Here is a 56,484-nt window from a genome sequence, read left to right as displayed (position 1 = left end):
ACGGCCTCGGAGATCTGCTTGCCGTGCACCTCGATGGGCTTGGCGAGCTTCGACTTGGTGACGTCGATCTTCCAGCCGTTGATCGGCTCGGGCATCGCCGAGGTCAGCGGGTGGTCGGCCGGGAAGGCGACCTCGAGCTTGGTGGTCGAGGCGTTGTCCCGCTCGTTGGGGACCTTGAAGTCGACGACCGCGTAACCGCCCTTGGCGGCACTGCCCTCGGCGGCGACGCTGACGTGCGCGAAGGCGGGTCCGGACAGGACGAGGACGGCGCAACCGGCGACGGCTGCGGCGGCGGTGACGCGGGTGGCGATACGAGAGGCCTTCATGACAGCGAGCACTCCACTCTGAGTGAATCTGCGGGTGAGGAAGGCGTGGGCACGGACGGTGCGCACGCGCGCGTGCCGCACGACGGCGGCCGCCCCCCCCGGGTGGTGGAGTGCTGGTCGTGTCGCGTCAGGCAGCGAGGACGAGAGCGGGCGCGTCCGGCGGGCCGCGTCTGGTCACCGAGTGCCGCAGCGCGGTGGTGCGGGGCGGGCGGACCGTCCGCGGGGCGGTGGGCGCGAGGCGCGGTCCCGCGCCGGGCGCGGTGGGCAGCCCCGCGAGCAGGACGCGCACCAGCGCGAGCGCCCCGCGCAGGGAGCGGACGAGCGCTGCCTCCGCGACGCCGTGCGCCGACAGGGCGAGCAGCCGCAGCAGGGCCGTGTCGCCGCGCCGCAGCAGCCAGCCGGCGGCGACGGCGGCGAGTACGTGACCGAGCAGCATGGGCAGCGAGGGCAGGAGCGCCATCGACGGGCCGGCGCCGGTCAGGGCGTCCGCGCGATGGTGGGCGGCACCCATGCCGGCCATGCCGCTCATGTCCGTGCCGTCACCGGTGGCGCCGCCCGGGTAGAGCCGCGCGTCGATGAGGATCTGCTGGGCCCGGGCGGGACTGATCGCCGCCGCCGTGGCCCCGCACACCAGCCGGGCCGCCCGTTCGACGAGCGTGGCGTCGGACAGCGCCGACGACGCGGCGGAGGCGGAGCCGGCCGCGGAGGCGGAGACCGAGGTGGTGTGCTGACCGAGTCCGAACAGCGTGTGCAGCGCGGTCTGTCCGGTCGCGAGCAGGACCGCGATGCCCGGCAGCGACCGCTCCCGGCCGGCGAGCGGCGCCACGACCGTGAGGACCCCCAGGAAGCCCGCGCCCAGGGTCCACAGCGGGACCGCGGCGCAGGAGGCCATGGTGTGCCCGGCGGCGGCCAGCACGACACAGACCGCGGCGAACACCGAGGCCCGCAGCAGCCGTAGATCGCGACCAGAGCGCTCGCAGTGGGGGGCAGTCATGGCGGGCCCATCATCGCACTGGCTTCACCGCGGCCGTACGGCAGGTCCACAAGGTTTGCGTACGATGCGGAAGATCACCTTCTGTGATGACTGGTGCGGCTGGTGACCCCTGAGTCCTGCATACACCGATTTCGGAGCCGCGGGCATCCCCCATATGGGCGGCATCACGCGGAATTCGCGCTTACAAGGGGCCTCCAGGGGCAATACGTATCGGTATGTCGAGCCGCGGCCTGGAGGCTGGAGCATGAGCATCTGGTGGTCACTCCATCTGCGTCGCGACGCCGCGAGCGTGCCGCTCGCCCGCCGTCTGCTGCTCGGCACCATGGAGACGGCGGGCGTCGATCCCGACGTGAGCTACGACCTCTCCGTGGCCCTGAGTGAGGCCTGTGCCAACGCCGTTGAGCACGGCGGGGACATCACGCACGGCGGCTGTTCGGAGGCGTACCGCGTCACCGCCTACCTCGACGGCGAGACGTGCCGCATCGAGGTGGCCGACTCGGGACCGGGGTTCACGGGCGGGCGCACCGTCCGCTCCGACCGCTCCGTCCACTCCGACACCTACGCGGAGCAGGGACGTGGCCTCTACCTCATCCAGGAGCTCGCCGACCACGTCCACATCGGCAACAAGCCGGGGCGCAGCGGCGCGGTGGTGAGCTTCGACAAGATCCTGAAGTGGCGCAAGGACGCTCCCCTGATGGCGGTCTGAGCATCCGAGGGACCGGGCCGGGCGCGGGAGTTCGGCTTTCTCAGCACTCACAGGCTCCTCCCAGGGTCCGCCCATGCCGCTGACGGCCGGCGTTCCTACGTTCATGTCCATGACGGGAAACCACAAAGACACCACGCTCACCCGGCGCCGCGCCCTCGCGGTGACGGGCGGCACGGTCGCGGCCGGCGGTCTGGCCGTCGCCGGCTACCAGTCGGCCTTCGCCGACACCACCGCGGCCGACGGGGCGAGCGCGTCGGCGTCCGCGGCCTCCACCGCGACGAGCGGCGGCTGCATGACGCTGATGACGAGCGTCACGGAGGGGCCCTACTACCTCGACGGCGCTCTGGTGCGCAAGGACATCACCGAGGGCAAGAAGGGCGTGCCGCTGACCCTGCGCCTCACGGTCGTGGACGCCACCGACGGCTGCACACCGGTCTCCGGCGCCGCCGTCGAGATCTGGCACTGTGACGCCTGGGGCTACTACTCCGGCTACACCACGGCCAACCCCGGGGGTTCCGCCCCGGCGGAGAGCGAGGACGGCTCCACCGCCGACGACAGCACCTATCTGCGCGGCTACCAGATCGCCAACGCCAACGGGGTCGTCAAGTTCGAGACGATCTTCCCGGGCTGGTACACCCCGCGCACCTGCCACATCCACCTCAAGGTGCACACCGGCGGCCAGAAGGAGGACGGCACCTACGAGGGCGGCAAGGTCAACTACACCGGCCAGCTCTTCTTCCCCGACGACATCGCCGAGGAGATCTTCACCCTGGAGCCGTACTCCCGGCACTCGGGCAGCTACACCGCTCTCGACGACGACATGGTCTACGACGGCGGCGGCACCGCCAGTGGCCTGCTGACCCTGAAGGCCGTCCACAAGGCCGACCCCTCCAAGGGCTACAAGGGGTCCATCACTCTGGGTGTGGACCCCGACGCCGAGAACACGGGCGCCGGAGGCGGGGGCGGCGGCACGCCCCCGAGCGGCGCCCCGGGCGACGCCCCGACGGGCACTCCGCCCGGTGACGCCCCGTCGGCCTCCGCGTCCTCGTAAGGTCGGTACATGACAAGTCGCGAGGACGAGGCGCTCGCGCAGGCCGCGGTGGCCGCGCTGACCGGGCAGCTGGCCCTGGCTCCCAAGCCGGGCCTGCCCGACCCACGTGACCTGGCGGCCCGCGTCACCCGCAGGGACCACCGCGGGCTGCGCTGGTCGGCCAAGGCCCTCGCCCCGGGCCTCGCGGCGATGGCCGCGGCCGCCCGCCGCACCGGCGAACCCACGCCCCGCCTGCGCGCGGAGCTGGGCGCGATCGGGAGGTGCACCGAGCACTCGGTGGGCCTCGCCGGCGGCGGGCACCGGGGGGCGCTGTGGACGCTCGGCCTGCTGGTCGCGGCGGCCGCCCTCGACACCCGCGCACGGGGCGTCGAGGTCGCCGCGACCGCCAAGCGGATCGCCGCCCACCCCGACCGGGCCGCCCCACGACGGCCCTCACGGGGCGCGACGGTCTCGGCGAAGTACGGCGCGGCCGGCGCCCGCGGTGAGGCACGCGCCGGATTCCCGCACGTACGACGGGCCCTGGACGCGCTCGCCACGGCCCGCTCCGCCGGTGCGGCCGAGGCCGAAGCCCGGCTCGACGCCCTGCTCACCGTCATGTCCACCCTCCAGGACACCGAACTCCTGCACACCGCGGGCCCGCTGGGCCTGCGCCATGTGCAGGCCGGTGCCCGCGGTGTCCTGGAGGCGGGCGGCACGGCGACCGCTGCGGGCCGCGCGGCCCTGACCGACCTCGACACCGACCTCCACACGCGCGCGTGGAGCCCACGGGGCAGCGCCGGCCTGCTCGCGGGCGCGCTCTTCGTGGACGCCCTGCCCGTCCCCGCCCTCGTCCGGGCCGCCTGACGGCACGCCGTCCCGGCGGCCGCCGTCACCCGGCCCGCGGCGGCAGCGCCGCGGGGTGCGCCCCGCGGGCGGCGGCACGCCGGGCGGCCGGGCCCATCGCGTACGAGGCCCCGACCATCGCCGCCCCGAGAAGCAGCCAGCCCGGTGTGCCCCACTCGACCAGCAGCCAGGTCAGGACCAGCGGACCCAGGGTGCGGGCCACCGTGACGCCGGTGCCGAACAGGCCCTGGTACTCGCCCACCCGGTCGGCCGGGGCCAGGTCGAAGGAGAGCTGCCAGGAGCCCGCGGACTGCCCCATCTCCGCCGCCACCTGGAGCACCGACCCCAGCACCAGCACGCCGGCCGCCACCCACGGCGAGGCGCCCGCGGACAGGGCGAACACCGCGCACGCGGCGCACATCACCCAGCCCGCACGGCGCACCGCGCGCGTGGCGCTCGCGAGCCCCGTCACCCCCCGCGCCGCCCGGACCTGGAAGAGCGTCACCGCGGCGGTGTTCAGCACGAACAGCGCGGACACCAGCCACGCGGGCGCCCCGGTCCGTTCGGTGATCCACAGCGGCAGCACGAGACTCAGCAGCGGCATCCGCAGCAACAGCACGGTGTTCAGCGACGCCACCAGGGCGTACGGCCGGTCCCGCAGCACGCCCGCACCGCTCCCGCGCGGCCGAGCCGGGCCGGGAGCCACCCGGGGCAGCCCCGCGAGCAGCAGCGCGCACACCAGGAAGCTCACCGCGTCGACCGCGAACACCCCGACGTACGCCGCCCGCGTCCCGGAGTGCAGCGCGAGCCCGCCGAGCCCGGCGCCCACCGCGAGGCCGGCGTTGAGCGTGGCCTGGAGCCGAGCGAGCAGCCCCGTGCGCTCCCCGGCGGGCACCAGACCGGCCAGCAGGCCCTGCCGTGCCGCCGCGAGTCCCGACTGCGCGGCGGCGTACCCGCACGCCACCAGGACGAACGGCACGAACCCGTGCACGAGGGTGAAGGACGCCACCGCGAGCCCCGTCGCGAGGGCCAGCAGCACCGCCGTCCCGCGCGCACCGTGCCGGTCGGCCAGCCGCCCCAGCGGTACCCCGGCCAGCGAGCCCACCGCCCACCCGAGGGTGAGGCCGAGTCCCACGCGCGCGGGGGCGAGACCGATCACCTGCGTGAAGTACAGGGCCGACGTCGTGTAGTAGGCGCCGTCGCCGACCGAGTTGGCCAGCTGGGCGAGCGCGAGCAGGCGCCGCGACGACGTCCGCCGCGCGCGACCCCCTGCGGGAGGCGCCCAGCTCGTCGGGGTCGGGTCCGCGGGCGTCCGGTCCGGGGGAGTCCTCGTCGTCATGCCGACGACGCTAGAGACGGGGTGGGCCGCTCGACAGCACCACTTGGACGGCTTTTCGATGGCCCAATCCGGGCGCCCCTCGACAGCGCCGGACCGGATGCCGGCACCCGGGCTGCGGCCCCGGGTTACGGCCCCGGGTTACGGCCCCGGGTTACGGCCCCGCGGGGGCTGCGGCACCCGGGCGGGCAGGGGTCAGCCGCCGTCCAGCACCTTCACCAGGACGTCCAGCGCCTCCGGGTACATCCGCTCCCGAGGAGTCCCGTACCCCACGACCAGTCCCTGCGGCCGTCCAGGGACGCCGGCGCCGCCGCTCCCGCCGGGTTCGTGCCAGTGCTCGCCGAGCCGGCCCACCGCCAGCCCCTCCTCCTCCGCGCGCGCCATCACCTCGTCCTCGTCCGCGACCTCCACCAGCGCATGCAGTCCGGCGGCGATCCCGCGCACGCCCCGGCTCGCGCCCACCCGCTCCAGGAGCAGGTCCCTGCGGCGGCGGTAGCGCAGCCGGCACGCGCGCACGTGACGGTCGTAGGCGTGGGTGCCGATCAGCTCGGCGAGCGCGAGCTGCCCGATGGACTCGGTGTGGTGGTCGCTGTGCAGCTTGGCGTCGGCGACGGCGTCCACCAGCCGCGGCGGCAGCACCATCCAGCCGAGCCGCAGCGCGGGCCCCAGCGTCTTGGACGCGGTGCCGAGGTAGACGACCTGCTCCGGCGCCATCCCCTGGAGCGCGCCGACGGGCTGCCGGTCGTAGCGGAACTCCCCGTCGTAGTCGTCCTCGACGATCAGCGCGCCCCGCGCGCGTGCCCACTCCGTCAGCGCCCGTCGACGCCCCGGGTGCAGCGTCACACCGGTCGGGTACTGGTGGGCGGCCGTGACGACCACGGCCTCGGCCGCACCCAGCTCCCCCACGCGCACCCCGCGCCCGTCGACCGCGACCGGCGTCACGGTCCCGCCGTTGCGCCGTACGACCTCGCGGTGGAAGGGGAGACCGGGGTCCTCCATCGCGATCGCGGCGCCGCCCAGCACCCGCGTGAGGAGCGCGAGACCCTGCACGTACCCGGAGGTGATCACGATCCGCTCCGGCGGCGCGATGACCCCCCGGGCCCGGCCCAGGTACCCCGACAGCGCGGTGCGCAGTTCGACGCGGCCGCGCGGGTCGCCGTAGTCGTACGCGGGCGAGGGCGCCGTCGCCACGGCCCGGCGCAGCGCGCGCAGCCAGGCCGCGGCCGGGAACGCCCCCACGTTGGGGCTGCCGGGCCGCAGGTCGAAACGCGGCTCACGCGCGCGTGCGGTGGTGTCCGGCGGCCGGGCGGCGGGGGACGGCAGCGCCGCGACCCGGGTGCCCGAGCCCTGGCGTGCCGTCAGATAGCCCTCGGCGACCAGCTGGTCGTAGGCGGCCTTCACCGTGTTGCGCGAGATGCCGGTCTCGGCGGCGAGCCGCCGGGTGGCGGGCAGCCGGCTCCCGGGCGTCAGCCGGCCCTCCCGCACGGCGTCCCGCAGCGCCCGTTCCAGCCCGGCCCGCCGCCCTTCGGCGGCGTCCGGCTCCAGGTGCAGGTCGACGCCGGCACCCGACCAGAAGTCGTCCACGCGGTCCCCCACAGACATGAGCGTGCCCGGACAGGTGAACGGCCGGGCACCCACGGGTACCCGGCCGTCGATCGGCGATGTCAGCCCGTCAGCGAGGCCATCCACGCCTCGACCTCGTCGGAGCGGCGCGGCAGGCCGTCCGACAGGTTCCGGTTGCCGTCGGCCGTGACGAGGATGTCGTCCTCGATCCGCACGCCGATGCCCCGGTACTCCTCGGGCACCGTCAGGTCGTCGGCCTGGAAGTACAGTCCGGGCTCGACCGTCAGCACCATGCCGGGCTCCAGCGTGCCGTCGACGTACGACTCCACGCGCGCGGCGGCGCAGTCGTGGACGTCCATGCCGAGCATGTGACCGGTGCCGTGCAGCGTCCAGCGGCGCTGGAGACCGAGCTCCAGGACCCGCTCGACGGGACCCTCGACCAGGCCCCACTCGACGAGCCTGGTGGCCAGCACGTGCTGGGCGGCGTCGTGGAAGTCGCGGTACTTGCCGCCCGGCCGGACGGCCTCGATACCGGCCTCCTGGGCCTCGTACACGGCGTCGTAGATCTTCTTCTGGATCTCGCTGAAGCGGCCGCCGACCGGCAGCGTGCGCGTGACGTCGGCGGTGTAGTACGTGTGGGTCTCGACGCCGGCGTCGAGCAGCAGCAGGTCGCCGGAGCGGACCGGGCCGTCGTTGCGCACCCAGTGCAGGGTGCAGGCGTGCGGGCCGGCGGCCGCGATGGTGCCGTAGCCGACGTCGTTGCCCTCGACGCGCGCGCGGAGGAAGAACGTGCCCTCGATGTAGCGCTCGCTCGTCGCCTCGGCCCGGTCGAGGACCTTCACGACGTCCTCGAAGCCGCGCACCGTGGAGTCGACGGCCTTCTGGAGCTCGCCGATCTCGAAGTCGTCCTTGACGAGGCGGGCCTCGGAGAGGAAGACGCGCAGCTCGGCGTCGCGCTCGGCGGTGACCTTGTCGGTCAGGGCCGCCTCGATGCCCGCGTCGTGGCCGCGGACGACCCGCACCGGTCCGGTGGCCTCGCGCAGCGTCTCGGGCAGCTCGCGCACGTCGGCGGCCGGGATGCCGTACAGCTTCTCGGCCTCGGTGAGCGAGTGCCGGCGCCCGACCCACAGCTCGCCCTGGCCGGACAGCCAGAACTCGCCGTTCTCGCGGTCGGAGCGCGGCAGCAGGTAGATCGTGGACCGGTGGCCGTCGGCGACGGGCTCCAGGACGAGGACGCCGTCCTCCGTCTGGTTGCCGGTCAGGTACGCGTACTCCACGGAGGCGCGGAAGGCGTACTCCGTGTCGTTGGAGCGGGTCTTGAGGTTGCCCGCGGGGACCACCAGGCGCTCGCCGGGGAAGCGCGCGGAGAGCGCGGCGCGGCGGGCGGCGGTCTCGGCGGCCTGGGCGATCGGCTCCAGGTCCCGCAGCTCCGTGTCGGCCCAGCCGGACTTCATGTTCTCGGCGAGCTCGTCGGAGACACCCGGGTACAGGCCGTTCTTCCGCTGCTTGATGGGCTCCTCGGGCTCCGTCTCCGGGCCCGCTGCGGTGGCAGCGTCATCCGGCACAGCCGGGGTGAGCTCGTCGGCCACGGTCATCCTCCTCGATACGGCACTGGACCCCCTCCATCGTACGGTCGTACGTAAGGGGGTCCAGGGCCCACGGTCCTGTTGCCGGGCCGGTCACGGGGCGTCACCGCGGAGCTACTCGAAGCGGGCCGCCAGGAGCACGACGTCCTCGTCGCTGTCCTGCCCGGCGGCTCCGTCCGGCAGGAGCGTGCGCAGCACGTGGTCGGCGATCGCGCCCGGGTCGTGCCGCAGGGACTTCGGGACCCCCGCGGCGGCCGCGTGCAGCCGGGAGAAGGCCCGGTCGGTGGGCTCGCCGGTGCGGTGCAGCAGGCCGTCGGTGTAGAGCAGGACCGTCTCTCCGGCCTCGGCCTCCAGTTCCACGCTCGGCGCCTCCCAGCAGGCCAGCATGCCCAGCGGGGCGGACACGGAGGTCTCGACGAACTCGGTGCGCCGCTCGCCGAGCAGCAGCGGCGGGCAGTGTCCGGCGCCCGCCAGGGTGATCTTGCGCAGGGCCGGTTCGCAGTAGGCGAAGAGGGCGGTGGCGGACCGCGCGGGTTCGGTCAGCCGCAGCAGCAGCTCCAGGTCGGACAGGACCGCGACGGGGTCCTCGCCCTCCATCACGGCGTACGCCCGCAAGGAGGCGCGCAGCCGGCCCATCGCGGCGACCGCGCTCGGCCCGGACCCGGTGACCGAGCCGACGGCCAGACCCAGCGCGGCGTCCGGCAGCGGCAGCGCGTCGTACCAGTCGCCGCCGCCGCGCGGGCCGGTGCGGTGCCGGGCGGCGAGCTGGACGCCGGGCACCCGCGGCAGGCGTGAGGGCAGCAGCTCCTCGGTCATCGTCCGCATGCACGCGCGTGTGCGTTCGACCTCCAGCAGCCGCGCCAGGTGCTCGGCGGCGTACCGGACGTACAGGCCGATCAGATGGCGCTGGCGCTCACCCGGCTCGGCCGGCTCGTCGTAGAGCCATACGGCGGCGCCGAGCCGGCCACCGCCGCCGTCGGCCTCCAGGGGCATCGCGTAGCTGGCGGCGTAGCCGAGCCGGGCGGCCACCTCCCGGTGCCGGGGGTCGAGGCCGTCCTCGGCGAACAGGTCGGGCTCGGCGATCTCCCCCTCGCCGCCGGGCAGGCCTTCGAGGATGCGGCCGTAGGACAGGGCGCTGCGCGGCACGGTCTCGATGTGCCCGAGGTCGGCACGGCCGAGGCCCAGTCCGATCATGGTGTCCGGTCCGAGCCGGTCGGCGGGCTCCAGGACGACGAGACCGCGCCGGGCGCCCACGAGGGCGGCGCCGGCACGCAGCAGTTCCTGGAGGGCGTCGGCCAGGGTGTCGGTGCGGGCCAGGCGCTCGGTGAGTTCGTGCAGGGTGGTGAGGTCGGAGACCCAGCCCGCGAGCCGGTCGGTCAGCAGGGCTCCGGGACCCGAGGAACCGGAAGGGGCCGCGGGGACCGCCGGGGGGCCCGTGGTCACGGGCGCGGGCGCGACAGTGTGTGCGGGCGAGGGAACCGTTGAATCGATTCCGGCCACTTTCGGAGGGTGAGGGGCGTTCATGGTGTCCGGCTCTCGGACCGGAGCGTATTGCTCAAAAGCATCGCAAACCCCCATGTCATTCTGCGCCGCTAGCGGTGTCTCCACATGTACACGCACTCGTGAGGGGATGTCCAGCATTGTCCTGCTGGGCTTGCTGGTGTCCGTGGGCTCTTTGGGAGAATCGGGCACAGTTCTTCCGGCTCCCTTGCGGAATTGTAAACTTGGCTTAAAACTGCCTCGGGTAACGGGTGTTTGCGGTCGACTGGGCTTGCTCCACGGAGCGTCACAGCGGTCGTGATGGGTACGTACTCGGTAAGGGCCAGGGGTCGTCGGGAGCTCGCAGGGAGCCTCCCGGAACCTGGTGACCGGTCCGGGCGTCATAGTCATCGACGACCGTGCCCCATCCTCCCGTGGTGGAGGCGAAGAGAAATACGCGCGACGCCAAACGCCAGACTTCGCCACCCCGCGCCACGCCCAGGCATTAGATGGACGCAAGTCGGTCGGAGTGGCCGCGGAAGCAGCCACCGCCCGACCCTGAGGGGTCCCCCTTGTCTCATGCAGGGGTGTGATGCGCCAACAGGTACGCACAGTGAAGTGATCGACACATGATGTGATGTGGCCCACGGTGTTGCCAGCGGTGCAACGGAAAGGAACGAGCGCTCATGCGCGAGATCCTCGGAAAGCGACGCAGGCTCCTGTCCCGCTCCGGCGACGGAGGACCTGAGTTGATCGACTCGGCCCTGGCCTTCGCGACGGAATGGCAGTGGCCCGTCCTCCCGGGCGTGACGCCGGACCCGCAGGGGCGTTCCCGCTGCGGCTGCCCCGACCCGGAGTGCACGGTCCCCGGTGCCCACCCCTTCGACCCCGGCCTCCTCGCGGCCACCACCGAGGCGCGCATGGTGCGCTGGTGGTGGACCAACCGGCCGACCGCACCGATCATCCTGGCCACCGGGGGCACGGCACCCTGCGCGGTCAGCCTCCCCGCCCTCGCCGCTTCGCGGGCGCTCGTGGCCCTCGACCGGCAGGGCATCCGTCTCGGTCCCGTCGTCGCCTCGCCCACCCGCTGGGCGGTACTGGTCCGGCCTTACACGATGGAGCAGCTGGGTGAGCTGCTCTACGCCAAGGACTTCGTTCCCGGCTCCCTCCGCTTCCACGGCGAGGGCGGCTACATCGCCCTGCCCCCGTCCGAGACGGGCCGCGGCGACATCCGGTGGGAGCGCGCACCGCTGCCCGGTTCGGCCTCCCCCTGGGTGCCCGACGTCGAGGCCGTGGTGGACGCCGTCGTCGACGCCCTCACTCGTACGGGTGTGAGCGCGCCCGAGTTGTAGGGGTGTCGGGCGCGCGCCGGACGGGACACCGGTGTCCGCCCTCTATCTTCCGCTACATGAACCTTCGTCTCCTCGCCCTCGGGGGCGCCGTGGCAGGCGCGATCGCCCTGCCGCTGGCCATGGCGTCCGCGGGGCCCGTCGGCGACGAGGAACTCGCGGCCGGCCCGACCGGCCCGCGCCCCGCCGCCGCACCGGCCGCCTCGCGCGCGGTCGAGGACGTGTCCGACGGGCGCGCACCGGCCGGCGCGGCCGCCGGGCGCACCACCGTCGGCACGGATCCCGAGGCGCCCCGCGCCGACGGCACGCGGTCGCCGCTGCTGCTCGGCGTGGGACTGGCCACCGCCGCCCGCTGCGGTCCCGAACTGACCACGCCCGACGGTGTGGAGGCGCAGACCTGTGTGCTGTCCCAGGGGGACGAGACCTGGGGGCGCACCTACTACCGCAACGCCACCGGGCGCGCCCTGGAAGCCTTCCTGAGCCTCATGGGGCCCGAGGGGCGCAGCGTGCGCACACGGTGCCCGGTGGGGGCCGAGGACGAGCCGGCATCCTGCGAGACACCCCGTGAGCGGACCCTGGGCGAACCGGCGGCCTACACGGCGGTCACGGAATTCGCCGGGGCGGCCGAGGACGGGCCGCTGCTGCTGCGTTCCGGAAGCAACTGACCTGTCTGCACGGGCAGTTGATGAACGACCGCAGCGTGTGAAGGTGGCCGGACGCGGAAAAACCCGGTTGCTGGCGACGGGGGATGCACCAGCAACCGGGCAACTCGAACGGTAACAAGAGATCGGTCCCAAGCAAATTCGATCTCTTGTTTCCGTCAGTATTCCGGACACCGCGGAATCCGCGCTTCTGGCGCCGACTCGCCTTGTGCGGACGGAAGTTGTGAGCGGAGTCACGCCGCACGCCCGGAGCGGGCGGGCCCAACTGCACTGACTGATCAGTCAGTTCGGCAGGACTCCGACCCTGTGCGTCAGCTGAGCGTCACCTGGCGGTTGGTCAGGCCGCCGCGCGCACGGCGCTCGTCGGGGGTGAGCGGCGCGTCCGAGGCGAGGGCGGCGGCGAGCCGCTCGGCGAACTCGGCGGCCGGCTTCTCCACGTCGTCCGCGGTGACCGCGCTCGGCAGGTCCCAGACCGGCACCGTCAGGCCGTGCGCCCGGAAGGAGCCCACCAGACGCGTGCCCTCCCCGAGGCTCGACCGGCCCGCCGCGTGCAGTCGCGCGAGGGCGTCCAGAAGCTCCTCCTCCGGGTGGGGCATGACCCAGCGGAGGTGGTTCTTGTCCGGCGTCTCGCACCAGTACGCGGCGTCCACACCGGTCAGCTTCACGGTCGGGATGGCCGCGGCGTTGGCCCGCTCCAGGGAGGCGGCCACCTCCGGCGCGGCGTTCTCCGGGTCCGGCACCCAGAACTCGAAGCCGCTGTGCACAACTGGCTCGAACGCGCCTTCGGCGTCGAGCAGATCCTGCATCCGCGGACCGTCGGCCGGCGCGCGGCGCGCCTGCACCGGCGTGCCGGGGTCCGCCTCCAGCGCGCGCTTCAGGGTGTCGGCCAGGTCGCGGCTGATGTCACCCGACGGCGTGTCGTTCTGGAGGCCGAGCAGCACCGAGCCGTCGTCGCGGCGCAGGGCGGGCCAGGCCATCGGCAGCACCGTGGCGAGCGTGACCGACGGGACGCCCTCGGGCAGTCCGCCCGCCAGCGCCAGCTCGACCGTGGCCGCCGGCACCAGCTCGCGCAGCGCCACCCAGTCACCCTCGCCGGCCAGGCCCTCGAAGGGCCGCTGCACCAGCTCGGTCACGGCGTGCGCGGCGGCCCGGCCGTGACAGGCCTTGTAGCGGCGGCCGCTGCCGCACGGGCAGGGCTCCCGCGCGCCGACGACCGGGATCTCCGCGTCGTTGGGCTGCGGCCGCTTGGCCTTCGTCTGGGGTCGCTTCTTGGCCACTGGGTGTCTCCCGGGTACGGCTCGTCTGGTACGGCGGGAGCCTAGCCGTTCGTACGCTCCGTCACGGGAACCTGTGGACAACGCGGGGGTCGTGGACGAAGGAGCGGCGCGGGCGGCGGCCGACGACGGGTCCTCGCCGGCCCGCCCCCGTGCTAGTCCAGGTCGTCGAAGACGTCCGCGAAGCCCAGGCCGGGGATGGACGCCACCGGCGGGGCCGCGACCCGGGACGCGAAGTCGTCCCGCCGGCACCCGGCGTCGGGGTCGTGGACGTCCGTGTGGACGACGACCCACACCGTGACCTCGCCGCGGGCGTCGTCGCGTACGCCCCAGTCGTCGGCCAGGGCCGTGATGATGTTGAGCCCGCGGCCGCCGTGCGCGGTGACGGAAGGGGTGGCCGGGGCCGGGCGGGTCGGGCCGCCGCCGTCGGTCACCTCGACCATCAGTCGGCCGGCCGGGTCGACACGCCACGCGGCCCGGACGTCGCCGTCACCGGCCAGGGCGTCGCCCAGCGGCCTGCCGTGCTTGCACGCGTTGCTCAGAAGCTCGGAAAGGATCAGTACGGCGTCGTCGATGACCGACTCCGACACTCCGCCACTGCGCAGCTGATCGCGCATGCGATGTCTCGCGTTCCCCACGCCCGCAGGGCCATGGGGTACGGCCATGCTCGACGACGCGGGCACCTCCTGTGCCACCACCAACGCCACCCCCGAGACCTCCTTCGCCCCACGCCACGGTGTGGATGCCCCATTGGCCTGTACCGGAAACCGGCCAATGCGGCCCCGGCGACGCATTCGCCCGACCGGACACGGAGCGAACGCGCCGGAGCACTCCCTGTGAGGGGCCTGTCAGTGAGTGGCTGAATCTGCACGGTATGGCTGAGAACGGAGGATGCTGTAGCGGAGCTGTGGGGTCAAGAGGTGTGGATGGGGCTTCTGGGACTTCTGTGACTTCCTCCAGCCGGGGTTCAGCGCCCCAGTCGCCGCAGCACCTCCCGCGGGCGGTTGGTGATGATGGCGTCGACGCCCAGTTCGACGCAGAGGTCGACGTCCTCGGACTCGTTCACGGTCCACACGTGCACCTGGCGGCCGGCCGCCTTCAGCCGCTCGATGTACGTCGGGTGGTTGCGCACGATCCGGATGGACGGGCCCGCGATCCCGACCCCCGCGGGCAGCCGTCCGTCCCGCAGCCGGGGCGAGACGAACTGCATCAGGTACACCGTCGGCACGGTGGGCGCCGCGGCACGCACGCGATGGAGCGAACGGGCCGAGAAGCTCATGATCCGCACCGGGGACCCGGCCGCCGAGGCGGGCGCGTCCAGGCCGAACCGCTTGAGCAGGACCAGCAGCCGCTCCTCCACCTGTCCGGCCCAGCGGGTCGGATGCTTCGTCTCGATGGCGAGTTCCACCCGGCGCCCCGCGTCGGAGACCAGCTCCAGCAAGCGCTCCAGGGTCAGTACGGAGGTCTCCGCGCGGTCCTCGGGCCGGACCTCCCAGTCCGGGTCCTCCTCGCGCGCGTGCCAGGCCTCGCGGGCCTCCCGCGTCTTCCAGGAGCCGAAGTCCAGCGCCGCGAGATCGGCCAGTTCCAGGGCGGAGACCGCCCCGCGGCCGTTGGACGTACGGTTGACGCGACGGTCGTGGACGCAGACGAGATGACCGTCCGCCGTCAGTCGTACGTCGCACTCGAGGGCGTCCGCACCGTCCTCGATCGCCTTCTTGTACGCGGCCAGGGTGTGCTCGGGGGCCTCCTCGGAAGCCCCGCGATGGGCGACGACTTGAATGTGGTGCTGCCGTGCGTGGGTCACCGCGTCATGGTGCCACCGGCGCCCGGTCGTCTGAGAACCCTCTGAGATGTTTCGATGATGCGCACTTATTGTTCGTAATGACCCATATAAGGAATGGCCAAGGACCCACAGCCACCGCTTATGGTGCTCTGACGGCCCGTGGGAAAAGCTGAGACGTACAAAAGGACACGCACAGCCGCGGCACGCCGGAACGACGACGAGGCGGGCCGCACAGCGCGGCAGGCGTGGCCGAGCGCGGACGAGCGTGACCCAGTGCGACCGACGACAACAGCCGTGGATCGAGGAGAAGAGCTGTGAGCACCGAGAACGAGGGCAAGAGCGAGGGCACCCAGGTACCCCCGGCCCCGTCCGCACCCCCCGTGCCGGTGGAATCTCCCTCGGCCTCCCCGCAGGCCGCCGCGCCCGGCGCCGGCGAGCCCACGACCCCGCTGCCGGCGGCGCCCGCGCAGGCACCGGACGCGGGCGCGCCCGAGGGCCACTGGCCGCCGCCCACCGTTCCCCAGGGCGCACCGGCCGCGAGCGAGGGCCACTGGCCGCCCCCGACCGCTCCCCGGGCGCCCCAGGGTGCCCGCCCGGTCCCCGGCGAGGACTGGCCCACCCCGGTTCCCGCCACCCCGCTCTACGCCGACGCGGGTGCGGGCACGCACGCGTACGGCTCGGGCGCCCCGGCCGCCGGTGACACCTCCGGCGCCGGCGCTCCTGGAGGAGCCGGCGGCTTCGGCGGACCCGGTGCTCCCGCGGGAACCGCCTGGGGCGCCTCCTACCAGCAGCCGGCGCCCAAGTCGGGCCGCGGCCGCGGCGGACTCGTCGCCGCGGTCCTCGTCGCCGCGCTGGTCGCGGGCGGCCTGGGCGGCGGACTCGGCTACACGCTGGCCAAGAACGACGACGACACCGGCTCGACCACCGTCTCCGCCTCCACCGACGGCGGCAACGTCAAGCGCGACCCGGGCACGGTCGCCGGGGTCGCGGCCAGGGCCCTGCCCAGCACGGTCACCATCGAGGCCGAGTCCAGCAGCGGCGAGGGCGGCACCGGCACGGGCTTCGTCTTCGACACCCAGGGCCACATCGTCACCAACAACCACGTCGTCGCGGACGCGGTCGACGGCGGCAAGGTGACGGCCACCTTCCCCAACGGCAAGAAGTACGACGCCGAGGTCGTCGGGCACGCGCAGGGCTACGACGTGGCCGTCATCAAGCTCAAGAACGCCCCCTCGGACCTGAAGCCGCTCACCCTCGGCGACTCCGACAAGGTGGCGGTCGGCGACTCGACGATCGCGATCGGCGCCCCCTTCGGCCTGTCCAACACCGTCACCACCGGCATCATCAGCGCGAAGAACCGCCCCGTGGCCTCCAGCGACGGCAGCAGCAGCGCCGCCTCCTACATGAGCGCCCTCCAGACCGACGCCTCGATCAACCCGGGCAACTCCGGCGGCCCGCTGCTCGACGCGTCGGGCAACGTCATCGGCATCAACTCCGCGATCCAGTCCACCGGCAGCGGCGGCCTCGGCGGCACCACCCAGTCCGGCTCGATCGGCCTCGGCTTCGCCATCCCGATCAACCAGGCCAAGTACGTGGCCCAGCAGCTGATCAAGACCGGCGAGCCGGTGTACGCGAAGATCGGCGCGTCCGTCTCCCTGGCGGACTCCACGAACGGCGCGAAGATCAGCGAGACGGCCGAGGGCGGCTCCTCCGCGGTCGAGTCCGGCGGCCCGGCGGCCCAGGCGGGCCTCAAGCCCGGCGACGTCATCACCAAGCTCGACGACATGGTGATCGACAGCGGTCCGACCCTCATCGGCGAGATCTGGACCCACCAGCCCGGCGACAAGGTCACGATCACCTACGAGCGCGACGGCAAGACCCACACCGTCGACCTCACGCTCGGCTCCCGCAAGGGCGACAGCTGACATCGGGGGCCGGCCGGCCCCTCCTCCGCCCGGTCCACGCACGCGTACCTCCCCGGCCCGGCTCCGGCTGAGCCACGCGCGCGCGTACCCGAAGGGGCGCTCCTCACCGAGGCGCGCCCCTTCCGGCTTTCCCGCACGTCGTGGGGGACAGCCCGTCAGCCTGTCAGCAGTGGCAGCGGACCCGGACGACGATCGTGTCGCCGGGGAGCTCCGCGAGATACGCCTCGCTGCCGGGCCAGACGGCGGGCAGCGCGGGGTCGTGCGGGCACAGTTCCGGCTCGCAGAACGCGTGCACGGCCTCCACGCCGTTCCCGTACGCCTCCAGCCACCAGCCGTCCACCGTGAGCACGTCCGTGTTCGGCGTCCGGGTCCAGGTGTGTTCCCGGATGTACTCGGCGCGGGTTCCCCCGTACCCGATGACGGGATGCTCGACTGGATCGTCGGCGCCCACGAAGCCGAGGTAGCCCATGCCCAGGCTGAAGGGGTGGTCGAGGTACGCCCCGATCAGGGGCTGGCCCCGGTAGGCGGCGAACATGTCGTCGGCGTACCGGTCACCGGGGAACGCGGTGGGGTCGTTGCGCCAGCGGTCGACGAAGTCCGCGAGCGGGACGGCCGCGGGGTGCACGGCGGACAGGCTGTGCCACAGGTCCCACGACGCGGCGACGGCCCGCTCGGCGGCGAGGTACGGCCGGGAGAAGTCAAGCAGCGCGCGCGGTCCGCCCGCGCAGACGCCGGGGACGCTCGGCTGGGGCGTGCCGTCGTACACGGGCTCGTCATGGACCAGCCGGGGGTCGTCCTCGTGCCCGGCGACGACGGCGAAACCGTGCCCGTCGCTGCCGCCCTCGACACGGCGGGAGTCCCACATGCCACGACCGACCGGATTGCCGTCGGCGTCGAACGGCGCGAGAGCCTTCGCCAGCGCCCCTCCGACATCGCCCACGGCCTCGGCCGGCAGACACACAGTGACGGTGACGTGCGCCATCACCCCTCCTCGACGCGTCCCAGGAACCACATACCCCCGGGGCACGACCGACCCCGGCGCCCCCATGGTCCACCACGCCCCCACGGCGCCCCCCGCGCCCGGTAGTCTGTACCCGCTCCGCCCCAGGTGGGCAGGGGCGCAGGTGGGTTGCCCGAGCGGCCTAAGGGAACGGTCTTGAAAACCGTCGTGGCAGCGATGTCACCGTGGGTTCAAATCCCACACCCACCGCAGGTCAGAAGGGGTGTCACTCTCCGGAGGGGCATCCCTTCGGCGTGACCCTGACTTCCCGGTGCTCCGCGTCTGATCAGCGTACGCGGCAGACCGGCGGCCAGGAGTCACGGTGTCTCTGGGGCATCACCGGCGGTGTCGGGGAGGCCGTCGCCGTGGGTGTCGGCCACGAGTTCGGCGAGGACGAAGTGGGCCTCGTTGCTGGACATCCCTTTTTCGACGCGCACGAAGTAGCTGCGTTCGGAGACGCGGTAGACCCGTCTCCTCTGGCGCCGACGCCCTCTTGCGGTGCCGGCTGCCCCGAAGGTGTCGATGATGCGCAGCATCTCGGCCCGAGCTTCCGCTTCGGTTCCCTCTAGTTCATGCCAGACGGTGTGATGGGAAAGTTCCGACAGACCGAGGGCTCGCATGACGGCCCATCGTCATGGTGTCGGGCGGGTCATGCGGGCTGCCGAGGTGATGGTCGAGCGGGCCTCGTGCTCAGGGAGGCCGGTGTGGACGGCGGCCTCGGTGAGGGCGTCGGCCAGCTGGTCGCCGATGCCGTCCTCGTAGGCGCGGCACGCCGCCCAGAAGAGGCGGGTGTTGCGCTGTCCCTCGTGGGCGGCCTGGACGAACTGGACCAGGCCCAGGCCGTGGGCGCCGCCCGGCGTGGCACGGTGCCGGCGGCGCGGCGGGAGCAGCAGGCGCAGGAGCGAGTGCGGGCACGGCGCGGGGGCGAGATGCGCGGTGCCGGGGCTGACGGCGTAGACGCCGTGGTCGGTGCGGGAGCCGGGACCGACCAGGTAGCCGCCGGCGCCGCGGATGTCGATACCGGCGGCGAGCCGGCCGGCCGAGTTCGGGACGACCACCTCCGGCGGGCCGGTCAGCCACAGGTGCCGGCCTCCGGACGGGGTCCGGACGACGACCGTGGGCGGGATGGTGAACAGGTGGCGCAGCGCCAGTTCGCGCAGGGCGCCCGTGGCGTCGGTGCCCGACTTCGTGTCCAGGTCGACGCCGATGAGGTGGTGCGGGGGCAGGCCGCAGGCGATGCCGTAACCGGTGGCCCAGGGCGCGGCGGCGAACAGTTCGCGGACCCGGGCGGGGTCGGTCGAGGCGTCGTACACGCCGTGGCCGGGGCGGCCGCATTCGCCGTGGCAGGGCGGGGCGGTGGGGTCGTCGCGGTGGGGGGAGCGCAGGGCGGGGAGCTTCGTCCGGGACAGGGGGATCACGGCCAGGCCGCGTTCGGCTGCCGACAGGGCGTGGGCGAGGGCCAGCGTGGTGGCCTGCCGGGGATACCGGTCGTTGGTGGCCATGACTCTATTTTCGTGCAGGTGTTCGAAAAAGGGAAGGGGGCGCGCGGCGACTCGCCGGAGCGCGGGCCGATCGGCCGGAAAGTGCCGGAACGCTTCAGCGCTTGCGGGGCCCGGAAGGCGGCTGTCCGACTTGCCAGGGATTGTGGGGTGAAGGGACATAAAAGTAGCGTTGGGGGTTTATCGACATGTCATCACGCTTCAGTGCTAATCAGGCCTTTCAGGCTGGTTCGCCGGTGATCCGGTGGGCAATTCTGATCTCGCGACGTCGTCAGCAGGTCCACCGGGCGGTCGGCCAACCGCCCGGGCGGGAAACGCAGTTCAGTCACCACGCAGTTCGTGTACCCACGTACGTCCGTTCTGGAGGAACACCATGGCAAGCATCCGTACCGCCCGTGTCATCGCCGCCGTCTCGGCCCTTCCGCTGGCGGCCGCCCTCTTCACGGGAGTCGCGGTGGCGGGCGACGGATCGAACGCGGGTGTGGCGAGCGTCGTCGGCAGCGGAGTCGGTCACGACAACAGGGGCAACTCGTCCACCACACAGCAGAACGCCGTCGGATCGGGGGCTTCGAACCAGAGCAATACCGCGCAGGTCAACGGGGCCGCCTTCACGGCGCTCAACCAGGGCAACAGCAACGTGGCGGTCACCTTCGCCCCGCTGTGGAGGTGACCTGAGGGCGACGCGGGCGCGAGGGGCGGGGCAGGGGCGGGACGCCGGCCCGAGGGGCAGGGGCCGGGGGGGAAGTGGGGAACGGGAAGTTGGGGAACGGGGAGTTGGGGAGTGCTGGGTCGAGGCCGTGGGGCCGGGTCACAGGGAGGGGGCGGGTTTCGGCGGAGGCTCGGAGGGGAGGGCTGCGGCCCCGAGTGTGCGCCACGGCATCGACCAGCGTCTGCGCGGCGGTACTTCGGTACCGCCGCGCAGGCGTTCCCGTGTACGGAGGCGATGAGGCGCCGAGATGCCGAGCAGTCGCCGTGTCCCCGTGCTCGCCGACCTTGACACCGGACCGTATCTGACGGACAGTCAGAAACCGTTCGGTCCTGGAAGGAGTACGGCCGTGGACGACGAGCTCCACGCACGGCTCAAGGCCTACGAGGGCCGTCCGGCGGCGGTCGCCGGCGTCGGCCGGGATCCCGTCAACGCGCCCATGATCAGGCACTGGTGCGAGGCGATGGGCGACCGCAACCCCGCGTACACCGGCCCTGACGCGATCGCCCCGCCCACCATGCTCCAGGCGTGGATCATGGGTGGCCTCGGAGGTCACGGACGACGGGCGCACGCCTACAACGACCTGCTCTCGCTCCTCGACGAGGTCGGCTGCACCTCGATCGTCGCCACCGACTGCGAGCAGGAGTACGCGCGTGCGCTGCGGCCGGGGGACGAGGTCGCCTTCGACACGGTGATCGAGTCCGTGTCGCCGCGGAAGACGACGAAACTGGGCACCGGCTACTTCGTCACGACCCGGACCGACGTGCGCGTCGGCGAGACCGTGGTCGGCACCCACCGCTTCCGCGTCCTCAAGTACGCGCCGAGCGGGCGGGGGCCCGAACCGCGGCGGGCGGGGGGCTCCGAGGAGAAGCGGGACGGGAAGGCGGCGGAAGCGCGGGACGGGAAGGCGTCCCGGGCGCGGCCGCGGCCCGTCGTCAACCGCGACAACGCCGGCTTCTGGGAAGGGGTGCGCCGGGGCCGCCTCCTCGTGCAGCGCTGCACCGCCTGCGACACCCTCCGCTTCCCCTGGCTGCCGGGCTGCAACGCCTGCGGATCGGAGCAGTGGGACACCGTACGGGCGACGGGTGACGGCACGGTCTTCTCGTACGTCGTGATGCACCACCCGTCCTTCCCCGCCTTCGACCCGCCCTACGCGGTCGTCCTGGTCGAGCTGGCCGAGGGCGTCCGCATGGTGAGCAACGTGGTCGACGTGCCGTACGACAAGGTGCGGATCGGTATGCCGGTGGAGCTGGAGTTCCGGACCTACGGCGGCGGGGGCGAGGCGGGTGAAGGGGGCGAGGAGCTGGTGCTGCCCGTGTTCCGGCCCCGGGCGGCGGAGGCGGCCCCGTGAAGGCCGGTGACGAGCTGCCGCCGCTGGAGATCGCCGTCACCCGCACCCTGATCGTCGCCGGCGCCCTGGCCTCGCGCGACTACCAGGACGTCCACCACGACCCCGAACTCGCCCGGAGCAAAGGGTCTCCCGACATCTTCATGAACATCCTCACCACCAACGGCCTGGTCGGGCGCTACCTCACCGATCACTTCGGTCCGGCCGCCGTGCTCCGCAAGGTCGCCATCCGGCTGGGGGCGCCCAACTACCCCGGCGACACGATGGTGTTGCGGGGGCGGGTCGAGGAGGTCGTGGGGGACACCGCCGTGGTGCGGGTCACCGGGGACAACGGGATCGGCAGACACGTCTCGGGCACGGTGACCCTCACCGTCCCGACGGCAGCCGCCGATGGCAACGGAGCCGTCCCTCCGGGAGGTGCCGGATGAGCGTGCGGACGCGGGACTCGCTGGGCGGCCGGGCCGCGATCGCCGGTGTCGGGGCCACGGAGTTCTCCAAGGACTCGGGCCGCAGCGAACTGCGGCTGGCGACGGAGGCGGTGCGGGCGGCCCTCGCCGACGCGGGCCTCACGGCCGCCGACGTGGACGGACTGGTGACCTTCACGATGGACACCAGCCCGGAGATCACCGTGGCGCAGGCGTGCGGCATGGGCGAGCTGTCCTTCTTCTCCCGGGTGCACTACGGCGGCGGGGCGGCCTGCGCGACCGTGCAGCAGGCGGCGCTCGCCGTCGCGGCCGGCGTGGCCGAGGTCGTCGTCTGCTACCGCGCCTTCAACGAGCGCTCCGGGCGCCGCTTCGGCTCGGGAGTGCGGCACCGGGAGCCGTCCGCCGAGGGGACGGCGCTCGGCTGGACGCTGCCGTTCGGGCTCCTCACCCCCGCCTCCTGGGTGGCGATGGCGGCGCAGCGCTACCTGTACGCGTACGGGCTGAGCGCGGAGGAGGCCTTCGGGCCGGTCGCCGTCACCGCGCGCCGGCACGCGGCGGCCAATCCGGCCGCCTACTTCCACGGGCGCCCCATCACCCTCGCCGACCACGCGGCCTCCCGCTGGATCGCCGAGCCGCTCCGGCTGCTGGACTGCTGCCAGGAGACCGACGGCGGGCAGGCGCTGGTCGTCACCTCGGTCGAGCGGGCCCGTGACCTGCCGCGGCCGCCCGCGGTGATCGCCGCGGCGGCCCAGGGCGCGGGCCGGGCCCAGGAACAGATGACCAGCTTCTACCGCGACGACCTGACGGGCCTGCCGGAGATGTCGGTGGTCGCCCGCCAGCTGTGGCGCACCTCCGGGCTGGCGCCGGCCGACATCGACGTGGGGATCCTGTACGACCACTTCACCCCGTTCGTGCTGATGCAGCTGGAGGAGTTCGGCTTCTGCGCCCCCGGTGAGGCCGCGGCCTTCGTCGCGGCGGACCGGCTGCCGCTCAACACCCACGGCGGCCAGCTCGGGGAGGCCTACCTGCACGGGATGAACGGGATCGCCGAGGCCGTACGGCAGCTGCGCGGCACGTCCGTCAACCAGGTCCCCGGGGCCGCCCGCGCGTTGGTGACGGCGGGCACCGGCGTGCCGACGTCCGGGCTGGTCCTCGCCGCGGACGGGTGAGCCGCCGGGAGGAGCCCCCAGGGGTCGTCCCGGAGTAGTCCCCGTCTCCTCGTCCACCTACAGGAGGTGGGGCGGGCACCACCCCTACAACCTGAGAGGGACGCGTCTTCGGGACCTGCGGCCGATCCGCCCGGCCGGGCCGCGAACCTAGCGTGGAGCCATGACCACACCCGTCTGCACCAGTGCCTCGAACGCGATGACGCGGCCTTCCCGGTGTCCGGCGTACCCGTCCTTCGCCTCGTACGTCAGTGCCCGCCAGCCGGCGCTGCTGCGCACCGCACGGTCGCTGACGGCGAACCCCAGTGACGCGGAGGACCTGCTCCAGACCGCGCTCACCAAGACCTATGTCGCGTGGGAGCGGATCGAGGACCACCGGGCACTGGACGGCTACGTCCGCCGGGCCCTGCTGAACACCCGCACGTCGCAGTGGCGCAAGCGCAAGGTCGACGAGTTCGTGTGCGACGAGCCGCCGGAGCCGGAGCCGGTCGGCGCCGCGGACGACCCGGCGGAGCGGCAGGCGCTGCACGACGCCATGTGGCGGGCGATCCTGAAGCTGCCCGCGCGGCAGCGGGCGATGGTCGTCCTCAGGTATTACGAGGACCTCAGCGAGGTCCAGACGGCCGAGGTCCTCGGTGTCTCGGTGGGCACGGTGAAGTCGGCGGTGTCGCGTGCGCTCGGCAAGCTGCGCGAGGACCCCGAGCTGGTGCTGGTGCGCTGACGCCGTACGACGGCCCCGATCGGGGCCGAGAGGGTGCCGGGGAGGCGTCGGGGAGGTGCCAGGGGGGCGCCGGGGTCGCGTCGTGACCTGATCGATCGCCGTTCCCTAGTGACATACCGCGCGGTATGTGCGCAGAATCAGCACAACCGTTACCACCGCGTAGGCAATGTCGCCGCCCAGGAGGACGCCGTGCTGAGCACCATGCAGGACGTACCGCTGACCGTCACCCGCATCCTCGAGCACGGTGTGCTGGTGCACGGGCGGTCCAGGATCACCACCTGGACGGGCGAGGGCGAGCCGCAGCGGCGCAGCTTCGCCGAGGCGGGCGCCCGGGCCGTGCAGCTGGCGAACGCCCTGCGCGACGACCTCGGCGTCCGCGGCGACGACCGTGTGGCCACGCTGATGTGGAACAACGCCGAGCACGTCGAGGCCTACTTCGCGATCCCCTCCATGGGAGCGGTGCTGCACACCCTCAACCTGCGTCTCCCGGCCGAGCAGCTGGTGTGGATCGTCAACCACGCCGCCGACAAGGTCGTCATAGTCAACGGATCGCTGCTCCCGCTGCTCGCGCCCCTGCTGGACAAGCTGCCCACGGTCGAGCACGTCGTGATCTCGGGTCCCGGTGACCGCTCGCTCCTCGACGGCGCGCACGCGCGCGTGCACGAGTACGAGGAGCTGATCGCGGACAAGCCGAAGACCTACGACTGGCCCGAGCTGGACGAACGCCAGGCCGCCGCCATGTGCTACACCTCCGGGACCACCGGCGACCCCAAGGGCGTGGTCTACAGCCACCGGTCGATCTACCTGCACTCCATGCAGGTCAACATGGCCGAGTCGATGGGCCTGACCGACCAGGACACCACGCTCGTCGTCGTCCCGCAGTTCCACGTGAACGCCTGGGGCCTGCCCCACGCCACCTTCATGACCGGCATCAACATGCTGATGCCGGACCGCTTCCTCCAGCCCGCGCCCCTCGCCGAGATGATCGAGAGCGAGCGGCCGACGCACGCGGCCGCCGTCCCGACCATCTGGCAGGGGCTGCTCGCCGAGCTCACCGCCAAGCCGCGTGACGTCTCCTCCCTCACCCAGGTCACCATCGGCGGGTCGGCCTGTCCGCCGTCGCTGATGACCGCGTTCGACGAGCTGGGCATGCGGGTCTGCCACGCGTGGGGCATGACGGAGACCTCGCCGCTCGGCACCATCGCCCGGCCGCCGGCCCACGCCGTCGGCACCGACGAGGAACTCGGCTACCGCCTCACCCAGGGCCGCTTCCCGGCCGGGGTCGAGGGCCGCCTCACCGGGCCCGGCGGCGAACGCCTCCCCTGGGACGGCGAGTCCGCGGGCGAGCTGGAGGTGCGGGGCGGGTGGATCGCCGGCGCCTACTACAACGGTCCCGACGGCGAACCGCTGCGCCCCGCCGACAAGTTCAGCGAGGACGGCTGGCTGAAGACGGGTGACGTCGGCACCATCTCCCCCGACGGCTTCCTCACCCTCACCGACCGGGCCAAGGACGTCATCAAGTCCGGCGGCGAGTGGATCTCCTCGGTGGACCTGGAGAACGCGCTGATGTCGCACCCCGACGTCGCCGAGGCCGCCGTCGTCGCCGTGCCCGACGAGAAGTGGGGGGAGCGGCCGCTGGCCACGGTCGTCCTCAAGGAGGGCGCCACCACCGACTTCGCGTCCCTGCGCGACTTCCTCGCCGCCGAGGGCCGGATCGCCAAGTGGCAGCTCCCGGAGCGCTGGACGGTCATCGCGTCGGTCCCGAAGACCAGCGTGGGCAAGTTCGACAAGAAGGTGCTGCGCAGGCAGTACGCGGAGGGCGAGCTGGACGTCACCCGGCTCTGACCCATCCGGCTCCGAGCGCCGGCACGGCGCGGCTGTCCCCACGCGTCTCCGCCGGGCAGGGCACCTCGCGGCCCCTGCCCGGCGGACCCGCGCGCGGGCCCACCGGCCGCCCGGCCGCGGACGCGGTGCACGTCGCGGTACGCCCTCGCCGGGCCGCGGGGCCGCCAAGGGGCGGGGCGGGACCGGGGCGGGGGCTGCGGCGTCCGTCGTCGGCCCAGCACGCCGCGGCCGCCGCCCACCCCGTCGTGGGCGTCGGAAGTCGTGGCCCGCCGGACCGGACGGATGCGTCGGCGGGGCGGACCGGGCGAACCCGCGGCCGACCGACCGGACGGTCCCTGCGGACCGGGCGAACCCGCGGTCGACCGACCGGACGGTCCCTGCGGACCCGGCGCGCCATGCGGCCGGGTGGACCGGCCGCGCTGGGTGGAGGCGGACCCGGCAGAACCGGCGCGTGGGTGGACCCGGCTGCCGGCCGGACCCGGTGGTCCTGGTGGTCCCGGCGGACCGGGTGGTGCCGGCCCAGGCCCGTGGACGCCGGTGTCGGCGCCGGTGTGAGGGTCGGCGGCGGCGTCAGCTTCGGCGCCGGTGTCCGCGTCAGCGCCGGTGTCAGCTCAGCGGCGTGCGGTCGTGGTCGTCCAGCCCAGGGCGAGCCAGGTGCCCGCCACCGCGACGACCCCTCCCCAGCCGAAGTGGCTGAAGGCGAGGCCGGCCAGGGCCGAGGCGGTGGCGCCGCCGGCGAAGCCCGCGACGACGTAGGCGCTGTTGGCCGTGGCCGGGGCTGACGTGGTCGTCAGGGCCAGGGTCTGGTTGGCGACATGGGAGGCGACCAGGGCCACGTGGATCACGATCGCGGCCACGAAGAGCGCCACGAGGACCCGCCCGCCCAGCCAGAACAGCGGGACCGAGACGGCGGCGAGGAGATACGCGTTGCGGACGACCTTCGCGGCGCCGAAACGGTCGACCAGACCGCCCGCCAGCGGCGCGACGACCCCGGCGGCCAGTCCGAAGAGGCCGAAGAGACCGGCGGTCGCGGTCGACATGCCGTAGGCGCCGCCGGTCAGCAGCAGCGCGAGCGAGGTCCACAGCGCGCTCCAGGCGCCGTACATCCCGGCCTGCCGTACGCAGGCCCGCCACAGGTCGGGCGAGCGCCGGACCAGACCCGGCATCGCGGTGAGCCCGGCGAAGAGACGGCCCTCGCGGGGTCGGCGGCGTTCGGCGGGGAGCGCGGCCGCCGTCAGCAGGCCCAGGGCCGTGGTCAGGACCGCCGCGCCCACGAACACCGCCCGCCAGCCGAAGGCCTGCCCGGCGAGCCCGCCCAGGACGCGGGCCGCGACGATGCCCGTGAAGAGCCCGGCGATCACCGCGGCGACGTGCCGGGCGCGCCGGTCGGCGGGGGCGCGCTCGGCGACCAGCGGCACGAGGAGCTGCGGGACGACGGTCGCGGCCGAGGCGACGAACACCGTGGCGGCCAGGGCGGCGGTCCCGGCGGCGCCGGCGCCCGCGAGCAGGGCCGCCGTGGTGACGAGGGAGAGGACGGCGACGAGCCGGCGCCGGTTCACCCGGTCGCCCAGCGGGGCGAAGAGCAGCAGACCGGCCGCGTAGCCGAACTGCGCGACCGAGGCGATCCAGGCCACGGCCGAGGGCGTCGAGCCGAAGTCGCGGGCGATGAGGGGGAGGAGCGGGGCCGCGAGGTAGATGTTGGCGGCCGTGACGGCGGTGCACAGGGCGATGAGGACCAGGAGGAGGTTCCCGCGGGGCACGGGCGCGTCCACCGGGCGGCTCGCGGCCTCACGGCCCCCGGGGACCTGCGCGCGGGCTTCCCGGGCGGGGCGCGCTCCCCGGGCCTCCCCGGTCTCGCGCGCTGTCCGGGCTGCCCGGGTGGCGTGGGCTTCACTCGTTTCGACGGCTCCGCCGGGGGCGGCGACTTCGGACGGCATGGCGGTGGTGCTCCTTCGACCGGCTCTGACGGCAGCCGGCTATCCGGTAACCAACCAGTTGGTTGGGATGGAAGGGGAACAGTGTGCGGTGAGCGGGAATTCCCTGTCAACCAACTGGTTGGTTACCCGCTCGCTACGATGTCCCCATGGCAACCACCAGGGATCCCGAGGCCACCCGGGCCCGGATCTTCGACGCGGCCGTGACGGAGTTCGCCCGCCACGGCATCGCGGGCGCCCGCATCGACCGCATCGCCGCCGAGGCCAAGGCGAACAAGCAGCTCATCTACGCCTACTTCGGCAACAAGGCCGAGCTGTTCTCCCAGGTCCTCGGCCGCAGCATGGTGGACCTCGCCGCCGCCGTCCCGGTCGACCCGGACGACATCGACGGCTGGCTCGACCGGCTGATGGACTATCACGCGGCCCATCCCGAACTGCTGCGCCTCCTGCACTGGGAGGGCATCGAGTACGGCCTCGGCGAACTGCCCGACGAGGCGCGACGCCAGGAGCACTACGCGGTCAAGGTCGCCGCGATGCAGGACGGCCAGGACCGAGGGGTGATCTCCGACGCCATCCCGGCCCGCGACCTGTTCTTCCTGCTGATCGCGATGGCCAACTGGGCCGCTTTCGTCCCCCAGATGAGCCGCATCCTGGCCGGCTCCGAGGACACCGACCGCGACCGCCTGCGGGCCTCCATCAAGGAAGCGGCACGACGCCTGGTCACCCCGTGACCCCAACGGGTCCCGGGACCTGCCCGACCTCGGCCCTGCCCGACCTCCACCCGGCCCGGCCTCGGCCCCGGCCCGGCCTCGGCTGACGGGTCGGCTCTGGCTCGGCTTGGGCCAGGGACCGTGCCGCGGCCCGGAGGGCCTAGTTGGTGCCGATGCGGGCGAGCAGGTCCACGATCCGGCTCTGCACCTCGGGACTCGTCGAACGCTCGGCGAGGAAGAGCACCGTCTCCCCCGACGCCAGCCGCGGCAGGTCGGCCTGGTCCACGGCGGCCGTGTAGACGACCAGGGGCGTGCGGTTGAGCTGGCCGTTCGCGCGCAGCCAGTCCAGGATCCCGGACTGATGGCGGTGCACCTGCATCAGGTCCATCACGACCAGGTTCGGCCGCAGCTGACCCGCGAGGGTGACCGCGTCGGCGTCGCTGGCCGCCCGCGCCACCTGCATCCCGCGCCGCTCCAGCGTCGAGGTCAGGGCGAGGGCGATCTCGGCGTGCTCCTCGACGAGCAGCACCCGGGGCGGATGCTGCTCGCTGTCGCGCGGCGCGAGCGCCTTCAGCAGGACGGCGGGGTCCGCGCCGTAGGCCGCCTCGCGCGTCGCCTGCCCGAGACCGGCCGTGACCAGCACCGGGACCTCGGCGGCCACCGCGGCCGTACGCAGCGACTGCAACGCCGTACGGGTGATCGGCCCGGTCAGCGGGTCCACGAACAGCGCGGCCGGGAAGGCGGCGATCTGGGCGTCGACCTCCTCGCGCGAGTGCACGATCACCGGCCGGTAGCCGCGGTCGCTGAGCGCCTGCTGCGTGTGGACGTCCGGAGCCGGCCAGACCAGCAGCCGGCGCGGGTTGTCCAGCGGCTCCGGGGGCAGCTCGTCGTCCAGAGGCTGCGGACGCGGCAGGTCGGCCACCTCGACGGCCCCACCGGGACCGTCGAGCGGCTCGGGTCCCTCGGCGGCGTTCTCGTCGGGGGCCCCTATGGCGTACGAGCGCCCGGCCCCCTCCGTCCCGGGCCCACCGGGCACGAGCCGCGACTGACCCGCGAGGGAGGGATGCGGCACGGGCGCCGCCGCGGGCGCGGGCATCGGCGCGGGTGCCGCACCGACCGGCGGTACCGGGGCCGCGACGGGCTGTGCGGCCGCCGGGACCTGCGCCGCCGCGGGCTGCTCCCCCGACGGGTGCGGACGCGCCGTCTGCTCCGGGCGGGTCGCCGGATCGGGCGGGGTGCCCAGCTTGCGGCGCCGCCCGGAACCGCCGGGGGCGTGCGGGGCGGGAGTGGCCGAGGACTGCGCCACCGGAAGCCCCGGCTGCGCCGGACGCGCCCCCTGCGCCTGCTGGACCTGCGCGGCCTGGCGGGTGAACGGCACACCCTGGCCCAGGGTGCGGACGCTGATCGCCCGTCCCTGCGTCGAATGCGGGTCCACCGGCTGGCCCGCCGCGGACTCGGCGGGCAGCGGCTGGGCCACCCGCGGTTGTCCGGCGGACGCCTCGGGCGGCAGCGGCGTGCCCGCGCCGGGAGTCGGCGTCGGCGCCACGGGCCGCGGGGCGGCCCCGGGCGCCGGAGCCGCTTCGGCCGGGAGCGGCTGACCCTGCCCGGACGCGTGCGGTACGGCGGCCGCGCCCGGGTGGGCACCGGAAGCCGCCGCGACCTGCGCGGGCAGACCGGGCGCCGCCTGGGCGGGGACGGGCTGTCCCACGGCCGGCTGTCCCGGCACCGGCTGCCCGGGCACGGGAGCACCGCCCTGCACCGGAACCGCCGGGCCGCCACCGGGCCCCTGCGGCTGCGCCGGCTGTAGTGCCTGCGGTGCTTGCGGTGCCTGCGGGTGGAGTTGGGGCGGGACCTGGGCCGGAACGGCGGCTTCCGCGGGCTGGGCGACAGCACGGCGTCGGCGGCCCGTGGGCGCGGTCGTGGGGTGCGGCTGGGGCGGAGTGTGGTCGTCGCCCTGGTCGTGCGGTACGGCGTCGTGCCGTCCATGGTCGATCGCCGCGTCCTCGGCGGAACCCTGGCCGGCGGCCTGGACCGGCGGCTGACCCTGCGCGGGCACCTGCTCCTGCGCGGGGACCTGTCCCTGTACGGGCACCTGCCCCTGCGCGAGGATCGGCGCCTGCGCCGGGATCGGAGCCTGACCAGGCACCTGAACCGCTCCCGGAGCAACAGCCGGAACCGTGCCCGGAGCCGGAATCATGCCCGGAGCCGGGACCGTGCCCGGCGCCGGGATCGAGCCGGGAAGCGGGGCCGGAGTCATGCCCGGAGCGGGAACCCCGCCCGGAACCGGACCCAGGGCGGGAACCTGACCCGGAACGGGACCCGGAGCCTGACCCTGAATCTGACCCGGAACGGGACCCGGAGCCTGTCCCTGAATCTGACCCGGAACGGGACCCGGAGCCTGTCCCTGAATCTGACCCGGAACGGGACCCGGAGCCTGTCCCTGAACCTGACCCGGAATCCGACCCGGAACCGGAAGGGGCCCCGCTGCTCCGACCTGCTCGGCCTCGGTGGGGCCGACGGGACCGTCGGTCGCCCGGTCGGCCTCCGCGGGAGGCAGGGCGAACACCGCACGCGGGCCCGCCTCCTGCGCGGCGGCGCGCTCGTTCGCGGCGGCCAGGGCACGCCGTCGGCGTCCCGTCGGCTGGCCGTCCTCGGACCCCGCCTGCGGACCCGCGCCGGTCGCCGGGTCGGCTCCGGCGGCGTCTCCCGGGGCCCTTCCCGCGGCCGGTGCCACCGGGAGGGCGGGCAGCGCGGGCGCCAACGCGTTCTGGGGCTGCTGCCCGGCCGGGGCGAGCCGTCCGTCGGGTGCGGGTACGCCCTGCGGCGGAACGGTGCCGCCGAGTCCCGTACCCGAGGCGGCGGTCCCGGCCGCGTGCTCGGCGGCGGTGACGACGGCGCCCTCGCTCACTCCCGCCCCCGCCCCCGCGGGCATACCGGGAGCGGCCCCGGCGACGGCCACCTCGGCCGACCGCCCGCGTCGCCGCCCGGTACCGCCGGAGCCGTCGGCGTCCTCGGGGCCCTCCGCCGCGCCGAGGGCCGCCGGGGCCTCACCCGGCAGCTCGTCCGGTGCCGCGCCCGCGGCGCGCCTGCGCCGCCGTCCGGTCGGAAGGGCTGCCTCGGGGTCCGCGCCGCCCTCGGGGCCCGGGCCGTCGCTCTCCAGGAAGGCGTCCACGGAGGACCGCCGGGCCCGCCGGCGGCCGCCGACGCCGTACTCGCCCGGCACGTCCTGCGGCGCCGCCGCGTCCGGACCGGCGGAGAGGACGGGCAGGGCCGGGGCCGCCACGGCTCCCGCGCCGCCGCCCAGCGGCACCTCGAGCACGTACGCGCTGCCGCTCATGCCCGGCACCTCGTGCGTCTGGAGCACGCCGCCGTGGGCCCGCACGATGCCCCGCACGATCGGTTGGTGCACGGGGTCGCCGCCGGCGTACGGCCCGCGCACCTCGATGCGTACGACCTCACCGCGCTGGGCGGCCGCCACCACGACCGTGTTGTCCATGTAACCGCCCGCCGAGACGGGCGCGTTGCCGGTCGCGTCGACGCCCGCGACGTCGGCGACGAGGTGCGCGAGCGCGGTCGCGAGCAGACGCGCGTCGACCTCGGCCTCGATGGGCGGCGCGTGGACGGCGAACTGCACCCGTCCCGGTCCGATGAGATCCACGGCGCCGTCGACACCGGCGGCGACGACGGCGTCCAGCATCACCTTCGTCCGGGCGATGACCTCCGACCCGGTGTCGAGACGCTGATAGCCGAGGACGTTGTCGATGAGCGTGGTGATCCGCGAGTAGCCGGCGGACAGGTGGTGAAGCACCTGGTTGGCCTCGGGCCAGAGCTGTCCCGCGTCGTCGGCGGCGAGCGCGGCCAGTTCGCGGCGCAGCTCGTCCAGCGGACCGCGCAGGGAGCCGCCGAGGAGGGTGAGCAACTGCTCGTGCCGTCCCGCGAGCGCCTCGTAGCGGTCCTTCTCCCGTTCCGCGAGGGCCGCGTAGCGCTCCTCGCCGGACGCGAGTTCCTCCTCGTGCCCTTCGCGCAGCTCCTCGAGCTCGGTGACGTGCTGCTGGCGCAGCGCGGTGAGGTCGGAGGCGTGCTCCTCGGAGAGCTTCTCCAGCTCCTCCGCGTGCCGCTTCTCGACGCCGTCCTTCTCCTCGGCCAGGGCGTCGAAGGGCCGCCGGTCGGTGAAGGTCATGACGGCGCCGACGAGCTGATCGCCGTCGCGCACGGGCGCGGTCGTCAGGTCGACGGCGACCCGGTCCCCGCTCTTGGACCACAGCACCTGCCCGCGCACCCGGTGCTTGCGCCCGGAGCGCAGGGTGTCGGCGAGCGGCGACTCGTCGTAGGGGAAGGGCGAACCGTCGGCGCGCGAGTGCAGGACGAGGGTGTGCAGTTCCTTCGCGCCGAGATCACTGGCCCGGTATCCCAGGATCTGGGCGGCGGCCGGGTTGACCAGGACGATCCGTCCGTCGGTGTCGGTGCCCACGACGCCCTCGGACGCGGCCCGCAGGATCATCTCGGTCTGCCGCTGCGAGCGCGCCAGCTCGGCCTCGGTGTCGACGGTGCCGGACAGGTCGCGTACGACGAGCATCAGCAGTTCGTCGGAGGCGGAGGAGTAGCCGTAGCCGTCGTAGGCCTGCTGGCCGTTCTCCAGGTTCGCGCTGGTGACCTCGACCGGGAACTCGCTGCCGTCGGTGCGGCGGGCGACCATCCGGGTGGGCTTGGTCCGGCCCCGGGGGTCCATGTGGTCGGGCCGCCGCATGGAGCCGGGGATGAGCTTGGAGTCGAACTGCGGCAGCAGGTCGAGCAGCCCCCGCCCCACGAGAGCGGTGCCCGGTGTCTCGAAGGCCTCGAGCGCGATGGTGTTCGCGTTGACGACCGTCCCGTTGGCGTTGACCAGCAACAACGCGTCGGGAAGCGCGTCGAGTATGGCTGCGAGGCGAGCAGCGCCTCGGGATGGCCTGCTGCTCACGAGTCGCTTCCTCCCTGTTACCGCACCTTGCCGACCGTTCGGGCCATCTTGCCAACCGGCCCGCACCGTGTCACGCGAGGGAGTCTAAGGGCTGGGATCCCGTCGGCGGCGCCGGATGAGAGGGAGCTCGCACGACGAAGTGACACAGAACGTGTGTCCTCACCTGTCCTGGCCCGTCCTCGCGCAGGACCGCCTGCTCCCGACGCCTTCCGCGGTCCGCCCCGGCTTCGCGGGGCCTTCGCGCGACCTTTACGGAACCGGTGCTTCCGCCACGCTCAGCGGGCGGCGGACGGCCGACGGCCGACGGCCGACGGCGTCCGGACCGGATCGGGGAGCAGCCGGATCGGGGAGCAGCGGCACGAGCCGGTCCCACCGCTCGATCGCGCAGCCGTCGACGCGGTCGTACGTCGCGTCGACCGGGCGTCCGGCCCAGCGGCCCGTGACGTGGGCGGTGGCCGGACCGCCGTACCGCATGGTGCAGACGCCGCCCTCCGGCGCGGGCGCGAAGGTGTCCGTGCCCCAGCGGGTGTTGCGGTCGACCGCGCCACAGGCGCCCTCCACGTCCGGGTGAACGCCGCGCCCGGGGTGGCAGTACACCTCGAACGTCCCGTCGGCCCCCGCGCCGGCGTGCCGGACGGTGACCGTGAGGTGATCGGTGGGGACCTCGTCCTCCTCCCGGACCGGCGGCGGGGCCAGCGAGGCGCCCGGGGCCCACGGGGCGAGAGCGGTGCCGTCGGCGGCGGCCGCCCCGGCGTACGCGGCGCCGGGCCAGGCGGCCCCCGCGGCGATCACGACGGCACAGGCGGCGGAGGAGACGGCGGCGAGCCGCCGGAGCGGGATGACCTGGAACATGTCATGACTAACGGCGCACCCGGCGCGACGTTGCGCCCCCGCAAAGCGCTTTGCCCTGCGACCCACCTGCCTAGTACCGTGGACGGCGATTGGTGACACACCGCTCGGCTGTGTCATCATCTGCACGCACCACTCGCACACACGCGGGGGGTTGTGCTGGAGGCGTCGCCTAGTCCGGTCTATGGCGCCGCACTGCTAATGCGGTTTGGGACTTCAATCCCATCGAGGGTTCAAATCCCTCCGCCTCCGCTCGATCACCGAAGCCCCGGTCCATCCGACCGGGGCTTCGTCGTTCCCCGGCTCCGCGCCCCGTCGTCTCACGGGCCCTCAGAGAGACGTTTCCGCAGCTCACAAGCGGTATGGCTAACGGATTTCACATGTCGGCGGCAGTCATGTAATGTTCTTCCTGTCGCCGCGAGCGGGCCGGAAGGGCCGGGAGCGAAGACAGAAAAACCGAATAAACAAGCACTCGTAGCTTAACGGATAGAGCATCTGACTACGGATCAGAAGGTTGCAGGTTCGAATCCTGCCGAGTGCACACAAGTCGAAGGCCCCGGAGAGATCCGGGGCCTTCGGCGTTTCGGTGTCGTACAGCAGCGGAGCACGGCACCGGTCGATGTCAGCCGTGGGGGAGCCGTGATCGGTGGATCGGCTTCAGCGCCTACGCCGCCTACGACGTCGACGACCGGGCGGCGTTCCCGGACGCTGTCGAGCAAGCCGACACCGAGGCCGGCGCTCAGGGCGCAGCAGGGAAAGGTGGGCGACACGGGCGCCGCGCGAGGGTGACCATGTCGTCATGACGGCAGCACATCTGGAAACCGGCAGTGACGACCCTCAGGTGGCCGAAGCGCTGGCCGCGGAGTACGAGACGTTGTCACCCGAGTGCCGTGCTGATCCTGACCGGTTGAACCGGTTCCTCGCACCGGACTTCCATGAGTTCGGTGCCTCCGGAGGAGAGATCGAGTACGAAGGCACCGCACAGCGCGTGGCGGCGTACACCGACCCGGCTGGTGAGCCGATCAGGGCCGAGCGTGTGCGCGGGGTCAGGTTGGCGGACGGACTGGTGATGGTGAAGTACCGCGCGAACATCGACGGGAAGTGGTCGAACCGCACGTCATTGTGGCGGCGGGTGGCTCCGATGCAGTGGCAGATGTTCCACCACCAGGGAACGCCGGCCGCAGGCCCTGACGGCACTTCCTAGTGCGCCGGCTGCCGCTCCCCGCGGGCCCGCACACCGGGAGGGCTCGCTCGCGCCACGACGGTCTTCGAGATCGTGGGCGGCTTCCCGGGAGGACACGAGACGAAAACCGGCTCGACCAATAAAGTGCGGAATGGGAAAGTAATAACTTGGCCGAGAAACGCTCTTCCGCCGGATTATGACGTCATGCGATGTCGGAGTCACTCATTTGCCGCGCATCTGGAGCAGGGGGAACGGTGTTAGCGGAATATGACGAAAGCAAGGTTCCAGGACCTGCATCGACGCGACGTGGGTGTGGATGATCAGCCCACGATCCAGGATCTGACAGGCGGAAAGTCTACTTTCCCGGTGATCGGGGACGGCGCGTGGGTCGAACGTCAGATCACCGAACCGCTTCTCCGTGAGTTCCTTGCGCTGCTGGAGACGATCCAGGAAGAACTCGATTCCCGATGGAGCGGCCATGTCAACATCGGCCGTCATGTGGACCACGCCCGACGGGCGCACCCCTATGAATGACGATTATGTGGATCCCGATTTCACTCGGCGTGACTGGTATTCCGACGCCTATTCCTACGGGTCGGACGCGGGCTGGAACGGCGGACCGGCCGACGCCCTGCACGGCGGGGTCCCGCTGACCGCACCCGACGCGGGCTGGGACCCCGCCGAGGAGCTCGCCTACCTCATGCAGGAAGCCATGTCCGCGGAATCCGCGGTCAGGGTGCCGCCCCCGCGCAGCGAGCCCGCACCCGTCGCGGACGCCGTCGACCCGATGGAGGGGCTGGCACAGATCACCGTCCAGCTGCCGCCCACCCGGCGTCCCGCCGCCGCGCACCGCAAGGTTCCGGGGCGCAAGGTCCGGCGTCTGTGGCTGCGGACCGGCAGTTTCGTCATCGTCGCGCTCGTCGCCGTCATCGTGGCGATGGTCAGCGTCTTCGGCGGCATGGTGGCCTATCGGCCGTTGCAGAACATCACCTCCGGAACGGGAGGCGGAATGTTCACGTCGTGGCCGCTTCTCGTGTACGGCCCCTGGATGGTGGCCTCGCTCTCCATCCTGCGGACCGCGTTGCATCAGCGCCGCGCCGTGCACTCCTGGTTCATCGTGCTGCTTTTCTCCTCCGTCGCGATGATGCTGTGCGTGGCACAGGCCGACAAGTCTTTCACCGGTATCGCCGGTGCCTCCCTGCCCGCGCTCGCGTCCCTCGCCTGTTTCCAGCAACTCGTCCGGCAGATCACCCTGACCCTGCCGCCACGACAGACGACGCGCCGCCACCGGCAGTGAGCCGATAAGGATCAGCGGTCCGAAAATCCTTGGTCCGGCCACGCGGTTCGACAAGCGCCGGTCCGACAAGCGCCGGTCCGACAAGCACCGGTCCGAAAATCGGCGGTCCGGCAATCGGCGGTCCGGAAATCAGCGGGGGGCATCGCCGGGTTCCGGTCCCGTTTCCGTTTCCGGCGGCGCGGGGTCGCGGTCGTGGACGCGGAGTTCGTCGCGGTAGGTGTGGGCCAGGGCCGTGGCGCGGGTGAACCAGTCCGTCAGGACGGCGGTCTCCTCGGGGGAGTAGTCCGCGAAGAGGGCGTCGAGGCGCGCGTAGTACGGCTCGTACAGGGCGTACGCGCGGGCGACCGCCGAGGGGATCGCGGCGACGCGGACCCGGCGGCGGTCCCCGGGGTCGGGGCGGCGGGTGACATAGCCGGCGCGTTCCAGGCGGTTGAGGATGCCGGTCACCGCGCCCGTCGTGACGTGGACGCGGGCCGCGAGCTCCCCGGCGGTGAGCAGGTTCTCGCCGGCCTGGATGACGTAGCCGAAGCAGGTCAGGTCGGTGACGTTCAGGCCCAGGCGCTGGGCCATCTCCTGCTGGCCGACCATGCTGGCCGCGATGAGGTCGTCCATCGCCGAGAGCGCTTGTGCGGGGGTGGCGGCGGGGCGGCCGCCGTGCGGGTCACTGGGCTGACCGCTGTCCGGCGGTGACGGCTCGGCTGGCATCTGGGGTTTCTCGGTTCCTTGCTCGAGGTCTGCTCGGTGCGGTGGTGCAGCGCGGGGCGGTGCGCGGTCGCCGGGGGCCGGCCGCGGGGGCCGTCGGTCGTTTCTGCTGGGTCCTTGTTATCCGACTTCGGTTTCTCTTACCTTGTAAGAGGTTCAGTAACAGAACTTCTTAGGATGTGAGGGAAACATGGCGCTGTACGACGAGGGGCACACCGTCGCCGGCTGGACGGGCGTCGGCATCGCGACCGCCGGGACCTCCGTGGTGGGAGTCGGCGTGTGCGCCGTCTCCGGGGTGCTGCTGGCCGTCGGGCTCGGGATCGTGGTGGTGAGCGCGCTGGTCACCTGGGGGCTGCATCTCACCGGCTGGGGCAAGCCGCCCGGGGTGCGGCCCCGGGCGGAGTGGGGGATGTGGGTCCGGGACCCGTGGGCCCGGGGCGGGCATCCCGGCTGCGTCGGGTGCCGGCTCGCGGGCCGGTCGCGTCCGGTCGCGTCCGCGTTGTCGGTGCCCGGGCCTACCGTGGTGGGTGATGGCACAGGCATGGAAGTGCGCGGGGCTGCGGTGGTCGGCGCAGGGGCCCGAGCTGATGTGGGACGGGGGACGCCGTAGCCCGCTGGCCCAGGGGCGGCGGGTGGCCTTCGGGGTCGAGGAGGGCGGGGTGCGGGAGTGCGCCGGGGCCCGGGGGCACGCGTGTCCCCGGCGGGTCGTCGTGCCGGGCAGAAGCGCGGGCGGCCGTTGCGAGGAGTGCGCGCGGCTGGACCGGGCGCACTCCGTCGCCGCGGACCGGGTCGCGGACGATCCGCGGCCGTACCGGGTGTACCTCGCGTGGTTCGGGCCGGGGCTGGTGAAGGTCGGCATCACGGCGGTCGAGCGGGGCTCGGTGCGGCTGCTGGAACAGGGCGCGATCTGCTTCAGCTGGCTCGGCAGCGGTCCGCTCATGGCCGCGCGGCGTACCGAGGAGCTGCTGCGGGCCGCGCTGCGGGTGCCGGACCGGATCCCGTACACCGAGAAGCGGGCGGTGCGCGCCGTTCTGCCCGCGACCCTGGAGGAACGGGCCGCCGAGACGGGCGAGGTGTACCGGCGTGCCGTGGAACTGACCGGCTGGCCCGAGTCGTTGGAGAGGGCGCCGTTCCGACCCGTGGACCACGTAGGGGCGTTCGGGCTGGCCGGGGCGCCGGCCGCTGTCGGGGAGGTGGGCGAGCTGGTCGCCGGCGGAGCGGTGAGCGGAGAGCTGGTGGCGGCCGCCGGGCCCGATCTGCATCTGGCCACCGAGGACGGCGTGATCGTGCTCGACACCCGGCTGATGCGGGGGTGGCGGCTGGTCCCGGCGGGGGCCGGTGCGCCGGACCCCCTCCGGCCGGACGACCCCGGGGCTCCCCGTCGGCCCTCTCGACCCGCTTTTCCCGTGCGGCACTTCAAGGCGGCGGGCGCGGACGGCCCGCGTCAGGACGGGTTGTTCTGAGGGGATGACGGACCGGCCGTCCGCCGTCCATGGCGATGGTGTCTCCCCGGCCGACGGCCCCCGTGCAGGTGCCCTTCCTGTGCATCTCCAAGGCGGAGCACAGGCGGTGTCCGAGCGGTCGGCCCAGACGATTCTCACGAAAGCGCGTCCCGGCGGCCGCACAGGGTGGCGTACCGGGCATACCGGCGCCCGGAGCCGACGCGGGGCAAGGGCTTCCCAGGTGTCGCCTGAGAGGTGCCTGTGCGTTTCTCAGGGAAATCACAGATGAGTGAAAGAGTGCTCTCAGGGGGCCCGGCCAAGGTGTTCACCATGACCACGACCTCGCCCCAGGGGCGCACCGAACTGCTGAGGCCGGACGGGAGCCCCGTCCGAGTGCTTGTGGTGGACGACGAGCTGTCGATCACCGAACTGCTGTCCATGGCCCTGCGCTACGAGGGATGGCAGATCCGCAGCGCCGGTGACGGCACGGGCGCCATCCAGACCGCGCGGGAGTTCCGCCCCGACGCCGTCGTCCTGGACATGATGCTTCCCGACATGGACGGTCTGACCGTCCTCGGTCGGCTGCGGCGCGAGCTGCCGGACGTCCCGGTGCTGTTCCTGACGGCCAAGGACGCCGTCGAGGACCGTATCGCCGGACTCACCGCGGGCGGCGACGACTACGTCACCAAGCCGTTCAGCCTCGAAGAGGTCGTGGCGCGGCTGCGCGGGCTCATCCGGCGCTCCGGTGCCGCCGACCGGCGCTCCGACTCCGTGCTCGTCGTCGGAGACCTCACCCTCGACGAGGACAGCCACGAGGTGTCGCGGGCCGGGGACAACATCCATCTGACCGCCACCGAGTTCGAGCTGCTGCGCTTCCTGATGCGCAACCCGCGGCGCGTGCTCAGCAAGGCGCAGATACTCGACCGCGTCTGGTCCTACGACTTCGGCGGCCAGGCCAACGTCGTCGAGCTGTACATCTCCTACCTGCGCCGGAAGATCGACGCCGGCCGTGAACCGATGATCCACACCCGGCGCGGCGCCGGATACCTGATCAAGCCCGCGGTGTCATGAGCGGGCGACGACGGCCGCGTGCGCAGAAGAGACGTGGGGGCCTCCCCGCTCGAACGAAGCCGAGAGTGGGGGCGGGACAGCCGCGCACCCTGCGGACGCGGCTCGTCGTCGTGTCCGTGACCCTGATCGCCGTGGTCTGCGCCGTGATCGGCACCGTGACCACCCTGGTGCTGCGCGATCACCTGTACGGGCAGCTCAACGGCCGGCTGGGCGAGGTCGCGGCCCGGGCCGCCCCGCGCGGCGACTTCGGAGGACCGCCCGGCCAGCAGAAGGGCGGCTCCGGCACACCCGGCCAGGGCAAGGCCCAGGCCGCCGGTCTCGCGCAACTGGTGCAGGGTCCCCAGTCGGACAGCACCATCGCCGCCAAGGTCGTGAACGGCTCCGTCACCGAGGCCGAGCGCGGGGTGAAGTCGCAGGACGACTTCTCGATGGGCAGCAAGTCGCTCACGGAAGCCCAGATCAAGGTGCTCAACTCCGTCGCGCAGGACGGGAAGATGCACACCGTGGAGATCCCCGGGCTGGGCGACTACCGGGTCAAGTACGCCAGCAACGACCTGGCCGCCTATTACGTGGGCATCCCGACGGCCGAGGTCGACAACACCATCGACACCCTGATCCTCGTCGAGATCAGCCTCACCCTCGCGGGCCTGGTCGCCGCCACCCTCGCGGGCACCGTCATGGTCAACGTGGCCACCCGCCCCCTGCGCAAGGTCGCCGCGACCGCCACCCGGGTCTCCGAACTCCCCCTGCACACCGGCGAGGTCAACCTCAGCGAGCGGGTGCCCGAGTCCGAGACCGATCCGCACACCGAGGTCGGGCAGGTCGGGGCCGCGCTCAACCGGATGCTGAACCACGTCCACGGCGCCCTGCACGCCCGCCAGGAGAGCGAGATGCGGGTCCGCCAGTTCGTCGCGGACGCCAGTCACGAGCTCCGTACGCCCCTCGCCTCCATCAGGGGCTACGCCGAGCTGACCCGGCGCGGACGGGAGGAGGTCGGGCCCGACACCCGGCACGCCCTCGGACGCATCGAGTCGGAGGCCGGCCGGATGACCTTCCTCGTCGAGGACCTGCTCCTGCTCGCCCGGCTCGACGCGGGCCGCCCGCTCCAGTTCGAGCAGACCGACCTGGTCCCGCTGGTCATCGACACCATCAGCGACGCGCGGGCCGCAGGACCCGACCACGTCTGGCGCCTGGAGCTCCCCGACGAGCCCGCGCTGGTCTCCGCCGACGCGGCCCGGCTCCAGCAGGTCCTCGTCAACCTCCTCGCCAACGCCCGCACCCACACGGCGCCCGGTACGACGGTCACCGCACGCGTGCAGCGGCGCGGACCGTGGCTGTGCGTGGACGTCCAGGACAACGGCCAGGGCATCCCGGCCGACCTGCTGCCGCACGTGTTCGAACGCTTCGCGCGCGGCGACTCGGCACGCTCCCGTGCGACGGGCTCGACCGGACTGGGTCTCGCCATCGTGCAGGCCGTGGCCACCGCGCACGGCGGCGCCGTGACCGTGGACAGCGTGCCCGGGCAGACCGTCTTCACGGTGCACCTGCCGGCCCTCGCCCCCGCCGTGCCCCACCCGGCCCCCGAAACGAACTGGCAACTCGACTCACAGGTCGAGCACAGTGCCACCACATGGGTGCAACAGGGCGCCTGACGAAAGTCGATGCCATGCGAACCGACTCTTCTCCCGGCACCCTGCCGGCGCGGGAGCACCTCCCGGCCGCCACAGCCGGTACGCCTGTCCTGGACGTAGTGATCCCCGTCTACAACGAGGAGAAGGACCTCCAGCCCTGCGTCCGCAGACTGCACGACCACCTGACGCGTACGTTCCCGTACTCCTTCCGCATCACGATCGCGGACAACGCGTCGACCGACTCGACCCCCCTGGTCGCGGAGCGGCTGGCGGGGCTGATCCCGGAGGTGGAGAACTTCCGCCTCGAACAGAAGGGCCGCGGCCGCGCGCTGCGGACCGTCTGGTCGGCCTCGGACGCCCCGATCCTCGCCTACATGGACGTGGACCTGTCCACCGACCTCAACGCGCTGCTGCCGCTGGTGGCGCCGCTGATCTCCGGCCACTCGGACCTGGCGATCGGCTCCCGGCTGGCCCGCAGCTCGCGGGTGGTGCGCGGGCCGAAGCGGGAGTTCATCAGCCGCGCCTACAACCTCATCCTGCGCGGCTCGCTCCAGGCCCGGTTCTCGGACGCGCAGTGCGGCTTCAAGGCGATCCGGCGTGACGTGGCACAGATTCTGCTCCCCCTGGTGGAAGACACCGGCTGGTTCTTCGACACTGAGATGCTGGTGCTCGCCGAACGAGCCGGTCTCCGTATCCACGAGGTGCCGGTCGACTGGGTCGACGACCCGGACTCCACGGTCCACATCGTGAAGACGGCGACCGACGACCTGAAGGGGGTATGGCGCGTGGGCCGGGCGCTGGCCACCGGTTCGCTCTCCCTGGACCGGCTGACCAGGCCGTTCGGCGACGACCCCCGCGACCGCGACATCATGGACGTACCCAAGGGCCTGGCCCGCCAGCTCGTCGGCTTCTGTGTGGTGGGTGGCCTCTCCACCCTCTTCTACCTGCTGCTCTACAGCGGCTTCCGCCAGTTCACGGGGTCCCAGTCGGCCAACGCGCTGGCGCTGCTGGTGTCGGCCGTCGCCAACACCGCCGCCAACCGCCGGCTCACCTTCGGGGTGCGCGGCCGCGGCGGGGCCGTCAAGCACCAGGCGCAGGGCCTGGTCGTCTTCGGTATCGGACTCGCGCTGACCAGCGGTTCGCTGTTCGCCCTGAACACGGCGACGTCCAGCCCCGCGCACTCCACCGAGCTGGCGGTGCTGATCGCCGCGAACCTCGCGGCGACCGTGCTGCGCTTCCTGCTCTTCCGGGTGTGGGTCTTCTCCGACCGGCGCGAGGGCGACGAACCCCCGGCGACGGGTGTGCCGTCCGACGCCTCCCATCTCCCCCCGGCCTTCCGCGCCGCCCGGGGCCCCCACGCCCCTGGGGCGCCGTTCATCCCCCACGCCCCCACGCCGGCCAACCCGTCCACCGACCCGTCCGCACAGTGGCCGCAGCCGTCACACCCGTCGCAGCAGCCCCTGCCGCAGCGGCCCGCCGCATCCCCGCACGACCCCGACCCGACGACTCGATTCCGCGCCGGCGAAGCCGCGGACGGCACCTGGAGGGACGCCACCATGCAGTTGCAGCCGGTGCGCCGCCCCCACGACACCGACCCGGGGGACGCCCGATGAGCACCGGACTCGAGCAGACGACGACCTGGGAACCGCCGCCGGGCGCGGTGCCGCCCGGCACGCACCCCGACGCCGCCGGGACGGCCGTCCCGGCCCCCGCCCCGGGCGAGCCGAAGCAGCCCCCGCACCGCAGACTGTGGCGCGGCCGCCCCGAGGACCCCCGCTGGGCACGCCCGGCCTTCCTCGGTCTGCTGGCCGCCACGCTGCTGCTCTACCTGTACGACCTCAGTGCCTCCGGCTACGCGAACTCCTTCTACTCCGCGGCCGTCCAGGCGGGCAGCCAGAGCTGGAAGGCCTTCTTCTTCGGCTCGCTGGACGCCGGCAACGCCATCACCGTCGACAAGCCCCCGGCCTCGCTGTGGCCGATGGCCCTGTCGGTCAGGATCTTCGGCCTGAACTCGTGGGCGATCCTCGTCCCCGAGGTGCTGATGGGCGTCGGCTCGGTCGCCGTGGTGTACGCCTCCGTGCGCCGCCGCTTCGGCGCCGGTGCCGGACTGATCGCGGGCGCCGTGCTGGCGCTGACGCCGGTCGCCGCGCTGATGTTCCGGTTCAACAACCCGGACGCGATGCTGGCCCTGCTGATGGCCGTGGCCTGCTCCATGGTGGCCCGCGCACTGGAGGACGGCCGGACCAAGTGGCTCGTCTGGGCCGGGGTCGCGATCGGTTTCGCGTTCCTCGCCAAGACGCTCCAGGCCTTCCTGATCCTGCCGCCGCTGGCGATCGTCTACGCGGTCTGCGCACCGGTGAGCCTGCGCAAGCGGTTCGGCCAGCTGGCCGTCGCGACCGGCGCGCTGATCGTGTCCGGCGGCTGGTGGGTGGCGATCGTCGAGCTGTGGCCGGCGTCCTCCCGGCCGTACATCGGCGGTTCGCAGAACAACTCCTTCCTGGAGCTGACCTTCGGCTACAACGGTCTCGGCCGCCTGAACGGCGAGGAGACCGGCAGCGTCGGCGGGGGCGGCGGCGGTGGCGGCACCGGTCAGTGGGGCGAGACCGGCTGGGACCGGATGTTCAACTCCGAGATCGGCGGCCAGATCTCCTGGCTGCTGCCGGCCGCGCTGATCCTCCTGGCCGGCGGCCTGGTGGCCACCCGGAAGCTGAAGCGGACGTCGACGACCCGCGGGCTGTTCCTGGTGTGGGGCGGCTCGCTGCTGATCACCACGGTGGTCTTCAGCTACATGGCGGGCATCTTCCACCAGTACTACACCGTTGCCCTCGCCCCCTACCTGGCGGCCGTGATCGGCATGGGCGCCGGGATCCTGTGGGAGAGGCGCTGCGAGGTCTGGGCCTCGATCACCCTCGCGGCCTCGGTCGTGGCGGCCGCGGCCTGGAGCTACGTCCTGCTCAACCGCACCCCCGACTACCTGCCCTGGCTGAAGTGGCTGATCCTGGTCGGCGGTCTGACGGCCGCGCTCGGCCTGACCTTCGCGGGCCGCCTCGACCGCCGGCTCGGCCTCGCGGCGGCCTCCGTGGGCCTGGTGGCCGCGCTGGCCGGACCGACGGCGTACACGATCAGCACGCTCCAGGAGGGCCACACCGGCTCCATCGTGACCGCCGGCCCGGCCGGCGCGAGCATGATGGGCGGCGGCCCGGGTGGCGGCGGTGGCGGCCGGGGAGGCTTCGGCGGCCCCGGTGGCCAGACCCAGAACGGCAACGGCGGCACACAGGGCCAGGGCCAGAGCCCGCAGGGCGGCGGGACGGGTGGCTTCCCCGGTGGGGGCATGCCCGGCCAGAACCAGCAGAACGGCAACGGCGGCACCCAGAACGGCAACGGCGGCACGCAGGGCCAGGGTCAGAACCAGGGCCAGGGTCAGAACCAGCAGGGCGGTCCGGGCGGCACGACCGGTGACGGCGGCGGCATGGGCGGCGGTGGCGGTGTCGGCGGTCTGCTCAACGGCGCCTCCGTGACCGACGAGGCCAAGAAGCTGCTGGAGGCCGACTCCGGCGCCTACACCTGGGCGGCGGCCGCGATCGGCGCGCAGAACGCCGCGAGCTACCAACTCGCCACCGGTGAGGCGGTGATGGCGATCGGCGGCTTCAACGGCACCGACCCCTCGCCGACCCTGGCGCAGTTCAAGCAGTACGTGACCGACGGCAGGATCCACTACTTCATCGGCAGTGGCTCGGGCGGCGGCATGGGCGGCAGCAGCAGCGGCACGTCCTCGCAGATCAGCTCGTGGGTGGAGGCCAACTTCAAGAAGGTGACGGTCGGTTCGGCCACCTTCTACGACCTCACCCAGAAGGCGACCGGCTGACGTACGGCCTGACGTGATCAGGGGCGGTGACCGAGGTCGCCGCCCCTGATCCATGTCCCCGACAACTCTGTTGTACACCGTATGGCAAGCGTTCTACGGTGTACAACATGACCTCCTCCCCCGCCCGGGCCCCGGCCCCCTCCCTGCCGGGCAGCGCCTCGGGCCACCCCCGGCGCTGGCTGATCCTCGGTGTCATCTGCCTCGCGCAGCTCACCGTGCTGCTCGACAACACCGTGCTGAACGTCGCGATCCCCTCGCTCACCCGGGAACTGGACGCGGCCACCACCGACATCCAGTGGATGATCAACGCCTACTCGCTGGTGCAGTCCGGTCTGCTGCTCACCGCCGGCAGCGCCGCCGACCGCTACGGCCGCAAGAGGATGCTGATCGCGGGCCTGGTCCTGTTCGGCGTCGGTTCGCTGGCGGCCGGCCTCGCGCAGAGCACCGCCCAGCTGATCGCGGCGCGGGCCGGCATGGGGGTGGGCGGGGCGCTGCTGGTCACCACCACCCTCGCCGTGGTGATGCAGGTCTTCGTGGCCGAGGAGCAGCCGAAGGCGATCGGCATCTGGGCCGCTGTGAACTCGCTCGGCTTCGCGACCGGACCCCTGATCGGCGGTCTGGTGCTCGACCACTTCCGGTGGGGCGTGATCTTCCTGATCAACCTGCCGGTGGCGGCGCTGGGCCTGGTGGCCGTCGTCACCCTGGTCCCCGAGACGAGGAACCCGCAGGGCGACCGTCCCGACCTGCTCGGCGCCTTCCTGTCGACGGTCGGTACGACCTCGCTCGTCTTCGCGATCATCTCCGGCCCCTCGCACGGCTGGACGTCGGCACGGGTCCTGGTGAGCGCGGGGCTGGCGGCCGTCGTCCTCGCCCTGTTCGCCTACTGGGAGGCGAGGATCCCGTACCCCATGCTCGACCTGGCGTTCTTCCGCGACCGGCGGTTCACGGGCGCGGTCGCCGGCGCGGTGCTGGTCACCTTCGGGATGGGCGGCGCGCTGTTCCTGCTCACCCAGCAGCTCCAGTTCGTCCTCGGCTACGGCCCCCTGGAGGCGGGCCTGCGCACCGCGCCGCTGGCGCTGACCGTGGTGGCCCTCAACTTCACCGGACTGTCGGCGAAGGTGATGGCCAGGCTCGGCGGACCGGTGTCCGTGCTGGTGGGGATGGCACTGGTGGCGGGCGGACTGACGGCCGTCGCCACCCTCGCCTCCGAGGGCTACCCGGGCATGCTGGCCGGGCTGCTGCTCATCGGCGCGGGGACGTCGGTCGCCAGTCCGGCGATGGCGTACGCGATCATGAGCTCGATCCCGCCGGCGAAGGCGGGCGTGGGCGCGGGCGTCAACGGGACGCTGGCGGAGTTCGGCAGCGGGCTGGGGGTCGCCGTGCTCGGTGCCGTGCTGAACGCGCGGTTCGCGGCGGTGTCCCTGCCGGTGGCGCTCGCGGCGGCGGACTCGGTGGCGGAGAAGGCGCGCGTGGTCGACTCCTTCTCCTCCGGGCTGGAGGTCAGCCTCCTGATCGGGGCGGCCGCCGTGCTCCTGGGCGGCGTGGTGGCCGCGACCCTGCTGACCCGGGCCGAGCGCGAGAAGTCCCCGCCGGTACCGGCCACCCCGTGAGCCCCGTGAGCGCGTCCGCGCGATGACGGAGCCGCATGTCAGGACCGTCCCCCCGCGCCACGGCGGCAGACCTCGGCCTAGCATCTTCCCCAGTTGCCGGACGAAAGGTGCCTTGCCATGGCCGAGACCGCCAGGGGCGCCGCACACCACAGTGTGTGGCTGGACGGCAAGGCGCGCCGACGCGGCCGCGGCGGAGGCCAGCCCTCGGGGCTCGACCGGGACCGGATCACCGAGGTCACCGTGCGGCTGCTGGACGCCGAGGGACTCGCCAAGTTCTCCATGCGGCGGCTGGCGGCCGAGCTGAACGTCACCGCGATGTCCGTGTACTGGTACGTCGACACCAAGGACGACCTGCTCGAACTCGCCCTGGACACCGCCTTCGGCGAGTTGACGGAGCTGCCCGACCCGGCGGACGAGGACGCCGACTGGCGGGACCAGCTGCGGGCGCTGGCCACGCAGTACCGCGAGCTGCTGGTGCGCCACCCGTGGCTGTCCCCGCTGGCCGGCCGCTATCTCAACATCGGCCCGAACTCCGTCGTCTTCTCCCGCACGGTCCAGCGGGTCGTGCTGCGCACCGGCCTGCCGGCGCACGGCATCACGGGCGCGATCTCGGCCGTCTTCCAGTTCGTGTACGGCTACGGCACGATCGAGGGCCACTTCTTCGCACGGGTCGCGGACACCGGCCTGAGCCCGGACGAGTACTTCCGGCAGGCCATGACCGCGACGGCGGGGGCCCCGCAGACCGCCGAGATCATCGAGGAGTCGAAGAACCTCATGGCGGCCCGCGGCGGCGACACGGTCGAGGAGATGATGAGCCGCGACTTCACCTTCGCCCTGGACCTGCTGGTCGCGGGCATCGAGGCGATGGTCCGACGCGGCTGACGCACCGGGAGCCGTAACCCCCTGCCGCCGCTCCGATCCCGCCGCTCCCGTCCCGCCGCTCTGGACTACTGGTCGGCGACCAGCCGGGCCGGGAAGCCGCCGGTGGCGACCGGACCCCAGCGCGTCGGCGTGACCCGGATGATCGACTTGCCCTGCTTCAGCATGGCCCGGCGGTACTCGTCCCAGTCCGGGTGCTCACCGGCGATGTTGCGGTAGTACTCCACGAGCGGCTCGACGGAGTCGGGCGCGTCGATCACCTCGGCCGTGCCGTCGACCTGGACCCACGGCCCGTTCCAGTCGTCGCTGAGCACGAGGACGCCGACCCGCTCGTCCCGCTTGGCGTTACGGGTCTTGGCCCGCTCGGGGTAGGTCGAGACGACGATCCGCCCCGAGTCGTCGACCCCGCAGGTCAGCGGCGAGGCCTGGGAGCCGCCGTCGGCGCGCCGGGTCAGCAGGATCGCGCGGTGCCGGGGCCGTACGAAGTCCAGCAGCTCGTCCAGGGAGACCTTGGTGTTCGTCGCGATGTTCGGTGCCATGGGGGCAGCCTAGGCGCAACGGAGCCCGTTCCGGCTGACCCTGCGGGGCGTACGCCCAGCCCATGCCGGGCCAGCCCCGCGCCCGCCGCCCCGCACCCGCCGACCGCCCCCGTCGTCCGCCCCCTCTGGCGGCGCGTCACACCTGGGGCAGCGCGTCCCCCTGCACCGCCTGGACGTCGAGCTCCACCTTCAGGGTCGTGCCGATGGCCGCGACGCCCGCCTGCACGACCTGGTTGTAGTTCATCGCGAAGTCCTCGCGGTGCAGGTCGGCCGTGGCCCGGAAGGCGGCCCGGGTGCCGCCCCAGGGGTCGGAGCCGGTGCCCAGGTAGGAGAGGTCCAGGTCGACCGGCCGGGCGACACCGTGCAGGGTCAGCTCGCCGTGCACGGTCCAGCGGTCCGGCCCCGCCGGGGTGAGACCGGCGGAACGGTAGGTGATCTCCGGGTACTTCTCCACGTCCAGGAAGTCCGCCGAGCGCAGGTGGGTGTCGCGCAGGGCGTTGCCGGTGTCGATGGAGGCCGCCCGGATGACCGCCTCCACGCGGGAGGCGCCGACGTCGTCCGCCGCGATCTCGATGGCCGCCGAGAACTCGGTGAACCTCCCGCGCACGCTGGAGATGCCCAGGTGCTGTGCGACCGCGCCGACGGCGGAGTGCGCCGGGTCGACCGTCCAGGGCCCGGGCGGGGGCAGTTCCGTGCCGCCCTGCCTGGCCAGGGTGACGGTCCCCGCCTCGATCCGCCGTCCCCCGGCGGTCACGATCGCGCTGGCGGCCGCGGGCGCGTACCCGACGGCCGTGACGATCACCGTGTACGCCCCCGGGGAGAGCTCGGTCGCGTCCCGGACGGCCCCTTCCCCGTCCGCCTCGGCGCGCAGCACCTGGCCGCCCGCCATGTCGGTCACCGTGACGACCGCGTGCGACACGGCCCACCCGTCCCGCGTACGGATCTTCGCGGTCAGTCCCATCTCACGTACTCCTCGAACTGGAACCGGCCCGGTGCGGGGGGTCGCCCCGCACCGGGCCGGAGCCGATAACTGTCGGAACTACTCGCCGGGGTGGGCGAGTTCGATGTCGTGCCCGTCGACGCCGGCACCCGCCACGGTCAGGGCGGTGGCCACCGGCGGGTAGCCGGTCGCGATGACCGTGTACTCGCCGCCGTCGAGGTCGGCGAAGGCGTACGCGCCGTCCGCGCCGGTGGTGGCCGTGCCGACCACGTTGCCCGCCGCGTCCACGAGCGTCACGCGCGCGTCGGCCAGCGGACCGTGCGGCGCCCGGACGACACCCTGGAGCTGGGCTCCCGCGTCGAGGACGACCTCCGTGCGGGTCACGCCCGTCACGCCGACCTCGACGGGCAGGGCGCGCGGCCGGAACCCGACGGCGTTCACCGCGACGGTCACGGCGCCCGGCACGAGCTCCGCGAAGGAGAACTCGCCCTGCTCACCGGTGGCCGCGGTGGCCAGCAGATCGCCGCGCACATCGGTGACGATCACCATCGCGCCCTTGACCGCCTCGCCCGACTCGGCGGCGCGCACGGCACCGCTGAGCCCGCTGGTCCCGCTGAGCAGGATGTCGTACGCGACCGGCTCGCCGTCGACGACGATCGTGGACGCCTGCGGCTGGTAGCCGTCGGCCGAGGCGATCAGCACGTAGGAACCCGTGCCCGGCGCGTCCAGGGCGTAGGAACCGTCGGCCTGGGCGACCGAGCGGCCGAGCTGGCGTCCGGCGAGCGAGATCAGCGTGACCGCGGCCTGCGCCACGGGGACGCTCTCCGCGCCGCGGACGAAGCCGTGCACGGGGATGCCGGCCGAGGGCGTCCGCGGGGCTTCGGCGGTGGCGACGGCGGCGAGCCGCTGCGTGCCCTGGAGACCGCTCTCCGGGTCCGTGCCGGCGGCCGTCCCGACCGGCACGTTCTCGTCGGTCCGGACGGTTGCCGTGCCGGCGGCCGGGACCGCGGCCGGGGTCGCGCTCACGGCCGTCTCCGCGGCGGGGGCCGCGGTCGTGGCCGGGGAGTCCGCCGCCGCCTGGGCCAGCGCACCCTTGGTCCGCAGCGGGACCTCCTTGATGAACAGGGTGATCAGGAAGGCCAGCAGCGCCAGGACAGCCGCGATCAGGAAGACGTCCGCGATGCCGTGGCCGTACGCGCTCTCCATGACCGTGCGCAGCGGCGCGGGCAGCTTGTCCATGTCCGGGATCTCGCTGGAGGAGCTCGAACCGGAGGCGAGGGAGGCGTACCGGGGGCCGAGGTCTGCGATGCCGTCCTTGGCGTAGTCGGTGATCCGGTGGGCCATCACGGCGCCCAGCGCGGAGACGCCGACCGCACCGCCGAGGGAGCGGAAGAAGGTGACCGTGGAGCTGGCCGCGCCGAGGTCGGACGGGGCCACCTGGTTCTGCGTGGACAGCACCAGGTTCTGCATCATCATGCCGATGCCGAGGCCCAGCAGGGCCATGAAGACGGCCATCTTCCAGTAGTCCGTGTCGTACCGGACGGTGCCCAGCAGGCCGAGGCCGGCCGTCACCAGGACACCACCGCTGACCAGCCAGATCTTCCACTTGCCGGTCCGGGTGATGAACTGGCCGGAGACGGTGGAGGAGATGAACAGACCGCCGATCATCGGGATCGTCATGACACCCGACATCGTCGGCGACTTGTCCCTGGCCAGCTGGAAGAACTGGCTGAAGAAGACGGTGCCGGTGAACATCGCGACACCCACGAAGAGCGAGGCCAGCGACGACAGCGTGATGGTGCGGTTGCGGAACAGCCGCAGCGGGATGATCGGCTCGCTGGCGCGGGACTCGATCAGCACGAACAGCAGGCCGAGCACGATCGAGCCGCCGACCATCGTGTACGTCTGCCACGACACCCAGTCGTACTTGTCACCGGCGAAGGTGACCCACAGCAGGAGCAGGGAGACCGCGGCGGAGATGAAGAACGCGCCGCCCCAGTCGACCTTCACCTCGCGCTTGACGACGGGCAGGTGCAGGGTCTTCTGGAGCACGATCAGCGCGATGACGGCGAACGGCACGCCGACGTAGAAGCACCAGCGCCAGCCGAGCCACGAGGTGTCGGTGATGACACCGCCGAGCAGCGGGCCGCCGACGGTGGCGATGGCGAACGTCGCGCCGAGGTAGCCGGAGTAGCGCCCGCGCTCACGCGGGGAGATCATCGCGGCCATGACGATCTGCGCCAGGGCGGAGAGACCGCCGACGCCGATGCCCTGGACGACACGGCACGCGATCAGCATCGCCGGGTTCTGCGACAGACCGGCGGCCGCCGAGCCCAGGACGTAGATGACCAGCGCTATCTGGACGAGCGCCTTCTTGCTGTACAGGTCGGAGAGCTTGCCCCACAGGGGCGTGGCCGCGGTCATGGAGAGCAGCGCGGCGGTGACGACCCAGGTGTAGGCGGACTGGCCGCCGCCCAGGTCGCCGATGATCTCGGGCAGGGCGTTGGTGACGATCGTGGACGACAGGATCGCCACGAACATGCCGAGCAGCAGCCCGGAGAGGGCCTCCATGATCTGCCGGTGGGTCATCGGAGCGTCGTCGGCGGAGCCGTGGGACCCTCCGCCGTGCTTCGCGTGGGCCCGCACACCGGCTGGTGTGGTCGTTGCCATGAGCTTCCTTCTCTTACGTCGCTTGTGCGGGTGTACGGGTGGTCGGTGCCTGTTCGCTTACGGGAACGGGAGGCGGGGGTGCGGGCGGGAGCGGCGGCCGGTGCGCGATCGTCCGGCAGTCGCCGAAGCTGGCACGCAGCCGGGTCAGCAGCCCGATGAGCCGGCCGATCTCGGCGTCGGTCCAGTCGTCCAGCCGCTCCGCGAGCAGCTCGGTGCTCCGGCGGGACAGCTCGGCGAGCATCGTGCGGCCCTCGGGGGTGAGGTGCAGGATGCGGGAGCGCTTGTCCGCCGGGTCGGGGGAGCGTTCGACCCAGCCGCGGTCGGCGAGGTGTGCCGCATGGCGGCTGGTCACGGACATGTCCACGGCCAGCAGCTCGGAGAGTGCGCTCATGCGCAGATCGCCGTGGCGGCCGAGGAGCGCCAGCACGCCCGCCGAGCCGGCGGAGCAGTCCTGCGGCAGGATCCGCCCGAGGTCCCGCTTCACCGCCCCGACGGCGCTGAGCTGACGCGCCAGCTCCTCGTACTGCGCCTGCCCGGCCATCACACCTCCCAAGTTGTTGCTTAGGGCAACCATAGGAGCGGTTGGTTGCTACAGGCAAATAAAACCGCGCCCATGGCCGCAAAAAGTTGGCAAAGGCAAGTATTGCGGGGGTAAATGTGCAGGTGGGGGTGGTGACAGGGAGGAAGGGCGGGGACGGGGTCCCGCGGGCCGTCCCGTGCTCCGCTCCGGCGTCCCGTCCCTGTTCCCCTTCTGCGTTCCCCTTCTGCGGTGCGTCCCGTGTGTCCCGATGTCCTTGGTCACGACCCCCACTTGGGCCGTCCCGCGCGTTTTCGCTAGTGTCTCGGCCCATGGCTAACACGCAGGGCCCGCAGGGCAACCACGACCCCGCCGGCAGCACCCAGATGTTCCGCGCGTTCGTCGACGACGGCGCCCCCCGGGCCGCCCAGCCGGCTCCCACCCAGTCCGGGCCCCGCATCGGCCTGATCATCGGCGTCGTCGCCGCGGTCGTGATCGTCGCGGCGGTCGCCTGGCTGGCACTGAAGTAACGGCCGCTCCGCGCCGGACGGCCGTGCGGTGTGCCCGGGTGCGCGGCCGGCGGCGTCCCGCCGCGGCACCTGCGCGCACCCGGCGCCGTCGGAGCGTGTGGTTCCCCGCCGGGGCCGATACGGGCCGTTGCGCCGCCCGGCCCTCACTCCCAGTCGACCGAGACGTCCCGTGTCTCGATGTGCATGCCCAGCGGCACCCGCCAGGCGTCGACGCAGACCGTCCAGGTCCGCTCCTCGCGCCCGCCCGCGGTGATCGGCACGGGCAGCGTGACCGTCGACCGGCGCGTCGCCCAGTCGATGCCGAGCGCGTCGACGACATGGGTCCCGAAGGCGACCGTGCCCGAACGTACCGCCGTGCCTCCGGAGTTGCGGAAGACGAGCGTCACGTCCTCGCACCACCGCTGATCCGTGCCCGTACGGACGGGGTCGCTCACCACGAGGGCGGCCGGTCCGGCGGACGGGGTGCCGGAGGGGCTCGTGGGCCGGGGCGAGGCCGAGCCTGAGGACCCAGGAGAGCCCGGCTCGTCCGGGGAGCCGGGAGAACCCCCGGACGGACCGCCCGTGCCCATGGATCCTGTGCCGCCGATGGTGCCCGACCCTCCCGCCGCGGCTCCCGGGCCGCCCGGTGTCCCCGGCGCGGGGCGGTAGGGGGACCCGGCGCCGGAACCCCCGGTGCCCGCACCTGCGCCGTTCGCCCCCGGGCCACCGGCCGTCGGCCGGTCCGTGGCGGCCCCCGGCCCGGTGCTTGCTCCTGGCGGACCGCTCGTCCCGTCCAGCGGAACGAGCCGCACCCCACCCGTCGGATCGCCCGGGACGCCCGGCGGTGCCGTGTCGCCCGCCGCGCCGACGGCGACCCAACCGCTCGGCCGGCCGTCGCCCCCGCAGGCGGCGAAGAGGCCCGCCGCCAGAACGACGGCGGCCGCCGACGCGCCCCACAAGGCGCCCCGGCGGCCACGTGCCCGTGTCGGACTTCGCATCGCGTCAGTGTGTCTGACGCTCCGTCAGGAAGGAAGTCCCCGACCGTTCCCGGCTAGTCGGAGATGAGCCCCTCGCGCAGCTGCGCCAGGGTCCGGGTCAGGAGACGGGAGACGTGCATCTGCGAGATGCCGACCTCCTCGCCGATCTGGGACTGGGTCATGTTGGCGAAGAAGCGCAGCATGATGATGCGGCGCTCGCGCGGCGGGAGCTTGGCCAGCAGCGGCTTCAGCGACTCCCGGTACTCCACGCCCTCCAGGGCCGTGTCCTCGTAGCCGAGGCGGTCGGCCAGCGAGCCCTCGCCGCCGTCGTCCTCGGGGGCCGGGGAGTCCAGCGAGGAGGCCGTGTAGGCGTTGCCGACCGCGAGGCCGTCGACCACGTCCTCCTCGGACACGCCCAGCACCGCGGCGAGTTCGGCGACCGTCGGTGACCGGTCCAGCTTCTGGGAGAGCTCGTCGCTGGCCTTGGTGAGGGCCAGGCGCAGCTCCTGGAGACGGCGCGGGACGCGCACCGACCACGACGTGTCGCGGAAGAAGCGCTTGATCTCGCCCACGACCGTCGGCATGGCGAACGTCGGGAACTCCACGCCCCGTTCGCAGTCGAAGCGGTCGATCGCCTTGATCAGGCCGATGGTGCCGACCTGGACGATGTCCTCCATCGGTTCGTTGCGCGAGCGGAAGCGTGCCGCCGCGTAACGCACGAGGGGGAGGTTGAGCTCGATGAGGGTGTCCCGGACGTACATGCGCTCCGGGCTGTCCTCGGCGAGGGTGGCCAGTCGCAGGAACAGGGAGCGGGACAGGGTGCGGGTGTCGATGGCCCCCGTGGCCGTGAGGGCCGGGGCCGGAGCGGCCTCGGGAGCCGTGACGTCGTCGAGCACGTCGAGCACGACGGGCTCAACAGGCGCGCTGGGCGCGGACTCGCTCTGTGCGAGCGTGAGCACCTTCGAGCTGCCCTGATCTGCGGACATGCCACCCCCTTTGGGTCGCGGGACGGTCGCGGCGGACATTCCGCTTGAGGAACGTCAGCCTTCACCTGAATACCGGCGCCGAAGCCCCGGCAAACGCGCTTCCGGCAGAATGTCACATGTCGGCAACACGCTGTAGTGACATGTCGACATGTGAGTGACGAAACAGCCCTGGAAACAGGGGGTCTGACGGCTTTTCAGCGCATATTCGCCGGGAAGTGCGCTGGGGGACGATTCGCTCCCAGCGGTGACATCTCGCTCAGGCTTGCGATCCCGGATCGAGTGACGTGTCGCAGGGTGCGGAGGTGCGTTCGTCCGGTCCGGTGCGGGTGCCCGCGGGGTGCGGGGTCACGCCTCGATGCGGTTGGCCGAGCGGAGCCGCTGGAAGCTGCGCGCGAGCAGCCGGGACACGTGCATCTGCGAGACCCCGAGTTCCGCGCTGATCTGGGACTGCGTGAGGTTGCTGTAGTAGCGCAGCAGGAGGATGCGCTGCTCGCGCTCGGGGAGCTGGACCAGGAGGTGGCGTACGAGGTCGCGGTGCTCCACGCCGTCCAGCGCGGGGTCCTCGTAGCCGAGCCGGTCCAGCAGGCCGGGCAGGCCGTCGCCCTCCTGGGCCGCTTCCAGCGAGGTGGCGTGGTACGACCGGCCGGCCTCGATGCAGGAGAGCACCTCGTCCTCGCCGATGCGCAGCCGTTCGGCGATCTCGGCCGTGGTCGGGGTGCGGCCGAACGCGGTCGTCAGGTCCTCCGTCGCGCTGTTGACCTGCACCCACAGCTCGTGCAGCCGGCGCGGTACGTGGACCGTGCGGACGTTGTCGCGGAAGTACCGCTTGATCTCGCCGATGACCGTCGGCATGGCGAACGTCGGGAACTGCACGCCCCGGTCCGGGTCGAACCGGTCGATGGCGTTGATCAGGCCGATGGTGCCGACCTGGACGACGTCCTCCATCGGTTCGTTGCGGGAGCGGAAGCGGGCGGCCGCGTAGCGCACGAGCGGCAGGTTGGCCTCGATGAGCGCCCCGCGCACCCGGTTGTGCTCCGGCGTGCCGGGCCGGAGCTCCTTGAGCTCGCCGAAGAGCAGCTGGGTCAGCGCCCGGGTGTCGGCACCGCGGCGCCGCTCGGGAGGCACTTCCGGGGCGGTGTCCGGGGCGGGTTCCGGGACGGCCTCCAGGGCGGGCGCCTGTGCCGGTGCCGGGGTGGACGCCCGGGGAGCCTCTTCCTGAGGTGGCGCAGTACTGGCCGACACGGTCAACGCCACCTCTTCGTCAGGTCAACATCGGTCAACTCATCCGTCAAAAGCGGTCATAGCATCACAAGACATGTGCACTGTGTGCAAGCACCCCATAACGCCGTGTTGAGGGAGAAGTTGGGCCGCCGTCCCGGCCCCGGACGCCCCGGAGCCCCCCGCTGTTCCGGCGGAGGGCTCCGTAACGCCCGGGGGCGTGCCCGGAAGGGCGGCTCAGAACTCGTAGTCGGCGACCACCCAGGTGGCGAACTCCCGCCACAGTGCGACGCCCGCCTGGTGCGCCGGGTGCTCGATGTACCGCTTCAGGGCGTCGGCGTCCTCGACCGCGGAGTTGATCGCGAAGTCGTAGGCGATGGGCCGGTCGCTGATGTTCCAGCCCAGCTCCCAGAAGCGCAGCTCCTCGATCAG

Annotated in this window: 49 protein-coding genes and 3 tRNA genes (2 of these 52 only partly in view); 28 read left to right on the top strand and 24 right to left on the bottom strand. The window is 73.0% G+C overall.

The window, feature by feature from the left end; genetic code table 11:
• Together Saso_RS18300 and Saso_RS18295 are read right to left on the bottom strand one after the other, a co-directional pair.
• Positions 1-326, bottom strand: the 5' portion of a protein-coding gene (locus Saso_RS18300) for a YcnI family copper-binding membrane protein (protein WP_189923769.1). It extends 433 nt beyond the left edge of the window; the window shows 326 of its 759 coding nt (coding positions 1-326); the start codon lies at positions 324-326; the stop codon falls past the left edge of the window.
• 127 nt (positions 327-453) lie between these two features.
• Entirely contained in the window at positions 454-1,320 is an 867-nt protein-coding gene (locus Saso_RS18295; RefSeq protein WP_189923771.1) for a hypothetical protein, read from the bottom strand.
• A gap of 244 nt (positions 1,321-1,564) precedes the next feature.
• Here Saso_RS18295 and Saso_RS18290 point away from each other — a divergent pair, with 244 nt between their 5' ends.
• From Saso_RS18290 to Saso_RS18280, 3 genes are all read left to right on the top strand, one after another.
• Positions 1,565-2,026, top strand: a complete 462-nt coding sequence (locus Saso_RS18290) for an ATP-binding protein (RefSeq protein ID WP_189923773.1) — start codon at positions 1,565-1,567, stop codon at positions 2,024-2,026.
• Between the two features lie 109 nt (positions 2,027-2,135).
• Positions 2,136-3,077: an intradiol ring-cleavage dioxygenase gene (locus Saso_RS18285; protein ID WP_455712509.1), complete on the top strand. Its 942-nt coding sequence runs from the start codon at positions 2,136-2,138 to the stop codon at positions 3,075-3,077.
• A gap of 9 nt (positions 3,078-3,086) precedes the next feature.
• Complete coding sequence (locus Saso_RS18280) at positions 3,087-3,920, top strand: triphosphoribosyl-dephospho-CoA synthase (protein WP_189923777.1); 834 nt, start codon at positions 3,087-3,089, stop codon at positions 3,918-3,920.
• 25 nt (positions 3,921-3,945) lie between these two features.
• On the opposite strand, the gene Saso_RS18275 is transcribed toward Saso_RS18280, so the two are convergent.
• The 4 genes from Saso_RS18275 to Saso_RS18260 form a co-directional block, all read right to left on the bottom strand.
• Positions 3,946-5,238: an MFS transporter gene (locus Saso_RS18275; RefSeq protein ID WP_229901353.1), complete on the bottom strand. Its 1,293-nt coding sequence runs from the start codon at positions 5,236-5,238 to the stop codon at positions 3,946-3,948.
• A 192-nt stretch (positions 5,239-5,430) separates the two neighbouring features.
• Positions 5,431-6,819 (bottom strand): MocR-like pyridoxine biosynthesis transcription factor PdxR, encoded by a 1,389-nt coding sequence (pdxR, locus tag Saso_RS18270; protein ID WP_189924004.1) that lies wholly within the window; start codon positions 6,817-6,819, stop codon positions 5,431-5,433.
• Between the two features lie 80 nt (positions 6,820-6,899).
• Positions 6,900-8,393, bottom strand: a complete 1,494-nt coding sequence (locus tag Saso_RS18265) for an aminopeptidase P family protein (RefSeq protein ID WP_189923779.1) — start codon at positions 8,391-8,393, stop codon at positions 6,900-6,902.
• 105 nt (positions 8,394-8,498) lie between these two features.
• Positions 8,499-10,025, bottom strand: a complete 1,527-nt coding sequence (locus tag Saso_RS18260) for a PP2C family protein-serine/threonine phosphatase (protein WP_189923780.1) — start codon at positions 10,023-10,025, stop codon at positions 8,499-8,501.
• Between the two features lie 524 nt (positions 10,026-10,549).
• Here Saso_RS18260 and Saso_RS18255 point away from each other — a divergent pair.
• Positions 10,550-11,215 carry a bifunctional DNA primase/polymerase gene (locus Saso_RS18255; RefSeq protein ID WP_189923782.1) on the top strand — a complete coding sequence of 222 codons (666 nt, stop codon included), beginning with the start codon at positions 10,550-10,552 and terminating at the stop codon, positions 11,213-11,215.
• A gap of 56 nt (positions 11,216-11,271) precedes the next feature.
• Positions 11,272-11,877, top strand: coding sequence for a hypothetical protein (locus Saso_RS18250; RefSeq protein WP_189923784.1), 606 nt, complete (start codon positions 11,272-11,274; stop codon positions 11,875-11,877).
• 308 nt (positions 11,878-12,185) lie between these two features.
• Here the strand turns inward: Saso_RS18250 and Saso_RS18245 are convergent, their stop codons facing one another.
• The 3 genes from Saso_RS18245 to Saso_RS18235 form a co-directional block, all read right to left on the bottom strand.
• A complete protein-coding gene (locus Saso_RS18245) occupies positions 12,186-13,151 on the bottom strand; it encodes a DUF5926 family protein (RefSeq protein WP_189923786.1) in 966 nt (321 codons plus the stop codon).
• Positions 13,152-13,303: 152 nt separating this feature from the next.
• Positions 13,304-13,942 (bottom strand): ATP-binding protein, encoded by a 639-nt coding sequence (locus Saso_RS18240; RefSeq protein ID WP_189923788.1) that lies wholly within the window; start codon positions 13,940-13,942, stop codon positions 13,304-13,306.
• 173 nt (positions 13,943-14,115) lie between these two features.
• On the bottom strand, positions 14,116-14,952 hold the full coding sequence (locus tag Saso_RS18235) for a glycerophosphodiester phosphodiesterase (protein WP_189923790.1): 837 nt from the start codon (positions 14,950-14,952) through the stop codon (positions 14,116-14,118).
• Positions 14,953-15,245: 293 nt separating this feature from the next.
• Here Saso_RS18235 and Saso_RS18230 point away from each other — a divergent pair, with 293 nt between their 5' ends.
• Positions 15,246-16,856: a S1C family serine protease gene (locus tag Saso_RS18230; RefSeq protein ID WP_189923792.1), complete on the top strand. Its 1,611-nt coding sequence runs from the start codon at positions 15,246-15,248 to the stop codon at positions 16,854-16,856.
• Positions 16,857-17,019: 163 nt separating this feature from the next.
• Here Saso_RS18230 and Saso_RS18225 read toward each other — a convergent pair whose 3' ends face one another.
• Entirely contained in the window at positions 17,020-17,838 is an 819-nt protein-coding gene (locus Saso_RS18225) for a hypothetical protein (RefSeq protein ID WP_189923794.1), read from the bottom strand.
• A 141-nt stretch (positions 17,839-17,979) separates the two neighbouring features.
• Between Saso_RS18225 and Saso_RS18220 the strand changes: the two genes are divergently transcribed.
• Positions 17,980-18,066, top strand: a tRNA-Ser gene (locus tag Saso_RS18220).
• A 107-nt stretch (positions 18,067-18,173) separates the two neighbouring features.
• Here Saso_RS18220 and Saso_RS18215 read toward each other — a convergent pair.
• The gene (locus Saso_RS18215; protein ID WP_189923796.1) at positions 18,174-18,476 is read right to left on the bottom strand and encodes a hypothetical protein; all 303 of its coding nucleotides are present in this window, start codon (positions 18,474-18,476) and stop codon (positions 18,174-18,176) included.
• A 12-nt stretch (positions 18,477-18,488) separates the two neighbouring features.
• Positions 18,489-19,358: a bifunctional DNA primase/polymerase gene (locus Saso_RS18210; RefSeq protein ID WP_189923798.1), complete on the bottom strand. Its 870-nt coding sequence runs from the start codon at positions 19,356-19,358 to the stop codon at positions 18,489-18,491.
• A 370-nt stretch (positions 19,359-19,728) separates the two neighbouring features.
• Here Saso_RS18210 and Saso_RS18205 point away from each other — a divergent pair, with 370 nt between their 5' ends.
• The 6 genes from Saso_RS18205 to Saso_RS18180 all read left to right on the top strand — a co-directional run bounded on the left by Saso_RS18205 (position 19,729) and on the right by Saso_RS18180 (position 25,566).
• Entirely contained in the window at positions 19,729-20,025 is a 297-nt protein-coding gene (locus Saso_RS18205) for a hypothetical protein (RefSeq protein ID WP_189923800.1), read from the top strand.
• Between the two features lie 385 nt (positions 20,026-20,410).
• The gene (locus Saso_RS18200) at positions 20,411-21,412 is read left to right on the top strand and encodes a bifunctional MaoC family dehydratase N-terminal/OB-fold nucleic acid binding domain-containing protein (protein ID WP_229901354.1); all 1,002 of its coding nucleotides are present in this window, start codon (positions 20,411-20,413) and stop codon (positions 21,410-21,412) included.
• Positions 21,409-21,837: a MaoC family dehydratase gene (locus Saso_RS18195; protein ID WP_189923804.1), complete on the top strand. Its 429-nt coding sequence runs from the start codon at positions 21,409-21,411 to the stop codon at positions 21,835-21,837. The genes Saso_RS18200 and Saso_RS18195 overlap by 4 nt, the downstream gene beginning before the upstream one ends.
• A complete protein-coding gene (locus tag Saso_RS18190) occupies positions 21,834-23,003 on the top strand; it encodes a lipid-transfer protein (protein WP_189923806.1) in 1,170 nt (389 codons plus the stop codon). The genes Saso_RS18195 and Saso_RS18190 overlap by 4 nt, the downstream gene beginning before the upstream one ends.
• A gap of 160 nt (positions 23,004-23,163) precedes the next feature.
• A complete protein-coding gene (locus tag Saso_RS18185; RefSeq protein ID WP_189923808.1) occupies positions 23,164-23,721 on the top strand; it encodes a SigE family RNA polymerase sigma factor in 558 nt (185 codons plus the stop codon).
• 189 nt (positions 23,722-23,910) lie between these two features.
• Positions 23,911-25,566: a long-chain fatty acid--CoA ligase gene (locus Saso_RS18180; RefSeq protein ID WP_189923810.1), complete on the top strand. Its 1,656-nt coding sequence runs from the start codon at positions 23,911-23,913 to the stop codon at positions 25,564-25,566.
• Positions 25,567-26,177: 611 nt separating this feature from the next.
• Here Saso_RS18180 and Saso_RS18175 read toward each other — a convergent pair.
• The gene (locus Saso_RS18175) at positions 26,178-27,503 is read right to left on the bottom strand and encodes an MFS transporter (RefSeq protein ID WP_229901355.1); all 1,326 of its coding nucleotides are present in this window, start codon (positions 27,501-27,503) and stop codon (positions 26,178-26,180) included.
• 146 nt (positions 27,504-27,649) lie between these two features.
• Between Saso_RS18175 and Saso_RS18170 the strand changes: the two genes are divergently transcribed.
• Positions 27,650-28,231, top strand: a complete 582-nt coding sequence (locus Saso_RS18170; RefSeq protein ID WP_189923812.1) for a TetR family transcriptional regulator — start codon at positions 27,650-27,652, stop codon at positions 28,229-28,231.
• Between the two features lie 139 nt (positions 28,232-28,370).
• Here Saso_RS18170 and Saso_RS18165 read toward each other — a convergent pair whose 3' ends face one another.
• The gene (locus Saso_RS18165; RefSeq protein WP_189923814.1) at positions 28,371-33,167 is read right to left on the bottom strand and encodes a PAS domain-containing protein; all 4,797 of its coding nucleotides are present in this window, start codon (positions 33,165-33,167) and stop codon (positions 28,371-28,373) included.
• Between the two features lie 249 nt (positions 33,168-33,416).
• A complete protein-coding gene (locus tag Saso_RS18160; RefSeq protein WP_189923816.1) occupies positions 33,417-34,019 on the bottom strand; it encodes an SSI family serine proteinase inhibitor in 603 nt (200 codons plus the stop codon).
• 158 nt (positions 34,020-34,177) lie between these two features.
• Here Saso_RS18160 and Saso_RS18155 point away from each other — a divergent pair.
• The 5 genes from Saso_RS18155 (at position 34,178) to Saso_RS18135 (ending at position 36,496) form a co-directional block, all read left to right on the top strand.
• A tRNA-Ser gene (locus Saso_RS18155) sits at positions 34,178-34,268 on the top strand.
• Positions 34,269-34,484: 216 nt separating this feature from the next.
• Positions 34,485-34,557: transfer RNA gene (locus tag Saso_RS18150), tRNA-Arg, on the top strand.
• 258 nt (positions 34,558-34,815) lie between these two features.
• Positions 34,816-35,220: a nuclear transport factor 2 family protein gene (locus Saso_RS18145; protein WP_189923818.1), complete on the top strand. Its 405-nt coding sequence runs from the start codon at positions 34,816-34,818 to the stop codon at positions 35,218-35,220.
• Between the two features lie 246 nt (positions 35,221-35,466).
• Entirely contained in the window at positions 35,467-35,733 is a 267-nt protein-coding gene (locus Saso_RS18140) for a hypothetical protein (protein ID WP_189923819.1), read from the top strand.
• Positions 35,726-36,496 (top strand): DUF2637 domain-containing protein, encoded by a 771-nt coding sequence (locus Saso_RS18135; RefSeq protein WP_372442451.1) that lies wholly within the window; start codon positions 35,726-35,728, stop codon positions 36,494-36,496. The genes Saso_RS18140 and Saso_RS18135 overlap by 8 nt, the downstream gene beginning before the upstream one ends.
• Before the next feature lie 129 nt (positions 36,497-36,625).
• On the opposite strand, the gene Saso_RS18130 is transcribed toward Saso_RS18135, so the two are convergent.
• Positions 36,626-37,201 (bottom strand): MarR family winged helix-turn-helix transcriptional regulator, encoded by a 576-nt coding sequence (locus Saso_RS18130; RefSeq protein WP_189923821.1) that lies wholly within the window; start codon positions 37,199-37,201, stop codon positions 36,626-36,628.
• A 187-nt stretch (positions 37,202-37,388) separates the two neighbouring features.
• Between Saso_RS18130 and Saso_RS18125 the strand changes: the two genes are divergently transcribed.
• The 8 genes from Saso_RS18125 (at position 37,389) to Saso_RS18090 (ending at position 47,699) form a co-directional block, all read left to right on the top strand.
• The gene (locus Saso_RS18125; RefSeq protein ID WP_189923823.1) at positions 37,389-37,808 is read left to right on the top strand and encodes an HGxxPAAW family protein; all 420 of its coding nucleotides are present in this window, start codon (positions 37,389-37,391) and stop codon (positions 37,806-37,808) included.
• The gene (locus tag Saso_RS18120; RefSeq protein ID WP_189923824.1) at positions 37,729-38,661 is read left to right on the top strand and encodes a DUF2797 domain-containing protein; all 933 of its coding nucleotides are present in this window, start codon (positions 37,729-37,731) and stop codon (positions 38,659-38,661) included. Before Saso_RS18125 ends, Saso_RS18120 begins: the two co-directional genes overlap by 80 nt.
• 309 nt (positions 38,662-38,970) lie before the next feature.
• Positions 38,971-39,711, top strand: a complete 741-nt coding sequence (locus Saso_RS18115; protein WP_062645116.1) for a response regulator transcription factor — start codon at positions 38,971-38,973, stop codon at positions 39,709-39,711.
• Positions 39,708-41,363 (top strand): sensor histidine kinase, encoded by a 1,656-nt coding sequence (locus Saso_RS18110; RefSeq protein ID WP_189923825.1) that lies wholly within the window; start codon positions 39,708-39,710, stop codon positions 41,361-41,363. Before Saso_RS18115 ends, Saso_RS18110 begins: the two co-directional genes overlap by 4 nt.
• Before the next feature lie 14 nt (positions 41,364-41,377).
• Positions 41,378-42,955, top strand: a complete 1,578-nt coding sequence (locus tag Saso_RS18105; protein ID WP_189923826.1) for a bifunctional glycosyltransferase family 2/GtrA family protein — start codon at positions 41,378-41,380, stop codon at positions 42,953-42,955.
• The gene (locus tag Saso_RS18100) at positions 42,952-45,207 is read left to right on the top strand and encodes a glycosyltransferase family 39 protein (protein ID WP_189923827.1); all 2,256 of its coding nucleotides are present in this window, start codon (positions 42,952-42,954) and stop codon (positions 45,205-45,207) included. Before Saso_RS18105 ends, Saso_RS18100 begins: the two co-directional genes overlap by 4 nt.
• Positions 45,208-45,314: 107 nt before the next feature.
• Positions 45,315-46,817 (top strand): MFS transporter, encoded by a 1,503-nt coding sequence (locus Saso_RS18095; RefSeq protein WP_189923828.1) that lies wholly within the window; start codon positions 45,315-45,317, stop codon positions 46,815-46,817.
• 117 nt (positions 46,818-46,934) lie between these two features.
• Positions 46,935-47,699, top strand: a complete 765-nt coding sequence (locus tag Saso_RS18090; protein ID WP_189923829.1) for a TetR/AcrR family transcriptional regulator — start codon at positions 46,935-46,937, stop codon at positions 47,697-47,699.
• Positions 47,700-47,764: 65 nt separating this feature from the next.
• Here Saso_RS18090 and Saso_RS18085 read toward each other — a convergent pair whose 3' ends face one another.
• The 4 genes from Saso_RS18085 to Saso_RS18070 form a co-directional block, all read right to left on the bottom strand.
• Positions 47,765-48,235 (bottom strand): PPOX class F420-dependent oxidoreductase, encoded by a 471-nt coding sequence (locus Saso_RS18085; RefSeq protein WP_189923830.1) that lies wholly within the window; start codon positions 48,233-48,235, stop codon positions 47,765-47,767.
• Between the two features lie 136 nt (positions 48,236-48,371).
• Entirely contained in the window at positions 48,372-49,196 is an 825-nt protein-coding gene (locus Saso_RS18080) for a YceI family protein (protein ID WP_189923832.1), read from the bottom strand.
• Positions 49,197-49,274: 78 nt separating this feature from the next.
• Positions 49,275-51,764 (bottom strand): MFS transporter, encoded by a 2,490-nt coding sequence (locus Saso_RS18075; RefSeq protein ID WP_461791940.1) that lies wholly within the window; start codon positions 51,762-51,764, stop codon positions 49,275-49,277.
• A gap of 94 nt (positions 51,765-51,858) precedes the next feature.
• The gene (locus tag Saso_RS18070; RefSeq protein WP_189923836.1) at positions 51,859-52,386 is read right to left on the bottom strand and encodes a MarR family winged helix-turn-helix transcriptional regulator; all 528 of its coding nucleotides are present in this window, start codon (positions 52,384-52,386) and stop codon (positions 51,859-51,861) included.
• Between the two features lie 308 nt (positions 52,387-52,694).
• Between Saso_RS18070 and Saso_RS18065 the strand changes: the two genes are divergently transcribed.
• Positions 52,695-52,892 carry a hypothetical protein gene (locus Saso_RS18065; RefSeq protein WP_189923838.1) on the top strand — a complete coding sequence of 66 codons (198 nt, stop codon included), beginning with the start codon at positions 52,695-52,697 and terminating at the stop codon, positions 52,890-52,892.
• A 143-nt stretch (positions 52,893-53,035) separates the two neighbouring features.
• On the opposite strand, the gene Saso_RS18060 is transcribed toward Saso_RS18065, so the two are convergent.
• The 4 genes from Saso_RS18060 to Saso_RS18045 form a co-directional block, all read right to left on the bottom strand.
• Positions 53,036-53,869: a hypothetical protein gene (locus tag Saso_RS18060; RefSeq protein WP_189923840.1), complete on the bottom strand. Its 834-nt coding sequence runs from the start codon at positions 53,867-53,869 to the stop codon at positions 53,036-53,038.
• Positions 53,870-53,922: 53 nt separating this feature from the next.
• Positions 53,923-54,834, bottom strand: coding sequence for an RNA polymerase sigma factor SigF (locus Saso_RS18055; RefSeq protein WP_189923842.1), 912 nt, complete (start codon positions 54,832-54,834; stop codon positions 53,923-53,925).
• Positions 54,835-55,179: 345 nt separating this feature from the next.
• The gene (locus tag Saso_RS18050; RefSeq protein WP_189923844.1) at positions 55,180-56,082 is read right to left on the bottom strand and encodes an RNA polymerase sigma factor SigF; all 903 of its coding nucleotides are present in this window, start codon (positions 56,080-56,082) and stop codon (positions 55,180-55,182) included.
• A gap of 207 nt (positions 56,083-56,289) precedes the next feature.
• Positions 56,290-56,484, bottom strand: partial view of a Dabb family protein gene (locus Saso_RS18045; protein ID WP_189923846.1) — the 3' portion only. Its footprint extends 99 nt past the window's final position; 195 of the gene's 294 nt are visible here — the last part of the coding sequence; its start codon lies beyond the right edge, outside the window — the gene reads right to left on this strand; its stop codon occupies positions 56,290-56,292.

The organism is Streptomyces asoensis (assembly GCF_016860545.1).
GTDB lineage: Bacteria > Actinomycetota > Actinomycetes > Streptomycetales > Streptomycetaceae > Streptomyces > Streptomyces asoensis.
This window is presented reverse-complemented; position numbering and strand designations above follow the sequence as displayed.

Excerpts from the sequence above, each read along its gene's own strand:
- Saso_RS18295 (WP_189923771.1), bottom strand. The coding sequence starts at position 1,320 with ATGACTGCCCCCCACTGCGAGCGCTCTGGTCGCGATCTACGGCTGCTG.
- Saso_RS18290 (WP_189923773.1), top strand. The coding sequence starts at position 1,565 with ATGAGCATCTGGTGGTCACTCCATCTGCGTCGCGACGCCGCGAGCGTG.
- Saso_RS18285 (WP_455712509.1), top strand. The coding sequence starts at position 2,136 with ATGACGGGAAACCACAAAGACACCACGCTCACCCGGCGCCGCGCCCTC.
- Saso_RS18280 (WP_189923777.1), top strand. The coding sequence starts at position 3,087 with ATGACAAGTCGCGAGGACGAGGCGCTCGCGCAGGCCGCGGTGGCCGCG.
- Saso_RS18275 (WP_229901353.1), bottom strand. The coding sequence starts at position 5,238 with ATGACGACGAGGACTCCCCCGGACCGGACGCCCGCGGACCCGACCCCG.
- Saso_RS18265 (WP_189923779.1), bottom strand. The coding sequence starts at position 8,393 with ATGACCGTGGCCGACGAGCTCACCCCGGCTGTGCCGGATGACGCTGCC.
- Saso_RS18260 (WP_189923780.1), bottom strand. The coding sequence starts at position 10,025 with ATGCTGGACATCCCCTCACGAGTGCGTGTACATGTGGAGACACCGCTA.
- Saso_RS18255 (WP_189923782.1), top strand. The coding sequence starts at position 10,550 with ATGCGCGAGATCCTCGGAAAGCGACGCAGGCTCCTGTCCCGCTCCGGC.
- Saso_RS18250 (WP_189923784.1), top strand. The coding sequence starts at position 11,272 with ATGAACCTTCGTCTCCTCGCCCTCGGGGGCGCCGTGGCAGGCGCGATC.
- Saso_RS18240 (WP_189923788.1), bottom strand. The coding sequence starts at position 13,942 with ATGCGTCGCCGGGGCCGCATTGGCCGGTTTCCGGTACAGGCCAATGGG.
- Saso_RS18225 (WP_189923794.1), bottom strand. The coding sequence starts at position 17,838 with ATGGCGCACGTCACCGTCACTGTGTGTCTGCCGGCCGAGGCCGTGGGC.
- Saso_RS18215 (WP_189923796.1), bottom strand. The coding sequence starts at position 18,476 with ATGCGAGCCCTCGGTCTGTCGGAACTTTCCCATCACACCGTCTGGCAT.
- Saso_RS18210 (WP_189923798.1), bottom strand. The coding sequence starts at position 19,358 with ATGGCCACCAACGACCGGTATCCCCGGCAGGCCACCACGCTGGCCCTC.
- Saso_RS18205 (WP_189923800.1), top strand. The coding sequence starts at position 19,729 with ATGGCAAGCATCCGTACCGCCCGTGTCATCGCCGCCGTCTCGGCCCTT.
- Saso_RS18190 (WP_189923806.1), top strand. The coding sequence starts at position 21,834 with ATGAGCGTGCGGACGCGGGACTCGCTGGGCGGCCGGGCCGCGATCGCC.
- Saso_RS18185 (WP_189923808.1), top strand. The coding sequence starts at position 23,164 with ATGACCACACCCGTCTGCACCAGTGCCTCGAACGCGATGACGCGGCCT.
- Saso_RS18175 (WP_229901355.1), bottom strand. The coding sequence starts at position 27,503 with ATGCCGTCCGAAGTCGCCGCCCCCGGCGGAGCCGTCGAAACGAGTGAA.
- Saso_RS18170 (WP_189923812.1), top strand. The coding sequence starts at position 27,650 with ATGGCAACCACCAGGGATCCCGAGGCCACCCGGGCCCGGATCTTCGAC.
- Saso_RS18160 (WP_189923816.1), bottom strand. The coding sequence starts at position 34,019 with ATGTTCCAGGTCATCCCGCTCCGGCGGCTCGCCGCCGTCTCCTCCGCC.
- Saso_RS18145 (WP_189923818.1), top strand. The coding sequence starts at position 34,816 with ATGACGGCAGCACATCTGGAAACCGGCAGTGACGACCCTCAGGTGGCC.
- Saso_RS18140 (WP_189923819.1), top strand. The coding sequence starts at position 35,467 with ATGACGAAAGCAAGGTTCCAGGACCTGCATCGACGCGACGTGGGTGTG.
- Saso_RS18135 (WP_372442451.1), top strand. The coding sequence starts at position 35,726 with ATGAATGACGATTATGTGGATCCCGATTTCACTCGGCGTGACTGGTAT.
- Saso_RS18130 (WP_189923821.1), bottom strand. The coding sequence starts at position 37,201 with ATGCCAGCCGAGCCGTCACCGCCGGACAGCGGTCAGCCCAGTGACCCG.
- Saso_RS18125 (WP_189923823.1), top strand. The coding sequence starts at position 37,389 with ATGGCGCTGTACGACGAGGGGCACACCGTCGCCGGCTGGACGGGCGTC.
- Saso_RS18120 (WP_189923824.1), top strand. The coding sequence starts at position 37,729 with ATGGCACAGGCATGGAAGTGCGCGGGGCTGCGGTGGTCGGCGCAGGGG.
- Saso_RS18115 (WP_062645116.1), top strand. The coding sequence starts at position 38,971 with ATGACCACGACCTCGCCCCAGGGGCGCACCGAACTGCTGAGGCCGGAC.
- Saso_RS18110 (WP_189923825.1), top strand. The coding sequence starts at position 39,708 with ATGAGCGGGCGACGACGGCCGCGTGCGCAGAAGAGACGTGGGGGCCTC.
- Saso_RS18105 (WP_189923826.1), top strand. The coding sequence starts at position 41,378 with ATGCGAACCGACTCTTCTCCCGGCACCCTGCCGGCGCGGGAGCACCTC.
- Saso_RS18100 (WP_189923827.1), top strand. The coding sequence starts at position 42,952 with ATGAGCACCGGACTCGAGCAGACGACGACCTGGGAACCGCCGCCGGGC.
- Saso_RS18095 (WP_189923828.1), top strand. The coding sequence starts at position 45,315 with ATGACCTCCTCCCCCGCCCGGGCCCCGGCCCCCTCCCTGCCGGGCAGC.
- Saso_RS18090 (WP_189923829.1), top strand. The coding sequence starts at position 46,935 with ATGGCCGAGACCGCCAGGGGCGCCGCACACCACAGTGTGTGGCTGGAC.
- Saso_RS18085 (WP_189923830.1), bottom strand. The coding sequence starts at position 48,235 with ATGGCACCGAACATCGCGACGAACACCAAGGTCTCCCTGGACGAGCTG.
- Saso_RS18080 (WP_189923832.1), bottom strand. The coding sequence starts at position 49,196 with ATGGGACTGACCGCGAAGATCCGTACGCGGGACGGGTGGGCCGTGTCG.
- Saso_RS18075 (WP_461791940.1), bottom strand. The coding sequence starts at position 51,764 with ATGACCCACCGGCAGATCATGGAGGCCCTCTCCGGGCTGCTGCTCGGC.
- Saso_RS18070 (WP_189923836.1), bottom strand. The coding sequence starts at position 52,386 with ATGGCCGGGCAGGCGCAGTACGAGGAGCTGGCGCGTCAGCTCAGCGCC.
- Saso_RS18065 (WP_189923838.1), top strand. The coding sequence starts at position 52,695 with ATGGCTAACACGCAGGGCCCGCAGGGCAACCACGACCCCGCCGGCAGC.
- Saso_RS18060 (WP_189923840.1), bottom strand. The coding sequence starts at position 53,869 with ATGCGAAGTCCGACACGGGCACGTGGCCGCCGGGGCGCCTTGTGGGGC.
- Saso_RS18055 (WP_189923842.1), bottom strand. The coding sequence starts at position 54,834 with ATGTCCGCAGATCAGGGCAGCTCGAAGGTGCTCACGCTCGCACAGAGC.